Here is a 56280-nt window from a genome sequence, read left to right as displayed (position 1 = left end):
CCAGCACCCAGGGCAGCCCCTGGCCGCCATCCTCCTCGGCACAGGCCAGTGCAGGCCAGCCGGCCCGCCAGAAGTCCTGATATGCCTGGGCAAATCCAGGCGGCGTGGTGACCTTGCCCGCTGCAAACTGCACGCCGACCTCATCGCCTTCGCGCGACAGCGGCGCCACCACCTCGCCCACCCATTTGCCGGCCTCCTCCAGCACCTGCTGCATCAGCCCCCGGTCCGTTGCCGCATGCGCCGGCAGGCGCTGCAATTGCTCATCGGCCTTGAGCACATCAAATAGAAGAAACGCGTTATCGGCACTGAGGGGCAAATAGGACATACAAAACCGGCTGCGTTTGCAGCAAAAACTCAACCAAAACGCGGGCTATGCAAGAAGCGCAACCCTATAGTCAGAGGCGCCCAGCAAGAGCCGCCTCGCGGCGATGGCGCCGTCCCCCTCAGGGGGAACGGCGCAGCCGTTCAGGGGGTCTCAAGTATCCGCAGTAAAGCCAATCTGCTTGACCAGCGGTCCCCATCGCTCAAATTCGGACTGCTGCGAACGGGCCATCTCCTCAGGCGTGGAACTGGTGGCAATCAGGCCGACCACACCCACGCTTTCCTTGAGCGCGTCGCTCTTGAGCGCTGCCGTGATGGCCGCATGGGCGCGTGCACGCACATCGGCGGGCGTCTTGGCATTGGCATAGAAGCCAAACCACTCTTCGGCCGTCAGATCGGCAAAGCCCTGCTCGGCAAAGGTGGGCACATTGGGCAGATAGGGGTTGCGCTGCGGGCCGCTGGTGGCCAGCACGCGCAGCTTGCCGGCCTTGTAATAGCTCAGATAGTCGCCGCACGTGCCCATGATGGCCGCGATCTGACCGCCCACGACGTCCGAGACGCCGGGTGCCATGCCGCGATATGGCGCATGGCTGAGCCTCACGCCGGAGCGCAGACTCAGCAGCGCCCCCAGCAGATGCGGCTGACTGCCGGCACCGGGGCTGCCGAAGCTGGCCTTGTCGGGATTGTTCTTGCACCAGGCCAGGAAGTCCTTGAGCGTCGTCACCTCGGCCGGCACGGCGGGGCCGACAGCCAGCCCGTGGTGCATGATGGCTCCAATCGAAATCGGCTCGAAATCCTTGGCCTGATAGCTCAGCTTGCTGTAGATGTGCGGGTAGATGGAGAAGGCCGAGACCTGGGACAGTGCAATCACCGAGCCATCCCCTACGGAGTTGCGCAGATTCTCCAGCGCGATGCGGCCACCGGCTCCGGGCTTGTTTTCCACCACGCCCATGTTCTTGGAGTAGCTGCTGCCGCCCATTTTTTCGGCCACACGGCGCGCCACCGAGTCACCGGCACTGCCTGCGGGAAAGCCATAAAGAATGCGCACCTGCTCCAGCGGGCCACCGCCCTGGGCATAGGCGCTGCGGCTGATACCACCGAATGCGGCCAGCGCTGCACCAGCGCCCAGGCCTTTGACGAAATTGCGACGACCTTGCATGACTTGTCTCCTGCTTGAAATACGGACTCTTCGGTCCTGTGGAATCAATACACGTCTCGATAGCAAACCAGCGGGCTGTCGCCAGCCCGCCCTGCCTCAGCGCGGAGCCATGCGCAGCGCACCATCCAGACGAATCACCTCGCCATTGAGATGATCGTTGTGCACGATATGCACGGCCAGATCGGCAAACTCCGAAGGCTTGCCCAGGCGCGAAGGAAAGGGAATGGATGCCGCCAGCGACTGCTGCACAGGCTCGGGCAGCTCCTTCATCAACGGCGTGGCGAACAGGCCTGGCGCCACGGTGCAGACACGAATGCCGTGCTGGGCCAGATCACGCGCCATGGGCAGCGTCATGCCGACCAGGCCGCCCTTGGATGCGCTGTAAGCCTGCTGTCCCACCTGGCCGTCAAAGGCAGCCACCGAGGCGGTGTAGAGAATCACGCCGCGCGCGCCATCCTCCAGCGCCGCCAGCTTGGCGCAGCGTGCGGCAAACAGCCGCGTCATGTTGTAGCTGCCGACAAGGTTGACGCGAATCACTCGCTCAAAGTCTTCCAGCGGTGCGGGCTCGCCATCGCGGCCGATCACGCGCTTGGCCGTGCCGATGCCGGCCACATTCATGAGAATGCGCGCATCGCCGCCCCATTGCTCGCGAACGGCATCCAGCGCGGCCGTGACGCTGGCCGCATCGCAGATGTCGCTCTCCAGCGCCAGTCCGCCGATCTCGGCAGCCACCACCTTGGCCTTGTCGAGCTGACGATCCAGCACAGCAACCCTGGCGCCTGCGGCAGCCAGCGCACGCGCCGTGGCTTCGCCTAGGCCCGAGGCACCGCCGGTGACGATGGCAATCTGATCCTGAACTTGCATATCACTATCCTTTTAAAAGCTGCTTGCGCTTTCTGTCATTGGGCTCAAGCCTGTTCTGGCTCAGAGACTGGGCTTCAGGATCAGGGCCAGCGTTTCGTCGTACAGGCCTGCCACCACATCGGCGCGATGCTGGAGCACGGCACGCTGGTTGATGGAGCCCTTGTCCGTGACTTCGCCCAGGTCCAGCGAGGGCGCCCTGATCGCCGCCACTGCCCGCGCAATGCGAGTGGCACTGCCGGTGGCCGTCTGCGCCAGCTGGTTCAGAACCATCTGCAGATGCTGCTGCACGGGTTGGCTGTGCATGATCTGCTCCAGCGTCGCCCCCGCGTCCAGGCCGCTTAAGGCCGCACAGGCCGGGGTCCCGAAAATGATGGCGCCGACCTCCTTGCGATCCAGGCCGGTCAGCACCACATCCTGGATATAGGGCGCGCCGGCATGGATGATCCTGGCCCGCAGCGGCCCCACGTTGACGAATGTGCCCGTGGCCAGCTTGAAGTCTTCGGCAATGCGGCCGTCAAAGCGCAGACCCTGGTTGCGATCCTGCGGGTCGCGCCACTGCACGGCGTCTCCGGAGCGGAAAAATCCGTCCTCGTCAAACGCCTCTGCCGTGGCTTCGGGTGCGCGCCAGTAGCCGGGCGTGACGTTCGGTCCGCGGTAGCGCACCTCCAGCTTGCCATCCACAGGCGCCAGCTTGAGCTCCAGACCCGGCACGGGCACGCCCAGGTCTCCCGAGCGCACATCGGGACGGTTGATGAACAGGGCCGAGGGCGAGGACTCGGTCATGCCCAGGCCCGTGCCCATCACGATGCGCTCGCCGCACTCGGCCTCCTGCGTGCGGTGCAGACTATCCCAGACGGGCTGCGCCAGAGAGGCTCCGGCGTAGAAGAACATCTTGACGCGCTTGAGCAGGCTGCTGCGCAACTGCGCATCGCTCTCCATGGCACGGGCGATGTATTCGAAGCCCGTGGGTACGTTGAAGTAAACGGTGGGAGAGATGTCGCGCAGATTGCGCAGCGTCTCGGCAATGCCCGCCGCCGTAGGCTTGCCCTCGTCGATATAGACAGTGCCGCCGTGATAGAGCGCGAGGCCGATGTTCTTGTTGCCTCCGAAAGTGTGATTCCAGGGCAGCCAGTCCACCAGCACGGGCGGGCCTTTGACCATATCGGGCATGGTCTGGGCAATCTGCTGCTGGTTGGCGCACCACATTCCATGGGTGTTGATCACGGCCTTGGGCAGCTTGGTCGATCCCGAGGTGAACAGGAACTTGGTGATGGTGTCGGGCCCGGTGGCCTGCATGGCGGCATCCACCGCAGCTGTAGGCTCGGTTGCCAGCAGGTCGGCAAACAAGGTGCAGGTCCGGGCATCGACGGCCGGCTTGCGGTAAACCACCTCACAGCCCTCGGGCAGCACGGCGCGTACCGCCTTGTCATAACGCGCCGCATCGGCAGCAAAGATCAGGCCTGGCGTGAGCGTATCGACCACATGGCGCAGCTTGGCGTAATCGGTGCTGACCAGTGAATAGGCCGTGGAAACCGAGCAATAGGGCACGCCTGCATACAGGCAACCCATGGCCAGCATGGCATGGTCGAGATCGTTCTCGCTGAGGATGATGACGGGACGCTCTGCCGAGAGCTTTCTGTCCAGCAAGGACTGCGCAATGCAGCGCGCCGCTGCCAGCGTCTGGGCATAGTCGATGCGTTGCCAATCACCGGTGCTGCCGTCGGCCAGTCGTTGCCGCTGGGCAATGAAGGTCTGCTGCGGCGTGGTCTGCGCCCAGTGCACCAGCCTGTCAGTCATGCGTGCTGCGTGCTCTGCCAGCTCCCGGTCGGAGCGCACGTAGAAAGTGCCGTCGCCTGCCTCCCTGACCTGGATGCTGCGCACGCCGAACTCCAGCTCACGGTAGCGGGGCCTGCCCCCCTCTACCACCTGGCCGAGGGCCTGCATGGCTGTGTTTGTCTCCTGCATTGTCTTTGTCTCCACAGCGTTGTTTTTTGAGAGTGCTTTCAGTCCTTGCTGACCTTGGCGGCCCGCCCGGACAGAAATTCCTGCAAACGGAACTTGGCTTCTGGCGCGCTCTGCGCCACGGCAGCCATCAGAGCTTCTGTCATCAGCCCCTGATCGGCGGGCTGATCGGCAATCCTGGGCAACGCGTGCATCAGGGCGTAATTGGTCATGGGGGCGTTTTCGGCAATGCGCAGCGCCAGCTCCACGGCCTTGTCCAATGCATGTCCTTCGGGCACCAGATATTGCGACAGACCAATGCGCTCACCCTCTTCGGCCTTGTACACACGGCCCGTGAACATCATGTCGGCCATGCGTGCGGCTCCGATCAGGCGCGGGATGCGCACCGAGCCGCCACCGCCGACGAAAATGCCGCGCGAACCTTCGGGCAAGGCATAGAAAGTACTGCTGTCGGCCACACGGATATGGCAGGCGCTGGCCAGCTCCAGGCCGCCCCCCACCACGGCACCATGCAGGGCGGCGACCACGGGCACCGCGCCGAACTGCACCTGGCGCAGCGCCTCATGCCACATGCGTGAGTGCAGAACGCCCTGGGCCGCATCGCGTTCGCTGAGCTCGCTCAGATCCAGGCCGGCGCAGAAATGCGGTCCATCGCCATCCACCACTGCAGCGCGCACGCTGGCGGGCAGATTCATGAATACATCGCGCAGACCCAGCACCAGCCCATCGGACAAGGCGTTGCGCTTGGCGGCACGCATCAGGCGAATGACGGCAACCTGTTCGGCTTCGCCACGGAACTCAACTGCAATTTCTTTATGAGTCATAACCATTCCTTTTGCATCATTATTGTTATTTCAAATAACTAAATGCAAGACATCCTCGGCCGTTTGCTCTCAGTGCTTTCCCCGATTCGCGCAGCAGGAGTGCACAACTAGTCCAGGTGTGACATTCACGAACGCGGCGACTTCGCATAATGTGACCTCATGACATCACCCAGCCAGCCCCGCCCCAGCCAGTTGCTTCAGCCCCAGCGCGCGCCAGTTCCCGCGCGCGATGCTTCCACGCTTTTGTTGCTGCGCGACTGCGCCGATGGCAATGGTTTTGAAGTGCTGATGACAAGGCGTGCAGATCAAGGCATCTTTGCCAATGCCTATGTTTTCCCCGGCGGCGGCCAGGAAGATGAAGATGCAGCCCCAGCCAGTCATGCGCTGGCGCGCGTGCGCCCCAGCATGATCGCCGAGGCGGGACATGAACGCATTACCCAGGCTCTGGCAGGCATTCGCGAGACTTTTGAGGAGCTGGGCATCCTGCTGGCCTATGACCAGGCCGGCCAACCCGTTCCACCGGCCCAGGTTCAGCAACTGGACCGCAAGGCATCGCTGTATGAGCAATGCCGCGCGCGCGGCTGGACGCTGGCCGTGGACCAGCTCTGGTATCTGGCCCACTGGACCGCACCACTGGACCTGCCCAAGCGCTTTAACGTGCCGTTCTTTGTAGCCCGCATGCCCGAAGGCCAGACGGCGGTGGCCGACGAAACCGAGCAGTTCGAGCCCACCTGGATTTCTCCGCAGGATGCGATTGCGCGCTTTGAAGAGAAAAAGCTGTTCATCCTCTTTCCCACCCAGCGTACATTGCAGCGCATCGCTCACCAGCCCGATACCCAGGCCGTGATCAATGCCCTGCTAGGCGAGAAGCCGCTGTGGCAGGCCTGCCCCCGTGGCGGCCACCTGAAAGGCAAAGACACACGCCATACCGAAACCGATATGGCCTATGGCGAACTGGAAATGGTGCTGCCCGACGGCCACGGCATTCACCATCTGGACTGGCAGCCTGAAAAAGCCGTGCCGCTGCGCAAGAACCTGCTGCGCCTGACGGCCCCCAACTCCGGCATGATGACCGGCCCCGGCACCAACAGCTATCTGGTCGGCGATGCGCATAGCGGCTATATCGCCATCGACCCCGGCCCGGACGATGCCGAACATCTGCAGCGCCTGCACGATGCCGCCGGCGGCGATATCCGCTACATCGTCTGCACCCATTCCCACCCCGATCACTCGCCGGGCGCCGCGCCGCTGCAGGCCATGGTCCTGCTCTCCGGCCATGCCAGGCCTCCCATCATGGGCCTGCCGTCGGCACCCACAGCGCGCGCCAACAGTCGCTTCAGACCCGAGGTGACGCTACGGGACGGAGAGCGCATCACGCTTACCGGACAAGGGGCAGAAGGCGAGATCACGCATACGCTGCAAGCCATCTTCACGCCCGGCCACGCAGCCAACCACCTGTGCTTTCTGCTGGAGGAGGACGCGCTGCTATTCAGCGGCGATCACATCCTCAATGGCAGCACCACCGTCATCAGCCCGCCGGACGGCAATATGATCGATTACCTCGATTCGCTGGACAGGCTCCACTCCATGTGCCTGGAGCACGACATTCGCTACATCCTGCCCGCCCATGGCTATGTGCTGGGCTTTGCGCGACATCAGATCACCCGCCTCAAGGCCCACCGCCTGGCACGCGAGGCCAAGGTACATCAGGCCATGCGCACCAAGCCCGACGGCAGCATTCAGGACTGGGTGGCGATTGCCTACGCCGACACACCTCAAGCCCTGTGGCCCGTGGCCCAGCAATCGCTGCTGGCGCATGTGGAGCGCATTCAGAAGCTCTGCCTTGGCAGATAGCGCCCAGCGACCGCCGCGCTAGACCTGTGGACAACTAGGACATGGCCGGAGCATTAAGCTCTCGCCATGTCTGAATCCCTGCCTGAACAAGAAAGCATCCGCCTGGCCAAACGCGTGGCGGAGCAAGAACAATGCTCGCGCCGCGAAGCCGAGCTCCATATCGTCGCGGGCAATGTCCAGGTGGACGGCAAAGTGGTGCAAGTGCCCGAAACCCGCGTGCGCCCCGATCAGGTAGTGATCCTGCGCAAGGATGCCAAGCCTGAAGCCATTCCACCCGTCACCATCCTGATGAACAAGCCTGCGGGCATGACCCAGGGCCCGGCCTATGGCCGCGTGCGCAGCGCGCACTCGCTGCTGAGCGAGGACACCAAGGCCAAGCTGGACACACCCATGCCCCAGCTGGTGCTGGATCATCACTTCAGGAATCTGGAGTCGTTTCTGACGATTCCCCTGCCTGCCAGCGGCCTCATCGTCTACACGCAGGACAAGCGCGTGGCACGCAAGCTGACCGAGGAAGGCATGTGGCTGGAGCAGGAAATCATCGTCGGCGTGGAGGGCCAGATCATTGAAGATGGCCTGGAGATCCTGTACGAAGGTCTTCCCATTCCCGGCGGCAACGGCCATCGCCGCATGCCCCCCTGCCATGTCAGCTGGCAAAGTGAAAACCATCTGCGCTTCGCTCTCAAGGGCATTGCGCCCGAAGAGATCGAGAAGATGTGCGCCGCCATCGGCCTGACGGTGGTCAGCATGCGCCGGCTGCGCCTTGGCCGCGTCTCGCTGGCCAAGGTGCCCGAGGGTCAGTGGCGCTATCTGATGCCCTGGGAAAGGTTCTGAGCGGAACGGCCTTCGCGTGCCGCCAACCGGACTCGGCCGCGGCGCGCGCCGGCCCGCTCAATCTGCCTTGAAACCCGTCGCTGCCACCGCCTTGCCCCATTTGACGGTATCGGCAGCAATGATGTCGGCAAACTGCTGCGCGCTGGTGCCCGTGACTCTGAAGCCGGCCTCCTGTAGCCGCGCCTTGCCGTCGCCCGATTGCAGGACCTTGAGCAGATCGGCATTGAGCTTGCTCACCACTTCCGCAGGTGTCCTGGCTGGCGCCACGATGCCGAACCAGGAGCTGAACTCCAGGTTGCCAAAGCCCTGCTCCTTCATGGTCGGCAACTCGGGCAGTTGCTCCACACGCGCGCTGCCCGTGCTTCCCAGGGCCACCAGCTTGCCGGCGCGCACCTGCGGGATCGCCATGCCGGAGGAAGCGAACACCCCCTGCACATCGCCGCTGAAAATGCCGCTCAAGGCATCCGAAGTGCTCTTGTAGTGCACCACCTCGGGTTTGGACTGCACGGCATCGCCAAACATATAAGCCCCGAAATGCCCCGGCGTTCCCGCTCCGAAAGTGGCCATGAACAGGCCGTTTTGCTGCCGGGTCCAGGCCACGAAGTCCCTGACATTGCGCGCCTTGATCTTTTCGGGATTGACCAGCAGCACGAAGTCGGAACTCACCACCTGGCTGACGGGAGCAAAATCCTTGCGCGGTTGGTAGGCGAGCCGTTGATAGGTATTGGGCGCGATACTGAGCTGGCCGGTCTCGGCCAGCATGATGGTGTAGCCGTCGGCCGGCGCACGCGCCGCCTCGCTGGCTGCGATCAGGCCGGCGGCACCGGGCTTGTTGTCCACCACCACGCCCACGCCACCCCAGGCTTCAGAGAGCTTTTGTGCCAGCAGCCGTGCCACTACATCGGGTCCCGTGCCCGCCGCAAAGCCCACAATCATGCGCACCGTCTTGCTCGGGTAAGCCGTCTGGGCCTGCGCGACTCCTATGGCTGCGCCGCCGCCAGCCAGCAGCGCCAGGGCCATCAGCCGACGTCGCCAGGCCCGTGCAGAAACGGGTCCGGGCTGGTTCTGGGCTTGCAGTGTTCTCATGTTTTGTCTCCTTGTTGCGATGCTGTTTCACAGCACTTCGAAAAACCGCATGACGACCTGCTCCGGAAAGCGCGCTCCCGCGCCCACGAACAGGCGCTGCCCCAGCCAGGCAAAACGCTTGGAGGCCGTTTCAAAGCGGGGTGCACAGCGAAAGTAGATCGCCGAGGGATCGACCGTCTCGCCGCGGCGCAGGCGCTGCATCAGCTCGGCCGGCCCGGTGCGCAAGGCCTGGTTGCTCACATAGATCAGGTCGCCGCCGTCGGTTTCGATGACATAGCGCGCGTCCAGCTCGGCCACTTCCTCGCTGACCAGCAGCTGAAAGTCGGCCCCGCCCGGAAGCACACGCGCCGACCAGTCCTCTGCCTGCACCTGGCCGCCAACGATGGGAATCACGCGCCGCAAGCCGCGTGTCGTTTCGCCCACCTCCTGCGCCGGCCCCACCTGCACGCGAAATTCGGCAAAGTGGCGCAGCCTTGGAGCGGCAATCTGGAAATCATGGTTTGGCGACAGCATTGCTCTCCTTGCGATGTCTATGCACAGGGACATGAGCGTAAGCACTGTTGAAGAAATCGCTGTCCCCCAAGAAGATGACAGCCCACGCCAAGACACACCGATGAGAACCTGGAAGCTACCTTCGACGACTGACACCATGCCGGCCGGTGATATGGCCCAAGCCAGCGGCATGGCCCAGGCCAGCACCTTGCTGGCCGGTCTGGTGGAGCATCTGGGACAGAGCTGTTTTGCCCGGGCCGCACTGGAGCAGCTGAGCGCCATCGCGCCCACTGCCTCGCTGTCGGTGTATCGCATCGGCAACTGCCGGCCGCGGCTGTTTCTATCGGCCTCCCAGGGCGTCCTGGACACCACGCGCCAGTGCTGGAGCGCCTATCTCTCGGGGCCTCAGCACGAGGACAGAAGCTGGGGCCAGGAATGGCCCGGACATATGCGCATGCCAGGCGCGCGCAATCTGGTCCATGTGCAGGCCAACGAGGTCACGCCCTTGCATCGCCTGTGCGTGTATGACGCACATGGCGTGGCTGAGCGCATCTCGATTGCCGAGCCCGGTGCCGACGGCTCGGTGTTTGCCGTCAACCTCTATCGCCATGCGCACCAGAAACCCTTTGCCGACCGGCATCTGAGCGACTTCGCGGACCTGTCCAGCGCCCTGATGGCTCTGACGCACAAGCACCTGGCGCTGACTGCGGACATAGCTGGCGGCGATGAGAGGTGGCCGGCTCGCCTGCGGGAGCTGGCACCGGGTCTGACGGCACGCGAACTCGAGGTCTGCCTGCGCCTGCTGCGCGGCATGACCCAGGACGGCATTGCGGCCGATCTCGGGCTGAGCGCAGCCACCGTGAAGACCTATCGCAACCGCGCGTTTGCGCGGCTTGATATTCACCATCGCCATCAGCTGTTCGCGCTGATGGTGGAGTGAATGCAGTGGATTCGCTGGGCTGTGTCCGGCCGAGGAAGAAAGTGTGAAGTGCGCCGATAAGCCGGATTCTGTGCACAACGGTTGCCCGCCATGTGACCGCCATTAATCTTGGCCATCAGTCGCCTGATGGCTCGGTGCTACCTACCCGCACACTCCGGGGGCCCCGTCAACGTGTGCCTACTTGGTATTGCTGCGCGTAGAGATTGCCCGTTTCACCCTGGTTGGTCTGCCTTGCGGCACTCCTGCCAGACTCGTCTCTGTTGCTCTGATCCTCACCTCACGGTGGACAGCTGTTAGCTGCTACGCCGCCCTATGCAGTCCGGACGTTCCTCCAGTACGGTCTTTCGACCCAACGCAAGCGTTGGCCTTTCGGCTAGTACCAGCGGCGGTCTGGCGCACTTCACGGCGCGCATTATCCCGCGTTCAGAAAGAACTTGCACAGAACTCGCGCCTGAACTGCTCGGGCGGCAGGCCGGACTCGCGCTGAAACATGGCAATAAAGGCCGAGGGCGTGCTGTAACCCAGGTCGTAGGCAATGCGCTGCACGGTGTGGCCGGCCTCCAGCGCGTCGATGGCCTGCAGATAACGCATGCGCTGGCGCCATTCGCCCAGACTCATGCCCAGCTCGCGCTGGCAGCGGCGGGCCAGCGTGCGCTCCGTCATGTGCACGGTCTCGGCCCATTCGGCCAGGCTGCGGTGGTCGTCGGGGCGCGACTGCATGGCATCCAGCACCTGCACCAGCGCCGGATGCCGGGCCACGGGCAGAAAGCTCAACTCCAACGGCGTGGCTCGCAGCTGGTCATGCACCACCCGTGCCAGACGCAGGTCTGCGTCAGTCACCGGGATCTGCACGCCCCTGGCGCCGAAGTCCGCCAGCACGGCTTTGACAATCGGCCCCAGGCGCATGCAGCCCGCCGTCTGCGGCAGATCCGCACACAGATCAGGGGCCAGATAGACGGAGCGGTACTGCACCGCATGCTGCAGATAGCAGCTGTGCACCACGCCCGGCGGAATCCACACCCCGTGCTGCGGCGGGCACAGGATATGACCCGTGGGCACGTCCATGCTCAGACTGCCGTGGGCCGCATAGTTCAGATGCCCCCAGCGGTGGCTGTGCGGCGGAGCCTCGCTGTGTTCGCCGAACTCGTCATAGCGGAAGTAATAGCTGCCAGGCACTTTGTCGGTGTCCAGTATCTGTACGGCATGGCGCTTGGCGACCGGGCCGGGAGTCGGGGCTGAGGCAGGCATGGGTTCGTCCGGCTTGAGTTATGAAATGTCTGAAATCAGCAATGCGCTTCAAATACGTCAAGCGCATCATAAGCACCTCAAGGAGTTTCATATGGGTGCATACCTATTACCACTGGGCGCGGTGCTGATCTGGTCGGTCAACACCGTGGTCAGCAAGTTGGCCGCAGACAGCATCAGCGCGGCAGAGATCGGGTTCTTTCGCTGGCTGGTGGCCGCCGTACTGTTCACGCCCTTCGTCCTGCCCTCGATCTGGCGCCAGCGCGCCGACATCAAGCCCCTGCTGCCACGGATCTTCGTGCTGGGCGTGCTGGGCATGGTCATCTACCAAAGCCTGGCCTATTACGCCGCCCACTTCACCACGGCCACGCATATGGGCATCATCGGCTCGCTCACGCCCATGCTGGTGCTGGCCCTGGCCGTGTTCATGCTGGGCCAGCCACTCACGCATGGCGGCATCTGGGGCTCGCTGCTGGCAATTGCGGGGGTCGCGCTGGTGGTTTCATCGGGCCGGCTCAGCCATCTGGCGTCCGAGGGACTGAATCTGGGCGATGCCATGATGTTCCTGGCCATGCTGGCCTACGCGGTCTACAACATCCTGCTCAAGCGCTGGCCAATGCCGCGCCTGGCCACGGTGCAACTGCTGTATCTGCAGGTGCTGGTTGCCGTGGTCGTGCAGTTCCCGCTCTATCTCTTCTCGCCCAAGACCGGGCTTGACGCCAGCAACCTGCCGCTGGTGGGCTACGCCGGCATCATGGCGTCCATCGCCGCGCCGCTGCTGTGGATGAAGGCGGTGCAGACGCTGGGGCCCGGGCGATCGAGCATGTTCTTCAATCTGATCCCGGTCTTCACCGCCCTGATCGCGGCTTTCGCCCTGAACGAGCCTCTGGCGGCCTACCACGCCGTGGGCGGCATCATGACGATTGCCGGTCTGCTGCTGGCCGAGCTGTGGAAGGCCCCGCTGCGTACCCGCCCGGCCCTCGCCTGCGGTGCTAAAGCAGCAGATTGAGAATCGCGTAGCTCATCAGCGACAGCAGGCTGACCACGAACACCAGCATGACCCAGGGGCCCCAGCGCTGCTCGCGCCAGGAAAAACCGACCAGCAGGCCTACGCAACAGACCCCCAGCAGCACCAGAATTGTGTTGAACGTGAGCAAGTGCAGTCCTCCCTCAAACAGACTTTGCCCCATTGTTCCCGATTGCAGGCCCAAGGGGAAACACCATCTCCCCTGGGCTTGACCTGAATCAAGCACAAGCCCTGCAGCGCCGGGCCATCGGCCTGCCCGGCGCTGCCATCGGCCGCGCGCATCACCTAGGGTTTTCCCGCGTTTTATCGATGCGCGCCTGCCTCATGCCGGTGCACAGCCCGCACCATCTCTGCTCATAAGAATTTGCATTCAGGGCCGCTCAGAATTTCTTGTTGGACAGCCCCTCGCTGCCTTTCGATACTGCCGCCACAGGAACACCGGCCCGCGCCGCACCCCCATGTTCCAAGACACACAGGAGCGCCGGCAAAAGCGCCCCATGTGCCCGCTGCACTTTCGCATACAGGAGACTCCCCATGAGCAGCCCGGCTTCCGCCACCCACCCTCTTGCCGGCCATGCCGGTGCGCACGCGCACCCCGACATGGACGCCACCTACCGCAAGATCACCTGGCGCCTGATCCCCTTTCTGGTCTTTCTCTTTGTCCTGGCCTGGATAGACCGCGTCAACGTCGGCTTCGCCAAGCTGCAGATGCTGCAGGACCTGCAGTTCAGCGAGGCCGTCTACGGCCTGGGCGCCGGCATCTTCTTCATCGGCTACTTCCTGTTCGAAGTGCCCAGCAACCTGCTGCTGGAGAAGATCGGCGCACGCAAGACGCTGGCGCGCATCACCATCCTCTGGGGTGCTGCCTCCATGGCCATGGCCTATGTGACCACGCCCACCATGTTCTATGTGCTGCGCTTTATCCTGGGCGTGGTCGAGGCGGGCTTCTTTCCCGGCGTGGTGCTGTATCTGACCTACTGGTTCCCGGCCCGCCACCGCGCGCGCATCAACGGCTTGTTCATGACCTCGTTCGCCATCGCCGGCGCCGTGGGCGGCCCGATCGCGGGCGCCATCATGAACGGCATGCAGGACGTGGGCCATCTGGCCAACTGGCAATGGCTTTTCATCCTTGAAGGCATTCCCTCGGTGATCGCCGGCTTCTTCGTGCTGGCCTGGCTGCCCGAGAAACCCGAGAACGCCAAGTGGCTGAGCGTCGCCGAGCAGCGCGCCGTCAGCGCCGCCGTGGCCGAGGAAAGCCAGCAGGGCCACAAGCAGCATTCCTTCGCCGACGCCTGCCGCAACTACCGCGTCTGGCTGTGCGCTGCCGTGTACTTCTGCATCGTCAGCGGCAACGCCACGATCGCCTTCTGGTCGCCGTCCATCATCAAGGAGATCGGCATCCAGAACAATCTGCAGATCGGCCTGATCTCGGCCATTCCCTTTCTCGCCGGCACGCTGGCCATGGTCTGGAACGGCATGCATTCGGACAAGACCGGCGAGCGCCGCATGCATAGCGCCATCGCCGCCTTGATCGCCGCAGCAGGCCTGATCCTGACCGGCATGTTCCTGCACAACGCCGTGCTGGCCCTGTGCGCGCTGACGCTGGCTTCCGTCGGCATCCTCGCCGCCTTCCCCGTGTTCTGGTCCATTCCCTCGGCCTTTCTGGCCGGCACGGCGGCCGCCGGCGGCATCGCCCTCATCAACTCCGTTGGCAACCTGGCCGGCTTTGTGGCGCCCTACATGATCGGCGCGCTCAAGACCAGCACCGGCTCGCTGTCCTCGGGGCTGTACTTCGTGGCCGCGCTGGAGTTCCTCGCCGCCTTCCTGGTCGCGCTCTTCGTCAAGAAGCAGTGACCTCCTGACGCTGCCTGCGCAGCGCCGCCATGCGGGGCCCACGGCCCCGCCTTCCCCTTTTTGAGCTTTCCGCCATGCAACTGCAATTCACCACCCCCGAAGGCCAGACCCTGGCCCCCATCTTCGACACCCTGATCGTCGCCGGCTGGGCCGGACGCGACCATGCGGCCATCGAGCACCACATCGAGGAGCTGGCCGCGCTCGGCATTCCGCGCCCCAGCGCCGTTCCGCTGTACTACCGCATCGCCAGCAACCAGCTGAGCCAGAGCAGCACGCTGCAGGTGCTGGGCCCGGACTCCTCGGGCGAGGCCGAGGTCTTCGTCTTCAGCCATGACGGCGAGATGTTCGTGAGCCTGGCCTCGGACCACACCGATCGCAAGCTCGAAGCCTATAGCGTTGCCTTCTCCAAGCAGGCCTGCATCAAGCCCGTGGCCACCCAGGCCTGGCGCTTTGCCGATGTGGCCGGCCACTGGGACGAGCTGATCCTGCGCTCCTGGATCGTGGAGGACGGCCGCGAAGTGCTGTACCAGGAAGGCACGCTGGCCAGCCTGCGCACGCCCCAGGACCTGATCGCAGGCTACACCGGCGGCCAGAGCCAGCTGCCCGAAGGCAGCGGCATGACCTGCGGCACCATGGCCGCCATCGGCGGCATACGCCCTGCCACGCAGTTCGCCATGGAGCTGTACGACCCGCGCAGCCAGCGCAGCATCCGCCACCGCTACCGCAGCGAACTGCTGGATATCGTCGCCTGAACACCGGAGCTGCCCATGACTTCAGTCTCTCCCCGCCTGGACCAGGTCTCCCACCGCCTGGCCCAAGGCCAGACCAGCGCCGTGCAACTGGCCGAGCAGGCACTGGAGCGCGCCGCGCAAGGCGAAGGCCCGCGCGTTTTCACGCGCGTGCTGCGCGAGCAGGCCCTGGCCGAAGCCCGCGCCAGCGATGCGCTGCGCGCGGCCGGCCTGGCACGCTCGCCCCTCGAAGGCCTGCCCATCTCGGTCAAGGATCTGTTCGATATCGCGGGCCACCCCACGCTGGGCGGCTCCAGACTGCTGGCCGATGCCGCACCCGCCACGCAGACGGCCGAAGTCGTGCAGCGTCTGCGCCGCGCAGGCGCGGTCATCGTGGGCACGACCAATATGACCGAGTTCGCCTACTCGGGCCTGGGGCTGAATCCGCACTACGGCACGCCGCGCAATCCCTGGCAGCGTGAAAACGACGGCGGCCGCATTCCCGGCGGCTCGTCCTCGGGCGCGGCCATCTCGGTGACCGACGGCATGGCGCTGGCCGCCATCGGCTCGGACACCGGCGGCTCGGTGCGCATTCCCTCGGCGCTGTGCGGCCTGACCGGCTTCAAGCCCACGGCGCGGCGCGTTTCCATGCAGGGCGTGCTGCCGCTGTCAGCCAACCTCGACTCCATCGGACCGCTGGCGCCCAGCGTGCGCTGCTGCGCCGCGCTGGACGCAGTGCTGTCGGGCCAGTCGCATGGCGAGCTGCGCGCGGCCTCGCTGCAGGGCCTGCGCCTGCTGGCGCCCACGAATGTGGTGATGGACGGCATGGACAGCACCGTGGCCGCAGCCTGGCAGCGTGCGCTGTCGCTGCTGTACGCGGCCGGCGTGCAGATCACCGAGGCCGTGGTGCCGCCCTTTGCCGAGCTTGCGCAGATCAATGCCAAGGGCGGCTTCACCGCCGCCGAGGCCTGGGCCTGGCACCGCAGCCATATCGACGGCGCCGGCCGCCTGGCCGAATACGATCCGCGCGTGGGCACGCGCATTCTGCGCGGCAAGGACATCAGCGCGGCCGACTACATCGAGCTGCTGGCGCGCCGCCAGCAGTGGATTGCCCGCGTCCAGGCGCAGATGGCCGACCACGACCTGATGCTCATGCCCACGGTGCCCGTGATCGCGCCCAAGATTGCCGAGCTCGAGGCCAGCGACGAAGCCTATTTCGCGGCCAACGGGCTGATGCTGCGCAATCCCACGCTGATCAACTTCCTCGACGGCTGTGCGGTGTCCCTGCCCTGCCACCGCGCGGGCGAAGCGCCCGTGGGCCTGAGCCTGGCCGGCACGGCCGGTCAGGACCAGCGCCTGCTGTCGGTGGCGCTGGCCGTGGAGGCTTTGCTGGCCCAGGCCTGATTGCATAGAAAAAACAGGAGCTGCTAGCGCTTGACTGCAATTGATTTCAGATAGGAAACACTCTGAAATCGATATTCATCAGGCGCTAGCAGCTCCTTTTTTATTCAGTACTGAGGCACACCCCAATGCACGGCAGGCATTGGCGCCCGCACTATTGGTGCCTGCTCCTGCGCTTTATGCGTCCCCTGCCAGACGGGTGCCGGGCAGCCGCGCCACGGCCTGGCCATGGTTCAGCGCAAAGGCCGTTGCCACCTCTTCGGCGGCGCGCACCACGGTTTCGGCCAGCGGGTTCTGGTGATCGTTGCGCCAGCAGGCCACCAGCGGCAGCGAGGGGAACTCGCGATCCACGCGCAGCAGGCGCAGGCGCTGCTCGGCCAGCTCGCGCTGGATGATGGCCGGCGGCACGGCCGCCACGCCCAGGCCGTCGCAGACCACGCGGATCATGGTCGCCACCGAGGCAATGCAGTTCATGTGCGGCGAGGCGCTGCCTTCGGCGCTGAACAGTTGCTCGATCACCGCATACGGCTCGGAGCCGCGCGCAAAGCTCATGATGGGAAAAGCCGCCAGCTCGGCCAGGCTCAGGGTCTCGTCGCCTATGCCCAGCTTGGGGCTGCCCACCCAGGCCATGGCGAACTCGCCCAGCGACAGATTCGCGATGGCACCGCTGGACACTGGTTTGGCCTGCAGCGAGACATCGAGCTGGCCCTTGAGCAACTGCTCCGACATATGGATGGTGGTGTCGCAGGCGATCTCCACCTGCAGGCGCGGATAGCGCTGCTGCAGCAGCGCGAGAAAGTCGGGGAACCAGCTGTGCACGATGGACTCGATGGCGCCGATGCGGATCACGCCCGCATAGGCCTGCTTGTCCAGCATGTCCTCGCGCATCTCGCGCATCAGCCGGAGCATGCGCTCGGCATGCACCAGGGCCTTGGCGCCGTCGGCCGTGAGCGTGACCTCGCGCACGCCGCGGTCGAACAGGCGCACGCCGAACTCCTGCTCCAGCGTGGCGATGCGGCTGGAGACGGCTGCCTGTGTGGTGAACAGCCGCTCGGCCGTCATGCGGAAGTTGCGCAGCTCGGCCAGCAGCACAAAGGTTTCCAGAAACCGTAGATTCATGGGCCGATGTTAATCATCGCCCGCGGCCTTGCCCACTTTTCGGGTCATATCGATATAGCCCATTCGCACAACGCTTGCGTGCACAATGCTCTGTGTCTGCGCAGACAGCCTGCGCTGCGATCCACTGTCCCACCATCCCTTATTCGCGGAGGTCCGATGAGAGCTGACAACATTCTGCAAACGATTGGCGACACGCCCGTCATTCACATCAACCGTCTGTTCGGCAGCAATACCAACGTCTGGATCAAGTCCGAGCGCAGCAACCCGGGCGGCTCCATCAAGGATCGTATTGCCCTGTCCATGGTGGAAGACGCCGAGAAATCCGGCGCGCTCAAGCCCGGTGGCGTCATCATCGAGCCCACCAGCGGCAACACCGGCGTGGGCCTGGCCCTGGTCGCGGCCGTCAAGGGCTACAAGCTGATCCTGGTCATGCCCGAGAGCATGAGCATCGAGCGCCGCCGCCTGATGCTGGCCTATGGCGCATCGTTCGATCTGACGCCCAAGGAAAAAGGCATGAAGGGCGCCATCGCCCGCGCCCAGGAACTGGCCGCACAGACGCCCGGTGCCTGGATTCCCCAGCAGTTCGAGAACCCCGCCAACGTGGCCGTGCATGAGGCCACCACGGCCCAGGAAATCCTGCGCGACTTCCCCGACGGCATCGACGCCTTCATCACCGGCGTGGGCACGGGCGGTCACCTCTCCGGCGTGGCCAAGGTGCTCAAGGCCAAGTTCCCCAATCTCAAGGTCTATGCGGTCGAGCCGGCCGCATCGCCCGTGATCTCCGGCGGTCAGCCCGCGCCCCACCCCATCCAGGGTATCGGCGCCGGCTTTGTGCCCAAGAATCTTGACGTCAGCCTGCTCGACGGCGTGATTCAGGTGGAAGCCGAGCCCGCACGCGAATACGCGCGCCGCGCCGCTCGCGAGGAAGGCCTGCTGGTCGGCATCTCCTCTGGCGCCACGCTGGCCGCCATTGCCCAGAAGCTGCCCGAGCTGCCACCCAGCGCCAGGGTGCTGGGCTTTGCCTACGACACGGGTGAGCGCTACCTGTCGGTGGAAGGCTTCCTGCCCAACGCCTGATCGCGCCGCGCGCTTTCCTGCCACGCCGCACAAGATGCGGCGTTTTTTTTCCGCGCAGGCCTCCGCAACAGCACGCTATATGGCTCGCCATAACCCGCGACAGCCCGCTACAACTCGCTATAGCCCGAGCGCGCCATGCGTTCATCAGGCCCGCACCAATGGCCCATGGGACAAGCGGTCATCCCGTACGCTTGACACCAATCCAGGGCACTCCCCTACCATGGGGACAAGATATGCCACAAGCATGAACCGGGAGAATTTCCATCTTGTTCCGATTTTTTGAAAAACAGGTTCCACCTTATCCAGCACAGGAGCCCAAGGTCCCGCCCAAAGGTTTTTTTGCCTTTGTCTGGGCCTGTACCCAGGGCATGCGCGGCTGGATTGGTCTGATGACCCTCACCTCGGCACTGCTGGCCGCCTACGAAGCAGTGCTGTTCGCCATCATGGGCCGCGTGGTGGATTGGCTGGGCACGGTCTCGCCCGCCAACTTCTGGGCCGAACAACAGGCCACGGTGCTGGGCATCGCCGCCATCCTGCTGGGCAGCGTGGCGCTGCTGGCCCTGCACACCACCGTCATGCACCAGGTGCTGGCCATCAACTTCCCCATGCGGCTGCGCTGGGTGTTCCACAAGCTGATGCTGGGCCAGAGCATGTCCTTCTATGCGGACGAATTTGCCGGCCGCATCACCACCAAGATCATGCAGACCGCGCTGTCGGTGCGAGAAGTGGTGTTCATGGTGGTGGATGTGTTTGTGGGCGTGGGCGTCTACATGATCGGCATTCTGATTCTGGCCGCCAGCTTCGAGTGGCGGCTGATGATTCCGTTTGCGCTGTGGTTCATCGCCTATGCCGCCGCCTGCTTCTACTTTGTGCCGCGCCTGGGCCAGATCGGCAAGGAGCAGGCCGATGCGCGCTCCATGATGACGGGCCGCGTCACCGATGCCTATACCAATATCGCGACCGTCAAGCTGTTCGCCCACACGCGCCGCGAAGCCGAATATGCGCGCAATGCCATGGAAGCCTTCAAGGCCACGGGCTATGCGCAGATGCGTCTGGTCAGTCTGTTCGAGATCACCAACCACCTGATGATTGCCCTGCTGCTGCTGGCCAGCGGCGGCACGGCGCTCTATCTGTGGACGCAGGCTCAGGCATCTGCGGGCGTGGTGGCTGCCGTGATTGCCATGGCGCTGCGGCTGATGGGTTACTCGCACTGGGTGATGTGGCAGATGACGGGCCTGTTCGAGAACGTGGGCACCATCCAGGACGGCATCACCACGCTGACCAAGCCGCGCACCATCGTCGATGCACCCGACGCCAAGCCGCTGCAGGTCACGCGAGGAGCGATTGCCTTCGAGGATGTGAGCTTTGGCTACAAGGCTGGCGGCAAAAAGGTGCTGGACCACCTGAACCTGCACATCCGTCCCGGCGAGCGCATCGGCCTGATCGGACGCTCGGGCGCGGGCAAGTCCACGCTGGTCAATCTGCTGCTGCGCTTTCATGAGCCCCAAGGCGGGCGCATCACCATCGACGGCCAGGACATTCGCAGCGTGACGCAGGACAGCCTGCGCAGTGCCATCGGCATGGTGACCCAGGACACCTCGCTGCTGCACCGCTCCATGCGCGACAACATCCTCTATGGTCGCCCCGACGCCAGCGAAGCCGAGATGCAGGCCGCGGCCGACAAGGCCGAGGCCTCGGACTTCATCGCCACGCTGACCGACCTCAAGGGCCGCAGCGGCTATGACGCCCAGGTGGGCGAGCGCGGCATCAAGCTCTCGGGCGGCCAGCGCCAGCGCGTGGCGATTGCACGCGTGATGCTCAAGGACGCTCCCATTTTGCTGCTCGACGAAGCCACCAGTGCGCTGGACAGCGAGGTGGAAGCCGCCATCCAGGAAAGCCTGGATTCGCTGATGGACGGCAAGACCGTGATCGCCATTGCCCACCGTCTGTCCACCATCGCCGCCATGGATCGCCTGATCGTCATGAACGAAGGCCATATCGTGGAAGAAGGCACGCACCAGCAACTGCTGCAGCGTGGCGGCATCTACGCCAAGCTCTGGGCGCACCAGAGCGGCGGCTTCCTGGCCGACCAGGACGAAGCCGTGCAATATGCCAGTCTTGTCGTGAGTTCAAGCCACAATCGCCCATAGCGCCTGGCACAAGGGTGCACGCCGCTCATCGCATGCCTGCGCCAGAGATCACAGAAGGGGAGCATCGCTCCCCTTTTGCATGCATCCCCCCCACACGCAGCAATAGGTTTCAGTTCCAGCCTGCAAGAGTGCGAGCCTCTCCGCCATGGATCGCATCACAAAGGGGCGCGTTGAACTATTGGCTGGACAGGTTCATTGCACATTCGATGCTCAGCTTGCTGAAGCAAGTACTGCACAACGGCCCGATCAAGAGCTGCCAGATGGCTTTGTGTCGTTCATACGACGGCATTGAAAGAGGCAGGCCAATGAGGGGCACTGATAATGCGAGACAGCAAGAGGTCAACGCAATGAGCACCACCTACGGCAAACTGAAACCCATCGATTACGCACAAGCCTCAATGACTTTGCTCTCAAAGATGGCTCGACATCCGGAGTTCAGAACCCGGAGACAACAGAGCTGATCGGTGCGGAGCGCTTCAGCGAATTCATCAATCACCTCTACGACGCTGCTTCTTTGCCGGAGGCCTGGGTTCCCTGCCTGGAGGTGATTCGCACGCATATGCGCAGCAATTTTGCGGTGCTGATCATCCGCCAGACCGAGGGAGACAATATCGGTTTGGTGGTCACCGCATCCGGAGGGCTCGAAGGCTTGCTTACGCACGACGTCTACAGCGAGCACAGTCCTTTCCTTGGCATGCCCAAGGAGCAATTCAAGACCATTCCCGACCTGATGTCCGAAAGCGAATGGCGCAGCAGCGTCTATTACAAGGACTGGTGCCGTGTGCACAATATCTTCCATGTGATGGCTGCCGATATCGTGACTACCGATGGCAGTGTCTACGGCCTGCGGATCACGCGCCCCGAATCAGAACCGGCCTTCAGCCAGCGGGATCTTGATCTGGGCCGCATGATCATGCCGCACATCCGCCGTGCGCTGAACATGCATCTGGCGCTGCACCATGATCGTCAGGTCATGTCGCTGTACAGCACCGTCACGGCTCGCTTGATGGTGGGTGTCGTCATCCTGGACCAGAATGGCCAAGTGCTGGAAAGCAATCCTGCAGCCAAAGGCATTCTCGATGCTCAGGATGGCATCCGAATCTCCGGAGGCATGCTGGAGGCTGAATATGCAAGCGACAACCGAAAGCTCCAGCGACTGGTCAAGGATGCCTTGCTGTCCTCCCTGGCATCCACGTCCGTCATGACCGAAGGCATCTCGATTGCCCGTCCTTCGGGTCAGCTCAATTGGGGGCTTGTCGTCCAGAGCATTTCCTCGGGTGACAACGCAGAGGCCAAGAGCCGTCCCTGCGTCGCGGTGTTCATGCGCAACACCGATGACAAGGCCGATCCGTCAGCGCACCTGGCGCAGCAGCTGTTTCAGCTCACGTCTGCAGAGACCTCGCTGGTGATACAGCTGACCCATGGCCTGACGCTGGAGGAGGCTGCCAAAGCGCTGGGCATTCGCCTCAATACCGCAAGAGCTCACCTGCGCTCCATCTTCTCCAAGACCGGCGCCCGCCGTCAAAGCGAGCTGGTACGCTTTTTTCTCAATAGCGCTGCCTGGCTGGGAAGCAAGAGCGGCACCTGATCCTCGCGCGGCAACCGAGTTCCAGGCCTTGAGCGACCTGTACTCATCGCCCTGAAGCAGCAGGGCAGGCAGGGCTCCTCAGCGGTCTGAGGGCCGCCAGGGAGCCGCCGCGAAAGCCTCCGTCACCCATTGCTTGAACGCCTTCATGGCGCCCGTGTTGTACTGCCCCGAAGGTCGTAGCAGGTAGATGCCCCCGGTATCTCCCAACGTCCATTGCGGCAATATGCGGACCAGCTCTCCAGCATGGATGGAGGGCATGAGGTGCCAGTCACTGCCGGCAATGATGCCCACCCCTTTGATTGCCGCATGAAGCAAAGCTTCGTTGTCGTTGCTGAGAATGGAGCCGCTGACGCGCACCGATTCGACGGTCTTCGCAGCCCTCTTTCCTGCCGACTGAACCAGTCGCCATTGCGGAAAATCCAGGAGGCCGGTGTAGCCCAGGCAGTTGTGATGAGCGAGATCCGCAGGCCTGTCTGGCGCTTCATGGCGCTCAAGATAGCTGGAGGATGCACACAGAAGGCGGTACTGATCGCATAGCCGCGTGGCAACCAGCCGGCTGTCCGCCAGATTGCCGATACGTATGGCGGCGTCAAAACGCTCTCCCACAATGTCCACGATGCGCTCGCTGTACTCCACTTCGAGCGCTACCTCCGGGTAGGCCAGGGAAAAATCCGCCAGCATGGGGCTGATCCACCGCCGCCCCATCGTCGCGGGCATGGACAAGCGCAGGCGCCCCCGTATTTCCTGCGCTCCCTGCGCCGCTTCCTGCTCTGCATCCCGAATCAGATGGGCAGCCTGGCGCAGCTTTTCGACAAGTCGCCAGCCCTCGCTGGTGAAATGCAGCTGGCGCGTGGTGCGCTCCACCAGACGCACGCCCAGTCTTCGCTCGAGCGCCTGCATGCGCTTGGAGAGCACCGAAGGGTGACGCGCCAGCAATCGTCCCGCAGCGGCAAACGAGCCCTGGTCTGCCAGTGCGACCAGCGTGGCGAGCTCATCCGTGTGCTGGCTGTCGAATATCTCCATGGTGTCTGTAGCGATTCAGCGGGTGAGGATGATCGAGCCTTGCGAGCGTCCTTGCTCCAGGTCTGCGTGCGCCAGGGCTACGTCCCTGAGCGCGTAGCTTTTCCATATGCGAGGCGTGAGTATGCCGGCTGCGATGGCGTCAAGCACGTCCTGCGCACGGCTCTGATATTCCTCTATCGTTGCCGTATGCTCGGCCAGAGACGGACGGGTCAGAAACAGCGAGCCCTTGGCATTGAGCACGCCGACCTCAATGGCAGGCGGCAGGCCCGATGTGGCACCAAACGACACCATCAGCCCTCTGGGTCGCAGGCAGTCCAGCGAAGCCAGGAAAGTGTCTTTGCCGATGGAGTCGTAAACCACGTCCACCTTTCGGCCCTGCGTGGCCTGCATCACCTGGGATGCCAGTGTCTGCGCATCAAAGACAAACACCTGATCGCAGCCTGCCGCCTTGGCTCGTTCCACGCTGGCGGGCCTGGAGACGACGCCCAGAACCTGGGCGCCCAGATGCTTGGCCCACGCGCACATCAGCTGTCCGAGAGCCCCGGCAGCGCCATAAATCAGGACTCGGCTGTCTTGACTCACCTGGCCGGTGGTCTTGAGCAGGTACTGAGCCGTGATGCCCTTGAACAGGACCGACGCGGCGGCATCATCCGCGAGACTGTCCGGAAGCCTGATCAGACGATCAGCGGGGAACAAGCGCGCACTGGCATACGCGCCCAGCGGCCCGGTTGCGTAGCCGACACGGTCCCCTGACTTCAGGCCCGACACTCCCGAGCCCACGGCTGCCACTGTTCCCGCGCCCTCCAGACCCAGTCCCGAAGGCAATGCAATCGGCACCAGGCCCTTGCGCTGATTGACATCCAGAGGATTGACACCGATGGCGGTCTGCTCGAGCAGAACCTCGCCCGGCCCCGGTGACGGCAGATCCAGCTCTTCGAGCTGCATCACTTCGGGCGCACCTGAGCTGTAGATTCGAATGGCGAGGGCCATGACTTTTCCTTGTGAATAACGAAGAAACCATCGTATTCATGCCACTTGCGTGCATCAACATGAGCACATGCACATAATAAGTGCATGTGGTGCAGCAATCACCCTATGACGCTCCGTGCTTGGCCGAAGCCATGAAGCGGACTGCCACTGACACACCGCCAGTTGCGAGACAAGGTAGCCAGTCAGCTAAAGCGAAATCAGACGCTTGAAGCGAAAGAAAATTTACAAGAAAGCTTGATCAATGAGCATAGAACTCCCCAAACACGCGCAGCAGCAGGCCATTGCCTCCATAGAACGCTATTTCCGCGAAAACATGGACGAACCCATAGGCAATATGCAATCCGGTGCCCTGCTGAATTTCTTTCTCGCGGAAATAGGCCCCAGCATCTACAACCGTGCCGTGGCCGATGTGCAGGAAAACCTGCAGGCCAGGCTGCAGGAGCTGGACTATGAGGTCGGCAAGGAAGAATTCAGCTACTGGACGGCCAAGCGCGCTGGCAAGCGCTGAAATGCTTCCAGCCAGACGCCTGCAAACAGCTTTGCGGCCAGACCAGCCGGCACCGACTGCGGCGGCGTTGGAGAAACTGGCTCATGCCCTCAGGGATGAAGGCATGAGCCAGGCCGCGCTCTACCGCCTGTTCCAGGCCGAGCATGCACGCTCGGACCTCGACGAACCGCGCCTGGAGGCGCTGGCCGAGACCATGGATCTGATCTGGGGTGGCGGCTGGGCCAAAGGCCATGCCTTGTTCGAGCAGGAGCTATCGCAAGAACGGCTGGACAGCGAGTAAGACGGGGGCCGGCTGGCATACCATCGCCGCATGCGTCTTCTCCATACCTCCGACTGGCATCTGGGCCAGCACTTTATGGGCCGCAGCCGTCAGGCCGAGCATCAGGCCCTGATCGACTGGTTGCTCACTCAGGTGCAGGCCCATGCCGTGGATGCCGTGCTGATCGCCGGCGACATCTTCGACACCGGAGCCCCGCCCAGCTATGCGCGCGAGCTGTACAACCAGCTCATCGTGCGCCTGCACGACGCAGGCGCGGCCTTGCTGATCCTGGCGGGCAATCATGACTCGGTCAGTGTGCTCGATGAAAGCCGCGAGCTGCTGACCTACCTGGGCGCCCAGGTGGTCAGCTCGACCGGTGATGAGGCCCGGCATGTCGTCACGCTGCCTCGACGTGGCGCAGCGCGGGAGCCTGGCTGCATCGTCTGCGCACTGCCCTTCATCCGCCCGCGTGATGTGCAGCAAAGCCAGGCCGGACAAAGCGCACAGGACAAGCAGCAGGCACTGCAAGCCGCGATTGCATCCACCTACCAGCGCGTGTATGCCGCAGCCCTTCAAACTCAGAATGAGATACAGGCCAGCCAGGGCGAACTGCTGCCCATCATTGCCACCGGCCATCTGACCACGGTGGGTGCCAGCAGCAATGAATCGGTGCGTGAAATCTATGTAGGCGCACTGGAGGCTTTTCCGACCAATGCTTTCCCGCCAGCCTGCTATATCGCCCTTGGCCATATCCACAAGCCGCAGCTCGTCGGCGGGCTCGATCACATCCGCTACAGTGGCTCGCCCATCGCGCTGGGCTTTGACGAAGCCAGGCAGACCAAGCAGGTACAGCTGGTGGAGCTCAATGCCGGCGGGCTGCAGGCCGTCACCGCCCTGCCCGTGCCGGTGTTCCAGCCCATGGCCTCCATCACCGGCAGTCTGGCGCAGATGCCCGTGCTGCTGAAGTCTGCCGCCGCGCAAACCCGCAACAATCTGCCTGTCTGGCTTGAAGTCACGGTAGAGGAAGACGACTATCTCTCCGACCTCACGGCGCGCGTGCAGGCCATGGCCGAGTCGCTGCCCGTGGAGATTCTGCGCATCAAGCGACAGCGCGGCCAGGCTGCGGCACAGCTGTCCGGCGAGGCCCGCGAGTCGCTCGATGAACTCACCCCGCTCGATGTGTTTGCGTGCCGACTGGCCCAGGAGAGCCTGGAGCCGCCACTGCAATCGGCGCTGACCGAGCGCTATCAACAGGTGCTACACGGTCTCCATGACCAGCCGGGAGCTGTCGCATGAGAATTCTCAAACTGCGGCTGAAGAACCTGAACTCGCTCAAGGGCGAGTGGAACATCGACTTCACCGCTGCCCCCTTTGCCGACAACGGCCTGTTTGCCATCACCGGATCCACGGGCGCTGGCAAATCCACGCTGCTCGATGCCATCTGCCTTGCGCTCTATCACCAGACGCCGCGCCTCGACAGCATCAGCGGCAGCAACGACATCATGACGCGCCACACCGGTGAGTGCGAAGCCGAGGTGGAGTTCGAAGTCAAGGGCGTGGCCTACCGCGCCTTCTGGAGCCAGCGCCGCGCGCGCGGCAAGCCGGATGCAGCCCTGCAAGCTCCCAGGGTGGAGCTGGCACTGGTGGCGGACGGCAGCATACTCACCACCCACGTCAAGGACAAAACCCGGCGCATCGCCGAAATCACCGGACTGGACTTTGCGCGCTTTACCAAGTCCATGCTGCTGGCCCAGGGAGGCTTTGCCGCCTTCTTGCAGGCCACGGCCAATGAGCGCGCCGAGCTGCTCGAAGAGCTGACCGGCACCGATATCTACGGTCGCATCTCGCAGTCCGTTTTCGAAAGAGCGCGCGACGCCCGCCAGGCCCTGGAAAAGCAACAGGCCCAGGCACAGGGCATGCAACTGCTGGATGCAGGCACACGCGAGCAGCTGCAGTCCCAGGCAGTACTGCTGCAGACCGGCTTGACGGATCTGCAGGCACGCCACCAGCAACTGCAAATCGTACAACGCTGGCAGGCACAGACCATGCAGGCCATGGAGGACGTGGAGCAGGCGCGCAATGCACAAGCGAACGCCCAGCAAGCGCTGAGTGATGCCGCGCAGGATTTGCTGCGCCTGCAGGCCCACGGACCTGCGCAGGCAATCCAGCCCATGCACCATCGCTGGCAGCTGGCACAAGACCAGCAAAGCGAACAGGCCGCGCAATTGCAGCAACTGCATACCCTGCGGCTGCGAGCCCAAAGCGCGCAATGGCATCAACACCAACAGGCCCGGCAACTGGCTGGCGATCAGCTGCAGCAGTCAAGGCTGCAGCTGCAGTCTGCACAGGCCCGGCAGGCCGACTTGACGGCATGGCAGCAAGCCCATGCCAGCCACGCCCTGCTGGGTGAAAACCTCAGCGGCTGGCGCGAGCAGCTGCAGCAAGGCCAGCAACTGCAACGGCAAACCGTCCAGGCAGAAGGCCAGATGACGCAGTTGCAGAAGCTCGCCCGGCAACTGCAGCAGCAAGCAGATGCACAGACGCAGCAATCCACGCAGTCGACACGGCAAGTCTCCCAGACGCTGAAACAGCAGCAGGCCTCAGAGCAAGCCCTGCAGCAGCAGTTGGCCACGCACGGCAGCCTGCCTCAGCTGCGCAGCCACTGGCAAAACGCAGAGCGCCAGCTGCATCACTGGCAGCAGTTGCAGGAACATGCCGCACTGCGCCAGCCCCTGGACGTGCAGCAGCAGCGCAATTCGCAGGCGTTGAGCTCCGTTGATTCCCGCATTCAAGAGCAGCTGGCGCAACGCGATGACTTGCGTGCGCAGTACAAGGCGCTCAAGGAAAAGGTGGCCGACAAGCAAGCCCTGCTTGACCAGGAGCGCCTCATCCAAAGCCTGCAAGAGCACCGCGCCGCGCTGCAGCCCGGCGAAGCCTGCCCGCTGTGCGGGTCTCAGGATCACCCAGCCATCACCGAATACGCGGCGCTGGATGTATCAGCCACAGCCGCTGCGCTGCAGCAGGCACAGAGCGAGCTCGAGTCGCTGCAGCGCCAGGGCGAGCAGCTGAACACCGCGCTGGCCACTGCCCAGGGTCAGCAGCAGCTGCAGCAGGAGCAGCACCAGGCCATTGCCCAGCAGATTGAAAAATGGCTGTCACGCTGGGCTGACTTGCGCGCACAGAGCGCAGTGCCGCTGGATGAAACGGCATGGCAGCAACCCGAAGCACTGCGCACCGCTTGCGCTGAAGCCGGGCAGCAGATTGCGCAGCTGCAGCAGAACCTGGCCGATGCCGAAACTGCCGAGCGCCAGCTGCAACAGTCCAAGGACGCCTGCCAGGCGGCTCTGCAACACCAGCAGCAGATCGAGCATGCACAGGCCAGCACCCAGCAGGCTCTGCAGAACAATCTGACGCAGCAGGAGCAGACCGCTCAGGCACTGCAAGCCTTGATGCAGCAGGCCGGCGACCTGCAAACTCGCTTGCAGCTTGCCCTGCAGACGGCAGGCTACGCATTGCCCGAGAGCGCGGACACCGCAGACTGGCTGGATGCGCGTCAGCAGGAATGGCAGCAATGGCAGCGCCAGCAACAGGCAATGCAAGAGCTGACCCCGCAGATCGACCTGCTGCAACGCCAGGTCGAACAAGCCGCAGAGGATGCCGAGCACTGGCTGCAACGCAGCCAGGCCCTGCCCGATCTGCCCGCCGACGCCACCGCCTGTACAGCGCCAGCCGCCGCCACGCTGCATGACTGCAAAACCCTGCTCGAGCAGACTGCGCAGCAGCTGGCCAGGCTGCAAGGTCAGGCAAGCCAGGCACAAGCCACGCTCGAGCAGCTGCAGCAATCGACGCGGCAGGCCCAGGCCGAATGGCAGCAGGCGCTGCAGGCCAGCCCGTTCTCCGACGAGGCGCAGTACTCCGCAGCCCTGCTGTCCGATGCCGAACAGCAAGGTCTGCAGGCACTGAGCAACCAGCTTCAGGGCGCGGCACAACGCGCAGCCGCCTTGCAGGCAGACGCCAGCCGGCGCCTGACCACACTGCAGACACAGGCGCTCAGCGATGAAGCACCCGAAACCATTACCGAGCAGATTACCCAGCTGGAAGCCGAACGCGCCCAGCAGGCCGAGCAGCTGGGCGCCCACCGCGCCCGCCTCAAAGATGACGATGACCGCCGCGCGGGCCAGCAAGCCTTGCTGGCCCGGATTGCCGAGCAGGAGCAGGACAGCGATCTCTGGCAACACCTGGACAGCCTGATAGGCTCCTCCAAGGGCGACAAGTTCCGCAAGTTCGCACAGGGGCTGACGCTAGACCATCTGCTGCATCTGGCCAACCGGCACCTGGAGCGCCTGCACGGTCGCTATCTGCTGCGGCGCAAGCCCACTGGCGAGCTGGAGCTGGACATCGTGGACGGCTGGCAGGGCGATGTGGCGCGCGACACGCGCACGCTCTCCGGCGGCGAAGCCTTTCTCGTCAGCCTGGCACTGGCACTGGCACTGTCCGATCTGGTCAGCAGCAAGACCTCGATTGACTCGCTGTTCCTCGACGAAGGCTTCGGCACGCTGGACGGCGATACGCTGGAGATGGCCCTCGCCGCGCTAGACGCACTCAACGCCAGCGGCAAGATGATTGGCGTCATCAGCCATGTGGAAGCCCTCAAGGAGCGTATTCCGGCGCAGATCCGCGTGGAAAAAGCGGCCGGAATCGGCTACTCCAGACTGGTGATCTGAAGTCTGGTTCAGGTGCCAGGCGGAGGTGGCGGCATCATGCCCGGGCGCGGCGGCCGCATGCCGCCGGGCCGCCCCGGACCTCCTGGCCCACCCGGGCCGCCTGGCGGCATGGAGCCCTTGACCTGGCAGAGCTTGTCGGCACTGTCGCTGCGCACCACCACGGTCTTCGATGCCAGCATCACCCCTCCCAGGTTCTGCACATCGAAGACATAAGGCGTCTTGTCCGGCTCCTGCCCGACCACGTTGTCCACATCCAGGCGGGTATCGGGCTGGCCCTTGTCCTTGTAAAGCGGCGCCTGCGCAAAGATCTCGCTGTTGAGCGCATCGCTGAACAACAGCTGGCTGGTCAGCCACGATGCAGCGCTGTCCGCCGGGTCGTAGCTGCCTTGCAGAATGCGAAAGTGCACATGCACGGCACGGCCGCGATACCAGCCGGGGTAGCAGCTGTCGAAGCGCGCCACGCCATGGCCGTCGGTGCGCTGATAGCCGCGAAAGAACTGCTTGTTCACATCGGCGGCATCGTTGTTGCACATGCGGTGAATCTGGCCCGAGTAACCGCCCGTGTGATTGGTATGCCAGATCTCCACAATCGTGCCCGGCACCGGCTCGCAGCGCTCGTTGACCACGCGGATCTGCATATGCAGCGGCAGGCCATCCCAGCCATCGCTGACATCCATGCGCTCGGGAGACAGCGTGTGGCAGGGGCCGATGGTGGCCTCGCAAGTCAGGCGGCAACTGCCCGCCAGCCCGGCACTGGCAAACGGGTTGATGCCGCGCACAGCGGCTGTGATGGCCGCCGTACCACCGCTGAGCCATGGAGCAGCCGCTTTTCCCACGCTCCTCACCGACTCCGCAGCGGGAGCTGCGCAGCCGAGCAAGGGAATGACGGGCAGCACCCCCAGCACAGCACCGGAATGCTGCAGCCAATGTCTGCGGGTAAGCGGCAGGAAAGAGTCGGAGGATGAATGAGGCATGGAGCTTTGGCGTCAAGTCAGACTGGCTGCATGCTAGTGCACGGCAAGTCATTCAGGCGCTTGCTTTGCGAGCTTTACCGCAACGATACATCTACGCAGCGCCCCCCAAATTACCCTTAACCGGCAGATCTCCAGCACTGCCAAACACTCACCAATCCATAGCAAACACCACTTTAATTGCGGGCGTAATAGATTGATTTCACTAAAGAAACATCAAGACTTCAAGCCGCCATCCACCCATCAAGTCTGGTGTTAACCCTCTGCGCCGGCCTGTCACTCGCTTCAAAGATGCATGCACTGGCGGAAGGCCAGGATAACCACCCAGAGGAGATGAAGTAGATGACACAGGAGACCCAGAAAACCGGCCGCCGCAACCTACTCAAAGGTGCCGCGGTGGCTGCTTCCGCCATGTCCGTGCCCATGATAAGCACGGCCCAGACCACGTCCTGGCGCTTTCAGAGTACCTGGCCGGCCAAGGACATTTTTCACGAGTTTGCCCAGGACTTCGCGAAGAAAGTCAACGACATGACTGGCAACCGCCTCAAGATCGAGGTGCTGCCTGCCGGCTCCGTGGTGCCTGCATTCCAGTTGCTGGATGCCGTATCCAAAGGCACGCTGGATGGCGGACACGGCGTGATTGCGTACTGGTATGGCAAAAGCCAGGCCGTAGCGCTTTGGGGGTCCGGACCGGCCTTTGGCATGGATGCCAATATGGTGCTGGCCTGGCACAACTATGGCGGAGGCAAGGAGTTGCTGGACGAGATCTACGGCGGCCTGAAAATGGACGTGGTCTCCAAACTCTACGGCCCCATGCCGACCCAGCCGCTGGGCTGGTTCAAGAAACCCGTGGCCAAGGTGGAGGACCTGAAGGGACTGAAATTCCGCACCGTCGGCCTTGCCGTGGATGTGTTTACGGAAATGGGTCTGGCAGTGAACCCGCTGCCTGCCGGTGAGATCGTTCCAGCCCTGGATCGCGGTCTGCTGGATGCCGCCGAGTTCAACAATGCATCCAGCGACCGCGTGCTGGGCTTTCCGGATGTGACCAAGAACTGCATGCTGCAAAGCTTTCACCAGTCGAGCGAGCAGTTCGAGGTGCTGTTCAACAAGACCAAGTTCAACGCCCTGCCGGCCGAGATCAAGTCCATCATCGAGTACGCCACCCAGGCCGCCAGCGCCGACATGAGCTGGAAGGCCACCGACCGCTATGCCAAGGACTATGCAGAGATGCAGTCCAAGCAGGGCGTGAAGTTCTACAAGACACCCGACGCCATCCTGCGCGCCCAACTGGCCGCCTGGGACAAGGTGACATCCAAGAAGGCCGCCGAGAACCCCATGTTCAAGCGGGTGATGGACTCCATGCGCACGTTTGCCCAGCGCAGCGGGCGCTGGCAAAACGATACCGACCTCGACTTCAAGATGGCCTGGAACCACTACTTCGCGCAAAAACGCAGTTGATGCCGACACAGCGCAGCCCAGAAGGGGCTGCGCCTGTCTGCCTCCCGCAACCCCGCCCCGGCAGGCGGGCATCCCATCCTCTTCGCACCTCGCTGCATCACGCAGCGGAGACTGCCATGCAAAAAATTCTGCTTGCTGTCGATGCGTTCTCGACCTTTATCGGCAAGGTGGCGGCCTGGGCCGTGGTGCTGTTGACAATGCTGATCAGCTGGGAGGTGTTCTCCCGCTACGCACTGAACAAACCTCACGCCTGGGTGCTGGATGCACAGATCATGCTCTACGGCACCATGTTCATGCTGGCCGGCGCCTACACCCTGTCCAAGAACGGCCATGTGCGCGGCGATGTGCTCTACGGCTTCTTCAGCCCGCGTGCGCAGGCTGCCGTGGATCTGTGCCTGTACATCCTGTTCTTCCTGCCTGGCGTACTGGCGCTGACCTGGGCCGGCTGGACCTATGCCCACGAATCGCTGGACATTCGCGAGCAGACCTTCTCTGCCCATCCGTTGCCGCTGTATCCATTCAAATTCATGATTCCGCTGGCTGGTGGCGTGCTGCTGCTTCAGGGTCTTGCTGAAATCGCCCGCTGCATGCTGTGCCTGCGCGACGGCCAGTGGCCCCGTCGCGGCGCAGACGTGGAAGAAGTGGATGTGGAAAAGCTCAAGGAAATGGTGCAGGAGGGCAAAGCATGAAGATTCGCAAGGAACTCTGGTTCGGCTTTTCCATCATGGCCCTGGTCGTGCTCTCGGCCATCGTGCTGCTGCTGGGCGTAGAAAACATCACCAACGGCCATCTGGGCCTGCTGATGCTGTCGCTGGTGGTGGTCGCCATCATGCTGGGCTTTCCCACTGCCTTCACGCTGATGGGCATGGGCATGATCTTCACCTGGCTGGCCTATGAGCGAGATACCACACGCACACTGGATTTGATGGTGCAGTCAGCCTACAAGAGCATGACCAATGACGTGCTCATCGCCATCCCCCTTTTCGTCTTCATGGGCTATCTGGTCGAGCGCGCCAACCTGATCGAAAAGCTGTTCAAAAGCATGCACCTGGCCATGGCCCGCGTGCCGGGCTCGCTTGCTGTGGCCACGCTGGTGACCTGCACCGTATTTGCCACCGCCACCGGCATTGTGGGCGCCGTGGTCACGCTCATGGGCCTGCTGGCACTGCCCACCATGCTGCGTGCCGGCTACAGCACATCCATGGCGGCAGGGGCCATCACGGCGGGTGGCTGCCTTGGCATCTTGATACCGCCTTCGGTGCTGCTGATTCTCTATGGCGCGACAGCAGGCGTTTCCGTCGTCCAGTTGTATGCCGGCGCTTTCTTCCCTGGCCTGATGCTTGCCGGCCTGTACGTGGGCTATGTGATTCTCATGGCCAAGATCAAGCCGGCCTGGGCACCACCGCTGTCAGCCGCCGAGCGCCAGGTAGCTCTACCGCCCCTGACTCGCGAGCTGCCCGCCACCGCTCAGCAATACGCCCCCATGCGCCTGCTGGCCGCACTCAAAGGCCAGCGCAATGCACAGGTTCCCACGGGCTACCTGCTGCGCCAGCTAGCCGTGGTGGTTCTGCCCGGAATGCTGTTCCTGCTGCTGGCTGCCAGCAGCTGGCAGGCAGTGACGACGCCGAAGGTGCAGGAACAGTTCGAGATCCAGCCCATAGGCATGGAAAGCGGCAGCTCCTCCAGCTCCGGCACAGGCCTTGCCGAGCCGCCCATAGAAGGTGGCTTGCAGGAACCACCCACCGAAGGAGGGCTGCAGGAGCCGCCCGGCTCAGAGTCCTCCGCCCCGGTGGCAGCAACAGCGCCGGCAGAGCCTAAAACAGGCAGCAACGCACCGGGCGTGCCTGCTGCCAGCCAGGCTGAAACCCAGCCAGCCCCCACCTGGTGGTGGATTGGCTTTGCACTGCTGGGGACCTGCACCGCACTGTTCTATCTGTTTCTGAGTTTTGCGCGGCTGGAAATCTTCAAGATGCTGCTGGGCTCGTTCTTTCCGCTGGTGGTGCTGATCCTGACCGTACTCGGCTCCATTGTCTTTGGCCTGGCCACGCCGACCGAAGCGGCTGCCATGGGCGCCTTGGGCGGCTTTGTGCTTGCCGCTGCCTACAAGCGCCTGAGTATCGATGTCGTCAAGGAGTCCGTGTACCTGACTGCCAAAACCTCGGCCATGGTCTGCTGGCTGTTTGTGGGCTCGGCCATTTTCTCCGCCGCCTTTGCATTGCTGGGCGGGCAGGAGCTCATAGAGCGCTGGGTACTGTCCATGAACCTCAGCAAGATAGAGTTCATGATCCTCTCTCAGGTCGTGATCTTTCTGCTGGGCTGGCCGCTGGAATGGACGGAGATCATCGTCATCTTCATGCCCATCTTCATTCCCCTGCTCAACCACTTTGGCGTTGACCCGCTGTTCTTCGGCCTGCTGGTGGCGCTGAATCTGCAGACGGCCTTCCTCTCGCCACCCGTGGCCATGTCTGCCTTCTACCTCAAGGGAGTGGCACCGCCTTCGGTGACGCTCAACCAGATTTTCGTGGGCATGATGCCCTTCATGGGCATACAAATCCTGGCCATCGTGCTGCTCTACATCTGGCCGCAGATCGGTCTGTGGCTGCCGCAACTGCTCTACAAATAACAAAAGGCCATCAGCACATCACTATCAAATACATAGCTGGCTGCGCTTTCTACATAGTAACTTCGTGTTTATAGAGATGAAAACATGAGATGGAGCAAGCGCAAGAAGCTATCTTTTTAGAATCGATAAGCACAACAAAGCTCGAGGTCACCATGGCCTTGTCGCGCAGTCATCAGGTCTTTGCCGTACCATCCAGACCCTTGCTTGATAGGTACAAGCCATGATCCGGATCGCAGAACTCAAACTCCCTCTCTCGGCGGTTGAATACCACCCCGAGAACCACACCGAATACCAGCCTACGGACAAGCTCACGCAGCTTGCGGCCGAGCGCCTGGAAATTGCGGCCGCCGCCATTGCAAAGCTGCATGTGCACAAACGCAGCTTCGATGCGCGCAAGGCGGAGCTGCTGGCCGTCTACATCGTCGATATCACGCTGGCCGACGAGAGCCAGGAGGCCGCGCTGCTGACGCAGTTTGCCGACCACCCCCATGTCAATCCCACGCCCGACATGAGCTGGAAACCCGTGGGCCAGGCCCCGGCGGATATGAACGAGCGCCCCGTGGTCGTGGGCTTTGGACCCTGCGGCATGTTTGCCGGACTGGTGCTGGCCCAGATGGGCTTCAAGCCCATCGTGCTGGAGCGCGGCAAGACCGTGCGCGAGCGCACCAAGGACACCTGGCGCCTGTGGCGCAAGCGCGAGCTGACGCCCGAGTCCAATGTGCAGTACGGCGAAGGCGGCGCCGGCACCTTCTCCGACGGCAAGCTCTACAGCCAGATCAAGGACCCGCGCCATCTGGGCCGCAAGGTGCTGACCGAGTTCGTGACCTATGGTGCTCCGCCCGAAATTCTCTACGCGGCTCACCCCCATATCGGCACTTTCAAGCTGGTCAAACTGGTCGAAGGCATTCGCGAGGAAATCGTGCGCCTGGGCGGCGAAATCCGCTTCGAGCAGCGCGTGACCGATGTACAGATCGAAGAAGTCGACGGCCAGCGCCAACTGGTCGGTCTGCAGGTGCTCGACCAGGCCACAGGCCAAAGCTATGCGCTGCCCACCCATCATGCCGTGATGGCGCTGGGCCACAGCTCGCGCGACACTTTTGCCATGTTCTACGAGCGCGGTGTGGCCATGGAGGCCAAGCCCTTCTCCGTGGGCTTTCGCATCGAGCATCCGCAAAGCGTGATCGACCGCGCCCGCTGGGGCAAGGATGCCGGCCACCCGCTGCTGGGCGCTGCCGACTACAAGCTGGTGCACCATGCCAAAAATGGCCGCGCCGTCTATAGCTTTTGCATGTGCCCGGGCGGCACCGTGGTGGCAGCGACCAGCGAACCCGGGCGCGTCGTCACCAACGGCATGAGCCAGTATTCGCGCGCCGAGCGCAATGCCAATGCCGGCATGGTCTGCGCCATCAGCCCCGAAGACTACCCGCAAGACGCCGAGAGCTTTGCCTGGGCCTTCGACGGCAAGACCTTCGGCGTCGAAAAGCTGCAAAAAGGCGAGCATCACCCGCTCTCCGGCATTGTGCTGCAGCGCCAGCTGGAGTCCCAAGCCTATGTGCTCGGCGGCCAGAACTACAGTGCGCCCGGCCAGCTCGTGGGCGACTTTGTGACTGGCAAGCCCTCCACCGAATTTGGCGAGGTGCAACCCTCGTACAAGCCCGGCATCAGCCTCGGCGATCTGCACCAGGCCCTGCCCGCCTATGCGATCGAAGCCATGCGCGAGGCCCTGCCCGCCTTTGGCAAAAAGATTCGCGGCTACGACATGAAGGATGCCGTGCTGACCGGTGTGGAAACCCGCACCTCGTCCCCGGTCAAGATCGGTCGCGGCGCCGACTTCCAGAGCGACAACACGCGCGGTCTGTACCCGGCCGGCGAAGGTGCCAGTTATGCGGGCGGCATTCTGTCGGCCGGTGTGGACGGCATCAAGGTCGGCGAGGCCGTTGCAGCCGCGATTCTCGGCGTCGAGGTGCCCTCCTCGGGCGCGCGCGGCTCGGGCGGCGCCCTCTAATCGGGGGCAGGCAGCCGCGCTGCCCCCCAGGCATGCCAGCCCTGCTGCTGGCTGCCTTTGATGGGTGCGTCCATACCAGACGTCATGGCTTCACAAGTTTTTGGACGCTGACTGACAATGCACCAGGTTTGGCATCGCTACGCTGGTGACTTCATTGCACGCCAAGCGTCTCCATGAAACCTCTGCGACCTGCCCCTGCCTCCGTGTCCCTGGGACTGGCCTGCTGGCTGGCAGCCGCCAGTGCCGGCGCACAAACCAGTGATCCCGCTGCTGCGGCGGACAAGAGCGCCGACAAGCCCTCGGCGCTATCGGGCTGGATGCTCGGCTACGCCCCCCTGGACTGGCATTTCTCCGATGCCAAAAAGGAAAACGATTTCGAGCCCGACGAACAAAAGCACGCCTATGTCTGGCTGATCCAGGCCGAGAAGGAGCTGGACGAGCGCCATATCGCGGGATTTGCCTATTTCAGGAACTCATTCGGCCAGCCCAGCCAGTACGCCTATTACGGCTGGCGATTCAGGCCTTTTGACAGCGTGCCAGGCCTTTTCTTCAAGGTCACGGGCGGCATCATTCACGGCTACAAGTTTCCGTACAACAAGAAGATCCCGTTCAACAACAGGCATGGCTGGGGCATCACGGCCATTCCGGCCGTGGGCTATGACTTCAACAGCAACTGGGGCACCCAGATCAATGTGCTGGGCAATGCCGGCGTGATGTTCCAGCTCAACTACACGGTTCGCTAGGCCGCAGGAAACGACCTGTCAGGCTCCGCGCAGCCTGGCAAAATCAGGCGCACGCTTTTCCAGAAAGGCCGCAATGCCTTCGCGAGACTCCTCGCTGCCCTGGGCCTCGACCATATGGTCGGCCTCCAGCGCCAGCTGTTGCTCCAGGCTGTGGCGGTGTGCCACCCGGCACAGTGCCTTGATACGCGCGGTCGCCACTTCCGGCCCCTGGGCCAGTTGCCGCGCCAGCTCCAGCGCTTGAGCCAGGGCCTGGCCCGGCTCCGTCAAACGGTTGATGCAGCCATGCGCATGCATGCGCTCGCCGCTGATGCGCTCGCCCGTCAGGCAGAGCTCGGTCAGCAATTGACGGGACATGAACTCGGCCAGAAACGAAGTCGCGCCACCGTCGGGTGTGAGGCCGACCTTCACATAGGCCACCGAGAAAACCGCCGACCTTGCCGCCACCAGCATGTCGCATGCCATGGCCAGAGACAGGCCTGCACCAGCGGCAGCGCCCTCCACCGCCGCGATCACAGGCTTGGGGCAGTCGCGTATGGCACGAATCAGATGGTTGAGATCCTCAAGCTTTAGGCGGCGTTCGGCCAGCGGCATCTCGCGCCTCGTTGCCAGCTGGTTCAGATCGCCGCCAGCGCAGAAATGACCGCCCTCGCCCGTCAGAATCACGGCGGCCACCGAGGCATCGGTGCCGGCCGCACGCAGCGCTTCCATGACCGCGTAGTAATACTCGGGCGACAGCGCATTGCGCGCTGCCTGGTTGTTGTTGGAGAGAACGAGAACAGCGCCTTCGCGGCGGGTGACAAGAGCAGGATTCACGGCAAACCTCCTGCATCCGACTCTAGCGATGCAGGCACGGCCCGCCTAGCGGGCGGATGCCCTCTCTTGTCACCTAGCGGACGCCCTCAGCGGCGCGGTCCCCAATGGCCGCCGCCGTGATGCCAGCCGCCAGGACCATGATTCCACCCACCCTCATGCCAGCCGTAGCCGGGACGTGGCGGCATGGCCCAGCGGCCGGGACGCCAGTTGTAGCGCCCGCCGCCCCAGCCCCAGGAGCCGCCGATCCAGACATAAGCCGGCGAGGGAGCCACCGGGATCACCTCGTTGATCAGGGGAGGCGGGGCCATGGGTGCATAGACGTCGCCCGCAACCACCTCGGTTCCATAAGCCGGATAGGCCGGGGCCACCACGCAGCCCGTAAGCAGGGCAGCGGAGCCGCCCAGCAGCAAGACCGGCAGCAGTCGGCGGGTCATGGTTTGAGAGATGAAGGACATCGCAACTCCTGAAAGTCCGGGGACATGTATATGCTCCTACAACGCAAAAGCCCCTGCCGGTTGTTGACAGGGGCTTGTGAAGCAGCGGTAAAGACCGGCTACTGCCGTTTACACATGCGTACGCTTAGCGGGCGTTCTGCAGTGCAGCAATGCGCTGCTCGATGGGCGGGTGGGTAGAGAACAGCTGGCCGATGCCACCGGCAATGCCCATGGCCGCCACGCTCTTGGGCAGCTCGCCCGGATGCATTCCGCCCAGACGGGCCAGCGCATTCATCATGGGCTGCTTGCGCCCCATGAGCTGGGCAGCACCCGCGTCGGCACGGAACTCGCGCTGGCGCGAGAACCAGGCCACGATCATGGCGGCGACAAAGCCCAGCAGGATATCCAGCACCACGGTGGTGATCATGTAGCCGATGCCGGGGCCGGAGCTTTGCTCGTCGTTGCGGCGCAGGAAGGAGTCGACCGCATAGCCGATCACGCGCGAGAGGAAGACCACAAAGGTGTTCATCACGCCCTGGATCAGCGTCATGGTCACCATGTCGCCATTGGCGATGTGGGCCACTTCGTGACCGATCACGGCCTCGACCTCTTCACGCGTCATGCCTTCGAGCAGACCTGTGGACACGGCCACCAGGGCCGAGTTCTTGAAAGCGCCGGTCGCAAAGGCGTTGGGCTCGCCCTCATAGATGCCGACCTCGGGCATGCCGATGCCAGCCTTTTCGGCAAAGCCGCGCACGGTGTTGACGATCCAGGCCTCGTCGGCGTTGCGCGGCTCGTTGATGACCTGCACGCCCGATGTCCACTTGGCCATGGGCTTGGAGATCAGCAGCGAGATGATGGCGCCGCCAAAGCCCATGATGAAGGCAAAGCCCAGCAGGGCGCCCAGATTGAGGCCGTTGGCAGTGAGGTAGCGGTTGACGCCCAGCAGGCTGGCGACGATGCCCAATACCGCCACCACGGCGATATTGGTCAGTAGAAATAAGGCAATACGTTTCATCGAGGGTGTACTCCACACAGGGGACAAAATGACCAGAACCCCTGAGGCACCGCCTGTGCAGGACGAATGCGCATCAAGCCAGTTCTGTTTCTGGCAGTACCCGTTGTTGTGTTGTTTGTGCGGTACGTGGGGCTCGGAAAACTAGAGAGTCATCATAGAAGGAAAAGTTCTGGTTTTGCAGGCACCAGTCCGGGATTCCCAATATGGGAATTGGTAGATAGGGCTTGCTGGCCAGATTGCAAGACTGTGTGCGCAACTGATCGTCCAGCCAGCCGTCTGCCTCGGCCAGCGATGCCAGCCCTGGAGCCTGCCCCAGCGGCACGCAGATCACATGCGCGGTAATGGCCTTGCGCGGCTGAACCAGCTTTTCCAGCAGGGCATGGCCTATGGGAAGAAAGCGCGCCTGCGCCCACAGCACACGCCGGGCCACAAACAGCTCCTGCCAGCGCTTGTCGCGCAGCGCATCGCACAGTGCCTGCGGCGCCAGCAGCAAGCCGCCGTTCTCGTCCAGCACCGTGATCGAATCGCGCAGGCGCCCGCGCTGCGCCCCCACGCCCTGGCGCTCTATCTCGGCCGCCTGCAGCGCGTTGAGCCGCTGCTTGAGCAACGGCCAGTGCAGCCAGATCAGGCCGTTGAAGAAGTCATGCAGATTGTCGCGCGTGGGAATGCTGCGCTCTCTGTGGATGAATGCTTCATAGGCCTGACCGGCAGGCAGCTGCAGCTGATCGACAAACTGCCAGCCCGGCAGCAGTCCGTGGGCGGCAGCCACTTCCTGCAAGGCCCGGGCCACGCCGGCACCGCCCAGCACCCGGTCATGAACCTGACGTCCAAGCGCTTGCAGCGGTGCCAGCCAGGGCACCTGCCAGTCAATGGCCCAATCCACTGACGGCATTGCGGCTGGCTGCATCAAGGCAGCACCTCGTCCTGATGCCCACGCAGATCGCGCACCGCCACCCTGGCCGTGCCCTCGTCACGCAACTCGAAGACCTGGGTCGCGGCCATGAGCTTGGTCAGCGAGGCATAGCCATAGTTGCGCGCATCAAACGACAGCTTGTTGCCGATATGCGTGCCCACCGCAGCCACACGTGCCCAGCCGGCTTCGTCCTGCGTCGCCTTGACGGCATCGCGCAGCATGGCAATGAGCTGCCTGTCTTCCTTGAGCATGTGCGAAGGCACGCGCAACGTGGTGCATGCCGGGGCCGCAGCGCCCGTGCCACCGGCCACCTTGCCATTGCTGACAGGGAGGGTCTGCTCGGATGGCTGGCTTGCTGCAGGCACTGCACGTGGAACTGCCTCGGCCTCCAGCGCCTCGCGGCGTTCGCTGCGGCTGACAATGCCGTCGCCGAGTTCCTTGAGCGCATCGAAATACAGAAAGCGCGAGCAGGCATTGACGAAAGCCCTGGGCGTCTGCTCCGCGCCGAATCCATAGACCGCAGCGCCCTTGGCGCGCAAATGCATGACCAGCGGCGTGAAGTCGGCGTCCGAGGAAACGATGCCGAAGGCATCGGGCTTTTCGGTATAGAGCAGCTCCATGGCATCCACCGTCATGGCCATGTCGGTCGCGTTCTTGCCCTTGGAGTAGTCAAACTGCTGCATGGGCCGCACGGCGTACTCCAGCAGCTTGCTCTGCCAGCCATGCAGACCGGCCTTGGTCCAGTTGCCATAGGCACGGCGAATATTGATCAGGCCGAAGGTGGATAGCTCGGTCAATATCTCGTCAATCATCTCTGCGGGCGCGTTGTCCGCATCGATCAGCAAGGCAATCTTGGGCTGGACATCGTTGGGCATGCAATCTCCTGAGCGCTGTTTGGCCAAGCCTAACCGAGGCCATGCTCAAAGCCAAACTAAAAAAGGAGCAGCTTGCGCAACTCCTTTATTGATTTCAGACCGAAAACACCTTTGATTCAAGTGAACACAGGCGCTTGCAGCTACTGTTCTTAATCCAGCATCTTCCAGGGCAGGGCTTCGCCAAAGCGCAGTGGCTTGAGCTGCGCCCCTTCGCCGTATTCAAAACTCACAGGCGGCGTCCAGCTTTCCTTGACCAGGGTGATGGTGTCGGTGTTGCGGGGCAGGCCATAGAAGTCGGCTCCGTTGAAGGAGGCAAAGGCTTCCAGTTTGTCGAGAGCCCCGACGCCGTCGAACACCTCGGCATACATCTCGATGGCGGCGTGGGCACTGTAGCAGCCGGCGCAGCCGGTCGCGGCTTCCTTCAGATGCGCTGCATGGGGTGCGCTGTCCGTGCCCAGGAAGAACTTGCTGCTGCCGCTGGTAGCGGCCTGCACCAGCGCCAGGCGATGGGTTTCGCGCTTGAGGACCGGCAGGCAATAGAAATGCGGGCGCACGCCGCCCAGGAAGATGGCGTTGCGGTTGAACAGCAGATGCTGGGGCGTGATGGTCGCAGCCAGGAAATCATCGGCCTCAGCCACGTACTCGGCGGCTTCCTTAGTCGTCACATGCTCCATGACGATCTTGAGCTCGGGAAAATCCTTGCGCAGAGGCTTGAGCTGCTGCTCGATGAACACGGCTTCGCGGTCGAAGAGGTCGATGCTCTGATCGGTGACTTCACCATGCACCAGCAGCACCAGGCCTTCGCGCTGCATGGCTTGCAGCGTCGGGTAGATCTTGCGCAGATCGGTCACGCCATGGTCGGAGTTGGTCGTGGCACCTGCGGGATAAAGCTTGCAGGCCACCACGCCGGCCGCCTTGGCGCGCACGATTTCCTGAGGGCCCAGGTTGTCCGTCAGATACAGCGTCATCAGCGGCTGGAACTGGCTGCCTTCAGGCACGGCCGACAGAATGCGGGCGCGGTAGTCCGCAGCCATCTCCGCCGTGGTGACCGGGGGCTTGAGGTTGGGCATGATGATGGCACGGCCCATCTGGCGGGCAGTGTGCGGCACCACGCAGCGCATGGCATCGCCATCGCGCACATGCAAGTGCCAATCATCGGGGCGGGTAATCGTGATGGTCTGAGTCATGGCCGATATTGTCCCATCTTCGCTGGCGGCAAGGCCGCACCCGACCCCGCAAGAGCAGTGCTCCCACGGCGGTCACAGGCTCTTCTCTCTGGCATTTGGCGCAAAAATCCTCAAAAATGAAGCCAAGGAGGAGGTCTTATGTCTGTTCCTCAAGCTCTGGCCGGCACACCATTGCGCACCGACTTTCTCAGCGCCAGCGACGCAGCCCGGCTGGTCGCGCGCGTCGGCATCACCCAGGTGCTGCGCCTGATCAGCCAAGCCCTGGAGGCCGACTTCGGCCGCTGGCAGGACTTCGACAAAAGCGCGCGTACCGCAGCCCATTCCGCCAGCGGCGTGATCGAGCTGATGCCGGTGGCAGATGCGCGAGACTACGCCTTCAAATACGTCAACGGCCACCCGCACAATCCGCGCCTGGGCCTTCCCACCGTGATGGCTTTCGGCGCGCTGGCCGATGTCGCCACCGGCATGCCGCGCTTTGTCAGCGAGCTGACGCTGACCACGGCCTTGCGCACCGCCGCCACATCCGCCATGGCCGCGCGCCATCTGGCGCGCGCCGGCAACCGCAGCATGGCGCTGATCGGCAATGGCTCGCAAAGCGAATTCCAGGCTCTGGCCTTCATGGAGTTGCTGGGCGTGCGCGAGCTGCGCCTGTTCGACATCGACCCTGCGGCCTCGCAAAAGCTGCTGCACAACCTGCAGCCGTTCCTGCCCGATTTTTCCGCTACGGCCATCGTCTGCACCAGCGTGCGAGACGCCGTGGCCGGCACGGACATCGTGACCACCGCCACCGCCGACAAGACCCGCGCCACCATCATCCCCGGGCATTTGCTGGAGCCCGGCATGCATATCAATGCCGTGGGCGGTGATTGCCCCGGCAAGACAGAGTTCGATGCCAGCGCCCTGCAGCGTGCGCAGGTCTTTGTCGAGTACGAGCCGCAGACGCGCATCGAGGGCGAGCTGCAACAGATGCCGGCCGACTTTGCCGTGACCGAGCTGTGGCGCGTGCTGCAGAAGCTGGCGCCGGGCCGGACATCGGACGCCCAGATCACCTTGTTCGACTCCGTTGGCTTCGCGCTGGAGGACTACTCGGCGCTGCGCACCATGCATAGCCTGGCGCAAGGCGCAGGCCTGCTGTCACAGATCGAGCTGGTGCCGGAGCTCGCCGACCCCAAGGATCTGTTTGCCATGGTGAGACAGGCAGCCAGTCCCCAGATCATCAATCTTGCGGCCCGTAAGACGGCCTGAAGCGGAGCGGCTCATGGCATACACATCGTCCACACTGATAGGTCTGCCCACCGATATCGGTGCCTCGCGCCTTGGCGCGGCCATGGGGCCCGATGCCCTGCGTGTGGCCCAGCTCGGTCCAGCGCTGCAACGGCTGGGGGTGCAGGTCAACGATCTGGGCAATCTGAGCGGCCCCGCCAACCCACGTGGCGCGCGCGATGCCCAGGGTCTGCGCAATCTGGCCGAATGCCTGAGCTGGAACCGGATCGCCCATGACGCAGTGCTGCAGGTGCTGCAGCAACACCGGCTGCCCATACTGCTGGGTGGCGACCATACGCTGGCCACAGGCTCCATCAGCGCCGTGGCCCGCCATTGCCGCGCCACGGGCAAGCAGCTGCGCGTGCTCTGGCTGGATGCCCATTCGGATTGCAACACCCCCGAAAGTTCGCCCACGGGCAATCTGCACGGCATGCCGGTTTCAAGCCTCTGCGGACTGGGACCGGCGGAACTGGCCTCGCTGTCGGGCACGACTCCCGCCCTGCCCGCCTCATCGTTCTGCCAGATCGGCCTGCGCAGCGTGGACGAGAGCGAAAAGCACATGATCCGAGAGCTGGGGCTGGAGGTCTACGACATGCGGGCCATCGACGAACTGGGCATGCGTGAAGTGATGCGCCGCGCCCTGGTCAGCCTGCTGGGACGCAACGACAGGGACATCCACCTGCATCTGAGCTTTGACGTGGACTTTCTCGATCCTGACATTGCTCCCGGCACCGGCACACCGGTACGCGGCGGCCCCACCTACCGCGAGGCCCAGCTGTGCATGGAAATGATTGCCGACTCCGGCCGTCTTGCCTCGCTGGACATTGTGGAGCTCAACCCGGCCCTGGACCTGCGCAACCAGACGGCGGAGCTGGTGGTGGACCTGGTGCAAAGCCTGTTTGGTCAAAGCACGCTGATGCGCGCCCCCCGCGGCGTGCTGCAATGCTGACCGGCAGTCCGGCCCGGCCGCCATGAAAAAAGGCGCTCCTGCGAGCGCCTTTTTGCGGCTTGCCTGCGGTATCAATGCTGCAGGATCTTGTTGAGGAATTCCTTGGTACGCGGCTGGCGGTTTTCGGGATGGCCGAAGAACTCTTCCTTGCTGCAGTCCTCCAGAATCTTGCCGCCCACGTCCATGAAGATCACACGGCTGGCCACCTTGCGCGCAAATCCCATTTCGTGGGTCACGCACATCATGGTCATGCCTTCATGGGCCAGGCCCATCATCACGTCCAGCACTTCGCCCACCATTTCGGGATCCAGTGCCGAAGTGGGTTCGTCGAACAGCATGACGATGGGATCCATGGACAGAGCGCGCGCAATGGCCACGCGCTGCTGCTGACCGCCGGAGAGCTGGCCGGGGAACTTGTCCTTGTGAGCGGTCAGGCCCACGCGGTCCAGCATCTTGAGGCCACGGGTCTTGGCGTCTGCAGCACTGCGGCCCAGCACCTTCATCTGTGCGATGGTCAGGTTCTCCGTCACCGACAGGTGGGGGAACAGCTCAAAGTGCTGGAACACCATGCCCACGCGGCTGCGCAGCTTGGGCAGATCGGTCTTGGGATCGTGCACTGCCGTGCCGTCCACAAAGATCTCGCCCTTCTGGAAAGGCTCCAGAGCATTGATGGTCTTGATCAGCGTGGACTTGCCGGAGCCCGAAGGGCCGCACACCACCACCACCTCGCCCTTGTTGATATTGGTGGAGCAATCGGACAGCACCTGAAAGCTGCCGTACCACTTGGAAACGTTCTTGAGTTCAATCATTTTTCACTCCGACTTTTGTCAGTGATCCATCGCAGCGCCTGCAGCGGGCTCGGTCAGGCCTGGGACGGCCAGCAAGGGCCGCCCCGCAGCCGAGGCCGTCGTCCCCCTTGAGGGGGAGGGCGCGAAGCGACTCAGGGGGTGTTTCATCGAATAATGGCAATCTTCTTGTGCAGACGCTTGACGAACCAAGACAGTGCAAAGCAGATCACAAAATAGGTCACGGCAGCCGCCAGATAGGATTCGATGGGTCGGCCGAAGTTCTTGCCGGCGATTTCGAAGCCCTTGAGCATGTCGTAGGCACCGATCGCATAGACCAGCGAGGTATCCTGAAACAGGATGATGGTCTGGGTCAGCAGCACGGGCAGCATGTTGCGGAAGGCCTGAGGCAGCACCACCAAACGCATGTTCTGACCATAGGTCATGCCCAGCGCCTGACCGGCAAACACCTGTCCACGTGGAATGGACTGGATGCCGGCGCGCATGATTTCAGAGAAATATGCTGCTTCGAACGCCACAAAGGTGATGATGGCCGAAGTCTCCGCGCCGATGGGCTTGCCGATCAGCATGGGCATCAGCAGGAAGAACCACAGGATCACCATCACCAGCGGGATGGAGCGCATGCCGTTGACATAGATGGTGGCAGGCAGGTCCAGCCACTTCTTGCCCGACAGGCGCATCAGCGCCAGCAAGGTGCCGAAGAAGATGCCGCCCAGCGTGGCGATCACGGTCAAGGACACGCTGAAATACAGCCCCTTCAGCACAAAGTTGCTGAACAGGTCCCACGAGAAAAACGACCAGTCGAGGTTGAGATTCATATCAGTGGCCTCCACCGCTGGCTGCAATCAGGCCGGGCACGCGAGAACGCTTCTCGATGAAGGCCATGATGCGGTTGATGATGAAGGCAGAAATCACATACAGACCTGTCACAGCCATATAAATTTCGACGCCACGAGCAGTCTCTTCCTGGGCCTGCATGGCGAACATGGTCAGTTCGGCCACGGACACGGCAAACGCCACGGACGAGTTCTTGAACACGTTCATGGCCTCGCTGGTCAGCGGCGGAATGATGATGCGAAACGCCATCGGCAGCAGCACATAGCGGTAGGTCTGGAAGGTTGTGAAACCTACTGCCATGCCGGCGTAGCGCTGGCCCCGCGGCAAAGCCTGAATACCGGAGCGCACCTGCTCGGCAATACGGGCAGAGGTGAAGAAACCGATCGCAAACACCACCAGCACAAAGCCCGGCAGGGACTTCATTGCGGGGAAGATAGCCGGAACCACGTGGTACCAGATGAACACCTGGACCAGCAAGGGAATATTGCGGAACAGCTCCACCCAGGCATTGCCCAGGCGCACTATCCACGGACGATCGGGCAAGGTACGCAAGGTACCGATGACTGCGCCCAGCACCAGAGCGATGACCAGCGACAGCAATGCCACCGACACGGTCCAGCCCCAGGCCGACATCATCCAATCCAGATAGGTGATGTCACCGTTCTTGCCAAAACAACTCTGCCCGACCTCTTGGGTAATGGTGTCCTGACAGAACACCTGCCAATCCCAACTCATACGAGCACCTCTTTCATTCTTGGTTTATGAGGGCAAACGCTCACACCGGCCCTCGCAACAAAAAAGCCCCTTCTAACCGCTTGGCAGAAGGGGCGGTACACCTATAGGCGGGATTACTTGACTTCGTAAGCTTCCATGGGCTTGTCGTTGGGGTGAGCCCACGCATCCTTGGTCGCTGCCGACAGTGGCAGACCCACCTTCACGTTGTTGGGAGGAATGGGCTGCAGGAACCACTTGTCGTACAGCTTGGTCAGAGAACCATCCTTGATCTGACGCACGATGGATTCGTCCACAGCCTTCTTGAAGGCGGGATCGTCCTTGCGCATCATGCAGGCGATGGGTTCCACCGACAGCACTTCACCCACGATCTTGTAATCGTTGGGAGCCTTGGACTTGGAGATATTGGCAGCCAGGATGGAGCCGTCCATGATGAAGGCATCGGCGCGGCCGGTTTCCAGCATCAGGAAGCTGTCGGCGTGGTCCTTGCCCATGACTTCCTTGAAGGTCAGGCCGTCGGCGCGCTTGTTCTTGCGCAGGGTCTGCACGGAAGTCGTACCCGTCGTGGTCACGATGGTCTTGCCGTTCAGGTCCTTGATGCCGGTGATGCCGGAGTTGGCACGGGTGGCAATGCGCACTTCTTCCACATAAGTGGTAAAGGCAAAGGCTGCATCCTTCTGACGAGCCGTGTTGTTGGTGGTGGAGCCGCACTCGATGTCCACGGTGCCGTTCTGCACCAGAGGAATACGGTTTTGCGAGGTCACGGGCTGGTACTTCACTTCCAGCGCTGTCAGGCCCAGTTGCTTCTGGATGTCCTTGAGAATGCGCTCACCCATTTCGGTATGGAAGCCTACATATTTGCCATTGCCCAGCGTATAGCCCAGGCCGGACGATTCACGCACGCCCAGAGTGACGCTGCCGGTGGACTTGATCTTGGCCAAGGTGTCATTGGCCTGGGCAAACACGGTGCCAGTTGCCAGTGCGGTTACGGCGATGGCCAACAAATGCTTCTTCATACGGATCTCCTATTGGTAAGGACCAAAAACGCTTGCCACTCCTTAACGCATCGCCCTTTGTGAGGGTGGACAGGTTGCGTTAACAAATGTACTGCACACATTGTGCAGTCATGAAGATGGCTGAAATGCAATCATTTCTAAGACTTTTCCCGTAGGTGATTCAGGAAGGCAACCACCTACTTACCGCCTCAATCTTGTGTTGCAAAGCAGCACCTCTTTTTGTGCAAGCTGCGAACTCTAATGCTTTCGTGATTTCACAAGCCAATGCCGATGGCAAAAATCCTTATGCGCAACTTGCATATTCAGTATTAACCCGATGCATAACATTAGGGTTTTCACCAGTAAAACACCTGAAATCACGGCAAGCTGGTCACACAAGCAAAAAAAGGGCCAACTGGCCCTTTTGGAAGAAAAGCAACACTCGATCAGGTTACACAGCCTTGACCTCGCCACCCGCAATCTCGCCCTGCTCCTTGAGGAAGTTCCAGAGCGCGGCAGCTCCTCCCTGAGGGGCATCGCCCGTGGGTTTTTCCCGATAGGCCCGCACTTCCATGTCCATCTGAAAACCGGTCACACCTTCCGGCACTGCACGCACCAGTCGACCGGACTCCAGATCGCCGCGTACCGCGCTGTAGGGCAGAAAGGCCACGCCATGACCTTCCAGTGCCATGGCCTTGAGGCCTTCGGCCATATCGGTTTCATAGACGCGCTCGAGGTGCACGGCCTCGGCCGCCTCCTTGAGGATCAGCTCCGTCACCCGCCCCAGATAAGCGCCAGCGGCATAGCCAAGGTATGGCAAGGGCTGGCCCTGGCGGCCGGGCAGGGCAAAGATGGGATTGCCGTTCTCGTCCGGCTTGGAGTACGGAGCCAGCACCTCATGCCCCAGGCTCACCATCTCATAGCGCGAAGGGTCCAGCTGGAAGGGCTGAGAAGAGTGGTAGTAGGCAATCAGCAGATCGCAGCCACCTTCCACGAGACGCATCACCGCATCATGCACATTGAGTGCGAACAGACGGCTGCGGAAGGGGCCGAACTTCTCGTGCACGGCCGACACCCAGTTCGGGAAGAACGTGAACGCCAGCGTATGCGGCACGGCAAAGCCCACCATGCCCTTGCCCGCACTGACGTGGGCACGCAACATGGTGCGGGTGCTCTGCAGGGACTGCAGTATCTCCAGCGCCTGCTCGTACATGGTCTTGCCTGCTGGCGTCAGTCGCGTCGGATACGAGCTTCTGTCGACCAGATCCGTGCCCGCCCAGGCCTCCAGCGCCTGGATGCGGCGCGAGAACGCAGGCTGCGTAACGTGGCGCAGCTGGGCCGAGCGGCTGAAACTGCGGGTTTCAGCAAGGCTGACAAAATCTTCAAGCCATTTGGTTTCCATAGACTCTCATTATCCGCTGCCCTGCACCAAAGCTGTGCAACGGAGGTAATCCTTGTTGGCTAGTAAACGGGACAAAACACAGACTCGACGATGAGCCATGCCTTGGTCGCCAGACCCTAGGGTAATGCCTGCCGCCGGACGTAAGCCCTGCGACATAGATACCTTGATAATATTTGTTCACATCTATCCGGTGTGTCTACTCGCTCCAAGCCATCCCGGCGCACAACGCCGTGAAGGTCAAGGAACAACATAAGGACTTACGCAAACAAGAATGCAACGCGGCCTGCCTCCTGAGGCAATCGTCTTGCCGGAACCCGTTTTGCGTAAGTCGTGAACATAAGGGCATTCTCATCGAGTGCGCGCGGATCACGCCATTCAGGCGAGCTGCCCTGACTCCTGTGTGTTTTTCTGACTTTCCGCGTTCATGTCCTCCACTCCTCCCGAGACCGATGGTGCAGCCGATGCCGGCGCGCGCCCGGACGAGCCTCGTTCCCTGCGCATTGAAGACTGGCTGACCGTGATCATCATGGCCGCTCTGGCCCTGATCACCTTTGCCAATGTGCTGGTGCGCTACTTCACCAACTCCTCCTTCGCCTGGACCGAGGAAATCTCGGTCTTTCTGATGATCTTGCTGGCCCTGGTCGCAGGCTCTGCCGCCGTGGCGCGCAATCAGCATATCCGCATCGAGTTTTTCTCGGACAGCGGCTCCGTCCAGCGCCGCAAGGCACTGGCCCGGTTCGGCTCTCTGATGGTGGCATTGCTGTTTGCCATCATTGCCGTGCTCAGCGTGCGCGTGGTCTGGGACGACTTCCGTTTCGAGGAGACCTCGCCCGGCATCGGCCTGCCCCAATGGTGGTATTCGATCTGGCTGCCCGTGGTCTCGGCACTGATCACTGCACGCGCCATCGGCCTGTTCATCCGCCAGGGCAAGCCCGGCGCCTTCCCTGACGAACCCGTGGAAAAAGACCACAGCAAGGAGATCGCATGATCGCCACCTTGCTGTTCGTGGCCTTTCTGGGCCTGATGTTCATCGGCGTGCCCATAGGCGCCGCCCTCGGTCTGGCCGGTGCGGCCGCGATTGCCCTGGCCAATGCCGATACACAGTGGTTCGGTCTGCTGGCCGTGCCGCAGAATTTCTATGCCGGGCTGGGCAAATATCCGCTGCTGGCCATTCCCATGTTCGTGCTCGTGGGCTCCATCTTCGATCGCTCGGGCGTTGCCTTGAGGCTGGTGAACTTTGCCGTGGCCATCGTGGGCCGCGGCCCCGGCATGCTGCCGCTGGTGGCGATTGCTGTAGCCATGTTCCTGGGCGGGATCTCCGGCTCCGGACCGGCCAATGCAGCGGCCGTGGGCGGCGTGATGATTGCCGCCATGAGCCGCGCCGGTTATCCCAAGAGCTTCTCCGCCAGCGTGGTCGGAGCAGCCGCAGCAACGGACATTCTGATTCCGCCTTCGGTGGCCTTCATCATCTACTCGGTGCTGGTGCCCGGTGCTTCGGTGCCGGCCCTGTTCGCAGCCGGCATGATTCCCGGCGTGCTGGCGGGTATCGCGCTCATCATTCCCGCCGTGTGGATGTCGCGCAAGCACAAGATGGGTGCGCTCGAAGCCTCCATGCCCCGCCCGCCGTTCTGGAAAAGCCTGCGCGAGGCCTCCTGGGGCCTGGCCGCTCCGGTGCTGATCCTGGGCGGCATGCGCATGGGCTGGTTCACCCCCACCGAAGCCGCCGTGGTTGCCGTGTTCTACGGACTGTTCGTGGGCATGGTGATTCACCGCACCATCGGCCTGCGCGACCTGTTTCCGATTCTGCGCGAAGCGGGCGAGCTGTCGGCCGTGATCCTGCTGGTGGTGTCGCTGGCCGGCATTTTTGCCTTCTCGCTGTCCACCCTGGGCGTGATCGATCCCGTGGCTAATGCCATCGTGAATTCCGGTCTCGGCGAATACGGCGTGCTGGGCCTGCTGATCCTGCTGCTGATCACCGTGGGCATGTTCCTCGACGGCATCTCGATCTTCCTGATCTTTGTGCCGCTGCTGCTGCCCATCATGAACCACTACCAGTGGGACCCCGTCTGGTTTGGCGTGATCCTCACGCTCAAGGTGGCACTGGGCCAGTTCACACCGCCGCTGGCCGTGAACCTGATGGTCAGCTGCCGCATTGCGGGCGTGCGCATGGAGTCCACCGTGCGCTGGGTAGGCTGGATGCTGCTGTCCATGTTCGCCGTGATGATTCTGGTCATTGCCTTCCCGCAGCTGGCGCTCTGGCTGCCCGCAAGACTTGGCTATTGACCCCCTGAGCGGCTATGCCTAGGCGGCCCCACCACTTCCCCCCTCTCTCGCTTCGCGGGAGGGGGGCGGCGCGGCCAGCTTCGGCCCTTGCGCGGTGTCCGCTGAGATGGGCCGTATTGATTCCATGTGCAATGCATCCAACAAGCAAAGCATTTTTTCGTTTCTAAAAGGGAGACAAACCAAATGAAACTTCGTACCTTCCTCGCATCCGCCGTGGCCACTGCCGCCGCTCTGGCCTTTGCATCGCCCATGGCCATGGCACAGACCAAGTACAAGAGCGAATACCGCATGTCTCTGGTGCTGGGCACGGCCTTCCCCTGGGGCAAGGGCGGTGAGTTGTGGGCCGACAAGGTGCGCGAACGCACCCAGGGCCGCATCAACATCAAGCTCTACCCCGGCACCTCGCTGGTGCAGGGCGACCAGACGCGCGAGTTCTCCGCACTGCGCCAGGGCGTGATCGACATGGCCGTGGGCTCGACCATCAACTGGTCGCCCCAGGTCAAGTCGCTGAACCTGTTCTCCATGCCCTTTCTCTTCCCCAACTTCAAGGCCGTGGATGCCGTGACCCAGGGCGAAGTGGGCCAGGAAATCTTCAAGACCCTGGAAAAAGGCGGTGTCGTGCCTCTGGCCTGGGGTGAGAACGGCTACCGCGAAATCTCCAACTCCAAGCACGCCATCAAGACGCCTGCCGACCTCAAGGGCATGAAGATCCGCGTCGTGGGCTCGCCCCTGTTCCTGGACACCTTCACGGCCCTGGGCGCCAATCCCACGCAGATGAGCTGGGCCGATGCCCAGCCCGCCATGGCCAGCGGCGCCGTGGACGGCCAGGAGAACCCCATCGGCGTGTACATGGCGGCCAAGCTGCAGTCCGTGGGCCAGAAGCATCTGACCATGTGGGGCTATATGAACGATCCGCTGATCTTTGTGGTGAACAAGGACATCTGGAACAGCTGGACACCGACTGACCAGGCCATCGTCAAGCAAGCCGCGCTGGATGCCGCCAAGGAAGAAATCGCCATTGCACGCAAGGGCCTGGTCGAAGCCGACAAGCCCCTGCTCAAGGACCTGGCCGGCCTGGGCGTGACCGTGACCACGCCTAACGCTGCCGAGCGCGAAGCCTTTGTGAAGGCCACGCGCCCCGTATTCGACAAGTGGAAGAGCCAGATCGGCGCACCGCTGGTCGACAAGGCCGAAAAGGCCATTGCCGCCAGCCAGAAATAAGCTCCCCCTGAGCCGCTACGCCTAGGCGGCCCCGCGGCTTCCCCCTGAGGGGAACGGAGCCTTCGCCGCGAGGCGGCGGGGCCGCGCCAGCTTCATGACGCCGCAGATAGTAAAAATCCCCGCACGGCTTGCCGTGGCGGGGATTTTTATTGCTATGAATATCAAAGCTACAAGCGCTTGATATAAGGAATTTTCAATGCCAGATCGTATTGAAATACAACAACATCAAGCGCAAGAAGCTTTCAATTCAATAGCACTCAGATGGGCGAGACCAAGGGCTTGCCATCCAGATGGCAGCGCATATTGGCGATGAAGCGATCCACCGAGTTCTGCACCGCCTCGGGCGACCAGCCGCCCACATGAGGCGTCAGCACCACGGCGTCTAGATCGATGAGTTCCTGCGGCGGCAACGGCTCGCTTTCGTAGACATCCAGCCCGGCACCGGCCAGACGGCCTGCACGCACGGCGTCGGCCAGCGCCTGGGTATCGACCACCGAGCCGCGTGCGATATTCACCAGCACGCCTTTCTCGCCCAGTGCCTCGAGCACCTCGGCATTGATCAGATGGCGCGTGCCAGTGCCTCCGGGCGTGGCCACCAGCAGCACATCGGCCCAGGCAGCCAGCGCCAGCAGATCGTCGAAGTACTGGTGCTCGACTCCCTCGCGGGGCTTGCGGTTGTGATAGCCAACGGGCATATCGAACGCGGCCGCTCGCCTGGCGATCTTGGCGCCAATCTGGCCCAGCCCCACGATGCCCAGGCGCTTGCCCGAGACATTGGCCGGCAGCGGCAGGGCCGAGCGCCAGATGCCGGCACGCGTGGCCTTGTCCAGCTTGACGATGCCGCGCACTGCGGCGATCAGCAGACCCATGGCGTGGTCGGCCACGCAGTCGTCATTGGTCCCCACGCCGTTGCCGACGGCAATCCCGTGCGCCTTGGCATAGGCCACGTCGATGTTCTCGTAACCCGCGCCCATGGCGCAGACCAGAGAAAGCCCGGGCATGCGCTGCATCTGCGCGGCCGACAGGCCCGTCGCGCCAATCGTGCACACGCATTGCACGCGAGCACCGTGGGCGGCGATTGCGGCCTCGGCCTGATCGGCCTCGGGCGCATAGATCACATCAAAGTCGGCAAAGGTCTGCTCCATCTGCTGCAGATGGGCGGGGACCTGGAGGTTCAGAACTAGCAGGGCTGGCTTCATGGCGGGAACGCGGCGCTTTTCATGGAAAACGCCTATTTTGAGCAGGCTGCGCCAGCCCTGCCCGCGCATGGTCAAAGCCTGCCCGATCCGCTTCTCACAGATCCAGCACCAGACGGCCAGACCTGGCACGCGAGCAGCAAGGCAGGAACTGGTCATTGGCCGCCTGCTCGTCTTCGGTCAGATACATATCGCGGTGATCGGGCTGACCCGAGATGACGCGTGTCAGGCAGGTGCCGCAGACGCCCTGCTCGCACGAGGTCTGAACGCAGACGCCGATGGACTCCAGCGCCTGCACCACGGTCTGCGCAGGCGTGACGCGCACTACCTGGCCACTGCTGGCGACTTCCACCTCGAAGCTCTCGTCGTCGTCGCGGTGCTCCACTTCGGCGGCAAAGAACTCGTAGTGCAGCTGTTCGGCAGGCCAGCCCGCCTCTCGCGCCGTGTCGAGCACGGCGTCCATGAAGCCCTTGGGTCCGCACACATACAGATGCTGGCCCTGCTCTCTTTGCTGCAGCAATTCGCTCAATCCCAGCGAAGACTTTCCATTCACGTCATCCACATGGATCTGCGCCTTGTCAGCCCATTGCGCAGTCTCGATGGTCTGGGCAAACGCCATGCGCTCGCGCGAGCGGCCGCAGTAGTGCAGTGCGAAATCCGCACCGTCGCTCGCCAGCTTGCGCGCCATCGCCAGAATCGGCGTGATGCCTATGCCGCCTGCCAGCAGCAGGTGTTTGCGGGCCGGCGCATGCAGCTCGAAATGGTTGCGCGGCAGGCTGATGGTGATCTGCTGGCCGGCCTGCAGCTGTTCGTGCACGGCCGCCGAGCCACCGCGCGAGGCGGGCTCGCGCAGCACGGCAATCACATAGCGATCCAGCTCGGCGGGATCGTTGCTCAGCGAATACTGGCGCACCAGCCCGCCAGGCAGGTGCACATCGATGTGCGAGCCGGCACTGAACGGCGCCAGGCTGGCGCCTTCCAGAGCCCGCAATTCCAGGCTGCAGATACCGGCTGCCTGCTCCTGCTTGTGCGCAATGCGCACCTCGAACGTGGTTTCAGTCTTCATCTCGGGTACTTCTCTTTTGCTTGTGCGTCGCTAGGCCACCGCCTGCGAGGCTTGCGCGCCGGCCTGGCGCAAGCGCTCGATCACGCGCCGTGCGCGATTGGGACCCACATCCACGTGGATATCCACCACGGCGCGTGAACCAAAGCGCTGCTGGTTGCGGAACTGGGCTTCGATGACCACCTTGTCTTCTTCGAAAGTGGCCGCCGTCTGATCGATCACCAGCTGTGTCGTGTCCTGCATCTGCGGATGCGGATTGGTCGCAATCGTCCAGAAGTAATGCGCGCTGGTCTCCGTCTCCGGCGTCACGCCGTGAAAGCCGCGCATATGAAATCCTTCGCGCTCCGGGTTGTCCAGTCTGTCCTGGCCGGCATCCATGGCACCGGTCCAGATACGCACATGCGAGGGATGAAACTCCACTTCCTGCCAGCGGTCGATGCGGCTCTGAAAAGGCCAGGCCTGTA

General features: G+C 63.0%; 49 protein-coding genes, 1 other RNA gene and 2 pseudogenes (1 of these 52 only partly in view). 24 read left to right on the top strand and 28 right to left on the bottom strand.

Annotated features, from left to right (window positions below; all coding sequences use genetic code 11):
• From AAIL66_RS18070 to AAIL66_RS18050, 5 genes are all read right to left on the bottom strand, one after another.
• A protein-coding gene (locus AAIL66_RS18070) for an acyl-CoA dehydrogenase family protein (RefSeq protein ID WP_343497365.1) crosses the window boundary here: on the bottom strand, positions 1 to 325 show its beginning. It extends 1439 nt beyond the left edge of the window; 325 of the gene's 1764 nt are visible here — the first part of the coding sequence; the start codon lies at positions 323 to 325; the stop codon falls past the left edge of the window.
• Between the two features lie 150 nt (positions 326 to 475).
• Entirely contained in the window at positions 476 to 1480 is a 1005-nt protein-coding gene (locus AAIL66_RS18065) for a Bug family tripartite tricarboxylate transporter substrate binding protein (protein ID WP_343497364.1), read from the bottom strand.
• Between the two features lie 96 nt (positions 1481 to 1576).
• Positions 1577 to 2344 carry an SDR family NAD(P)-dependent oxidoreductase gene (locus AAIL66_RS18060; protein ID WP_034377115.1) on the bottom strand — a complete coding sequence of 256 codons (768 nt, stop codon included), beginning with the start codon at positions 2342 to 2344 and terminating at the stop codon, positions 1577 to 1579.
• A gap of 60 nt (positions 2345 to 2404) precedes the next feature.
• Complete coding sequence (locus AAIL66_RS18055; RefSeq protein WP_343497363.1) at positions 2405 to 4309, bottom strand: feruloyl-CoA synthase; 1905 nt, start codon at positions 4307 to 4309, stop codon at positions 2405 to 2407.
• A 38-nt stretch (positions 4310 to 4347) separates the two neighbouring features.
• Positions 4348 to 5130 (bottom strand): crotonase/enoyl-CoA hydratase family protein, encoded by a 783-nt coding sequence (locus AAIL66_RS18050; RefSeq protein ID WP_003069038.1) that lies wholly within the window; start codon positions 5128 to 5130, stop codon positions 4348 to 4350.
• A gap of 159 nt (positions 5131 to 5289) precedes the next feature.
• On the opposite strand from AAIL66_RS18050, the gene AAIL66_RS18045 reads away from it, so the two are divergent.
• Positions 5290 to 6984: an MBL fold metallo-hydrolase gene (locus AAIL66_RS18045; protein WP_343497362.1), complete on the top strand. Its 1695-nt coding sequence runs from the start codon at positions 5290 to 5292 to the stop codon at positions 6982 to 6984.
• Positions 6985 to 7050: 66 nt separating this feature from the next.
• A complete protein-coding gene (locus AAIL66_RS18040; protein ID WP_034377121.1) occupies positions 7051 to 7818 on the top strand; it encodes an RNA pseudouridine synthase in 768 nt (255 codons plus the stop codon).
• A gap of 57 nt (positions 7819 to 7875) precedes the next feature.
• Here AAIL66_RS18040 and AAIL66_RS18035 read toward each other — a convergent pair whose 3' ends face one another.
• Positions 7876 to 8838 carry a tripartite tricarboxylate transporter substrate binding protein gene (locus AAIL66_RS18035; RefSeq protein WP_343497383.1) on the bottom strand — a complete coding sequence of 321 codons (963 nt, stop codon included), beginning with the start codon at positions 8836 to 8838 and terminating at the stop codon, positions 7876 to 7878.
• 93 nt (positions 8839 to 8931) lie between these two features.
• Positions 8932 to 9417, bottom strand: coding sequence for a DUF3237 domain-containing protein (locus AAIL66_RS18030; protein ID WP_034354376.1), 486 nt, complete (start codon positions 9415 to 9417; stop codon positions 8932 to 8934).
• Positions 9418 to 9553: 136 nt separating this feature from the next.
• On the opposite strand from AAIL66_RS18030, the gene AAIL66_RS18025 reads away from it, so the two are divergent.
• Positions 9554 to 10336: a LuxR C-terminal-related transcriptional regulator gene (locus AAIL66_RS18025; protein ID WP_343497382.1), complete on the top strand. Its 783-nt coding sequence runs from the start codon at positions 9554 to 9556 to the stop codon at positions 10334 to 10336.
• A 41-nt stretch (positions 10337 to 10377) separates the two neighbouring features.
• Here the strand turns inward: AAIL66_RS18025 and rnpB are convergent.
• Together rnpB and AAIL66_RS18015 are read right to left on the bottom strand one after the other, a co-directional pair.
• Positions 10378 to 10738: RNase P RNA component class A (gene rnpB / locus AAIL66_RS18020), an RNA gene on the bottom strand.
• Positions 10739 to 10759: 21 nt separating this feature from the next.
• On the bottom strand, positions 10760 to 11584 hold the full coding sequence (locus AAIL66_RS18015; protein ID WP_343497361.1) for a helix-turn-helix transcriptional regulator: 825 nt from the start codon (positions 11582 to 11584) through the stop codon (positions 10760 to 10762).
• Between the two features lie 91 nt (positions 11585 to 11675).
• Between AAIL66_RS18015 and AAIL66_RS18010 the strand changes: the two genes are divergently transcribed.
• A complete protein-coding gene (locus tag AAIL66_RS18010) occupies positions 11676 to 12590 on the top strand; it encodes a DMT family transporter (RefSeq protein ID WP_034391330.1) in 915 nt (304 codons plus the stop codon).
• Here the strand turns inward: AAIL66_RS18010 and AAIL66_RS18005 are convergent.
• Complete coding sequence (locus AAIL66_RS18005; protein ID WP_223305621.1) at positions 12574 to 12738, bottom strand: hypothetical protein; 165 nt, start codon at positions 12736 to 12738, stop codon at positions 12574 to 12576. The genes AAIL66_RS18010 and AAIL66_RS18005 overlap by 17 nt on opposite strands.
• Positions 12739 to 13142: 404 nt before the next feature.
• Between AAIL66_RS18005 and AAIL66_RS18000 the strand changes: the two genes are divergently transcribed.
• From AAIL66_RS18000 to AAIL66_RS17990, 3 genes are all read left to right on the top strand, one after another.
• A complete protein-coding gene (locus AAIL66_RS18000) occupies positions 13143 to 14462 on the top strand; it encodes an MFS transporter (protein WP_059441287.1) in 1320 nt (439 codons plus the stop codon).
• 74 nt (positions 14463 to 14536) lie between these two features.
• The gene (locus AAIL66_RS17995) at positions 14537 to 15214 is read left to right on the top strand and encodes a DUF2848 domain-containing protein (RefSeq protein WP_034377128.1); all 678 of its coding nucleotides are present in this window, start codon (positions 14537 to 14539) and stop codon (positions 15212 to 15214) included.
• A 15-nt stretch (positions 15215 to 15229) separates the two neighbouring features.
• Entirely contained in the window at positions 15230 to 16594 is a 1365-nt protein-coding gene (locus AAIL66_RS17990) for an amidase (protein WP_034354389.1), read from the top strand.
• Between the two features lie 174 nt (positions 16595 to 16768).
• On the opposite strand, the gene AAIL66_RS17985 is transcribed toward AAIL66_RS17990, so the two are convergent.
• Positions 16769 to 17710 carry a LysR family transcriptional regulator gene (locus tag AAIL66_RS17985; RefSeq protein ID WP_034354390.1) on the bottom strand — a complete coding sequence of 314 codons (942 nt, stop codon included), beginning with the start codon at positions 17708 to 17710 and terminating at the stop codon, positions 16769 to 16771.
• Between the two features lie 156 nt (positions 17711 to 17866).
• On the opposite strand from AAIL66_RS17985, the gene cysK reads away from it, so the two are divergent.
• From cysK to AAIL66_RS17970, 3 genes and pseudogenes are all read left to right on the top strand, one after another.
• On the top strand, positions 17867 to 18787 hold the full coding sequence (cysK, locus tag AAIL66_RS17980; protein WP_012839856.1) for a cysteine synthase A: 921 nt from the start codon (positions 17867 to 17869) through the stop codon (positions 18785 to 18787).
• A 266-nt stretch (positions 18788 to 19053) separates the two neighbouring features.
• Complete coding sequence (locus tag AAIL66_RS17975) at positions 19054 to 20937, top strand: ABC transporter ATP-binding protein (protein WP_343497360.1); 1884 nt, start codon at positions 19054 to 19056, stop codon at positions 20935 to 20937.
• Between the two features lie 347 nt (positions 20938 to 21284).
• Positions 21285 to 22525, top strand: a pseudogene (locus tag AAIL66_RS17970) (LuxR family transcriptional regulator).
• Positions 22526 to 22603: 78 nt separating this feature from the next.
• Here the strand turns inward: AAIL66_RS17970 and AAIL66_RS17965 are convergent.
• Both AAIL66_RS17965 and AAIL66_RS17960 read right to left on the bottom strand, forming a co-directional pair.
• Positions 22604 to 23548, bottom strand: coding sequence for a LysR family transcriptional regulator (locus AAIL66_RS17965; RefSeq protein ID WP_034354401.1), 945 nt, complete (start codon positions 23546 to 23548; stop codon positions 22604 to 22606).
• Positions 23549 to 23563: 15 nt separating this feature from the next.
• The gene (locus AAIL66_RS17960; protein ID WP_343497359.1) at positions 23564 to 24538 is read right to left on the bottom strand and encodes a quinone oxidoreductase; all 975 of its coding nucleotides are present in this window, start codon (positions 24536 to 24538) and stop codon (positions 23564 to 23566) included.
• 241 nt (positions 24539 to 24779) lie between these two features.
• Between AAIL66_RS17960 and AAIL66_RS17955 the strand changes: the two genes are divergently transcribed.
• From AAIL66_RS17955 to AAIL66_RS17940, 4 genes are all read left to right on the top strand, one after another.
• Positions 24780 to 25046, top strand: a complete 267-nt coding sequence (locus AAIL66_RS17955) for a DUF2164 domain-containing protein (RefSeq protein ID WP_012839864.1) — start codon at positions 24780 to 24782, stop codon at positions 25044 to 25046.
• Between the two features lie 103 nt (positions 25047 to 25149).
• On the top strand, positions 25150 to 25326 hold the full coding sequence (locus tag AAIL66_RS17950; protein WP_343497358.1) for a hypothetical protein: 177 nt from the start codon (positions 25150 to 25152) through the stop codon (positions 25324 to 25326).
• 30 nt (positions 25327 to 25356) lie between these two features.
• Entirely contained in the window at positions 25357 to 26601 is a 1245-nt protein-coding gene (gene sbcD / locus AAIL66_RS17945; RefSeq protein WP_343497357.1) for an exonuclease subunit SbcD, read from the top strand.
• Positions 26598 to 30029 (top strand): SbcC/MukB-like Walker B domain-containing protein, encoded by a 3432-nt coding sequence (locus AAIL66_RS17940; RefSeq protein WP_343497356.1) that lies wholly within the window; start codon positions 26598 to 26600, stop codon positions 30027 to 30029. Before sbcD ends, AAIL66_RS17940 begins: the two co-directional genes overlap by 4 nt.
• Positions 30030 to 30037: 8 nt before the next feature.
• Here AAIL66_RS17940 and AAIL66_RS17935 read toward each other — a convergent pair whose 3' ends face one another.
• Positions 30038 to 31003, bottom strand: coding sequence for an intradiol ring-cleavage dioxygenase (locus tag AAIL66_RS17935; RefSeq protein WP_343497355.1), 966 nt, complete (start codon positions 31001 to 31003; stop codon positions 30038 to 30040).
• 339 nt (positions 31004 to 31342) lie between these two features.
• Between AAIL66_RS17935 and AAIL66_RS17930 the strand changes: the two genes are divergently transcribed.
• The 5 genes from AAIL66_RS17930 to AAIL66_RS17910 all read left to right on the top strand — a co-directional run bounded on the left by AAIL66_RS17930 (position 31343) and on the right by AAIL66_RS17910 (position 37829).
• The gene (locus tag AAIL66_RS17930) at positions 31343 to 32458 is read left to right on the top strand and encodes a TRAP transporter substrate-binding protein (protein WP_003068127.1); all 1116 of its coding nucleotides are present in this window, start codon (positions 31343 to 31345) and stop codon (positions 32456 to 32458) included.
• A gap of 116 nt (positions 32459 to 32574) precedes the next feature.
• Positions 32575 to 33147 carry a TRAP transporter small permease subunit gene (locus tag AAIL66_RS17925; RefSeq protein ID WP_003068125.1) on the top strand — a complete coding sequence of 191 codons (573 nt, stop codon included), beginning with the start codon at positions 32575 to 32577 and terminating at the stop codon, positions 33145 to 33147.
• On the top strand, positions 33144 to 35081 hold the full coding sequence (locus AAIL66_RS17920) for a TRAP transporter large permease subunit (RefSeq protein ID WP_343497354.1): 1938 nt from the start codon (positions 33144 to 33146) through the stop codon (positions 35079 to 35081). Before AAIL66_RS17925 ends, AAIL66_RS17920 begins: the two co-directional genes overlap by 4 nt.
• 220 nt (positions 35082 to 35301) lie before the next feature.
• The gene (locus AAIL66_RS17915) at positions 35302 to 37086 is read left to right on the top strand and encodes an FAD-dependent protein (protein WP_343497353.1); all 1785 of its coding nucleotides are present in this window, start codon (positions 35302 to 35304) and stop codon (positions 37084 to 37086) included.
• A gap of 173 nt (positions 37087 to 37259) precedes the next feature.
• Complete coding sequence (locus AAIL66_RS17910) at positions 37260 to 37829, top strand: hypothetical protein (protein WP_034354426.1); 570 nt, start codon at positions 37260 to 37262, stop codon at positions 37827 to 37829.
• Between the two features lie 18 nt (positions 37830 to 37847).
• On the opposite strand, the gene AAIL66_RS17905 is transcribed toward AAIL66_RS17910, so the two are convergent.
• The 6 genes from AAIL66_RS17905 to pyrC all read right to left on the bottom strand — a co-directional run bounded on the left by AAIL66_RS17905 (position 37848) and on the right by pyrC (position 43078).
• Positions 37848 to 38642 (bottom strand): enoyl-CoA hydratase, encoded by a 795-nt coding sequence (locus tag AAIL66_RS17905; protein ID WP_343497352.1) that lies wholly within the window; start codon positions 38640 to 38642, stop codon positions 37848 to 37850.
• Between the two features lie 86 nt (positions 38643 to 38728).
• Entirely contained in the window at positions 38729 to 39097 is a 369-nt protein-coding gene (locus AAIL66_RS17900) for a YXWGXW repeat-containing protein (RefSeq protein WP_003068115.1), read from the bottom strand.
• 124 nt (positions 39098 to 39221) lie between these two features.
• On the bottom strand, positions 39222 to 40094 hold the full coding sequence (gene htpX, locus AAIL66_RS17895) for a protease HtpX (RefSeq protein WP_003068113.1): 873 nt from the start codon (positions 40092 to 40094) through the stop codon (positions 39222 to 39224).
• Between the two features lie 73 nt (positions 40095 to 40167).
• Positions 40168 to 40986, bottom strand: a complete 819-nt coding sequence (locus tag AAIL66_RS17890; RefSeq protein WP_343497350.1) for a DUF3025 domain-containing protein — start codon at positions 40984 to 40986, stop codon at positions 40168 to 40170.
• A 14-nt stretch (positions 40987 to 41000) separates the two neighbouring features.
• Positions 41001 to 41882 (bottom strand): NYN domain-containing protein, encoded by an 882-nt coding sequence (locus AAIL66_RS17885; protein WP_034377143.1) that lies wholly within the window; start codon positions 41880 to 41882, stop codon positions 41001 to 41003.
• Positions 41883 to 42031: 149 nt separating this feature from the next.
• Positions 42032 to 43078 (bottom strand): dihydroorotase, encoded by a 1047-nt coding sequence (pyrC, locus tag AAIL66_RS17880; protein WP_034391035.1) that lies wholly within the window; start codon positions 43076 to 43078, stop codon positions 42032 to 42034.
• A gap of 129 nt (positions 43079 to 43207) precedes the next feature.
• Between pyrC and AAIL66_RS17875 the strand changes: the two genes are divergently transcribed.
• Positions 43208 to 44314, top strand: a complete 1107-nt coding sequence (locus tag AAIL66_RS17875) for an ornithine cyclodeaminase (protein WP_034354445.1) — start codon at positions 43208 to 43210, stop codon at positions 44312 to 44314.
• A 13-nt stretch (positions 44315 to 44327) separates the two neighbouring features.
• Positions 44328 to 45281: an arginase gene (gene rocF / locus AAIL66_RS17870; protein ID WP_343497348.1), complete on the top strand. Its 954-nt coding sequence runs from the start codon at positions 44328 to 44330 to the stop codon at positions 45279 to 45281.
• 71 nt (positions 45282 to 45352) lie between these two features.
• Here rocF and AAIL66_RS17865 read toward each other — a convergent pair whose 3' ends face one another.
• The 5 genes from AAIL66_RS17865 to AAIL66_RS17845 all read right to left on the bottom strand — a co-directional run bounded on the left by AAIL66_RS17865 (position 45353) and on the right by AAIL66_RS17845 (position 50053).
• Positions 45353 to 46090 (bottom strand): amino acid ABC transporter ATP-binding protein, encoded by a 738-nt coding sequence (locus AAIL66_RS17865; protein ID WP_034354453.1) that lies wholly within the window; start codon positions 46088 to 46090, stop codon positions 45353 to 45355.
• A 143-nt stretch (positions 46091 to 46233) separates the two neighbouring features.
• Positions 46234 to 46905: an amino acid ABC transporter permease gene (locus AAIL66_RS17860; RefSeq protein WP_003068096.1), complete on the bottom strand. Its 672-nt coding sequence runs from the start codon at positions 46903 to 46905 to the stop codon at positions 46234 to 46236.
• Position 46906: 1 nt separating this feature from the next.
• A complete protein-coding gene (locus AAIL66_RS17855) occupies positions 46907 to 47659 on the bottom strand; it encodes an amino acid ABC transporter permease (RefSeq protein ID WP_003068095.1) in 753 nt (250 codons plus the stop codon).
• A gap of 113 nt (positions 47660 to 47772) precedes the next feature.
• Positions 47773 to 48672 (bottom strand): transporter substrate-binding domain-containing protein, encoded by a 900-nt coding sequence (locus tag AAIL66_RS17850; protein ID WP_003051113.1) that lies wholly within the window; start codon positions 48670 to 48672, stop codon positions 47773 to 47775.
• Between the two features lie 430 nt (positions 48673 to 49102).
• Positions 49103 to 50053 carry a LysR substrate-binding domain-containing protein gene (locus tag AAIL66_RS17845; protein WP_034354456.1) on the bottom strand — a complete coding sequence of 317 codons (951 nt, stop codon included), beginning with the start codon at positions 50051 to 50053 and terminating at the stop codon, positions 49103 to 49105.
• A 424-nt stretch (positions 50054 to 50477) separates the two neighbouring features.
• Between AAIL66_RS17845 and AAIL66_RS17840 the strand changes: the two genes are divergently transcribed.
• The 3 genes from AAIL66_RS17840 to AAIL66_RS17830 all read left to right on the top strand — a co-directional run bounded on the left by AAIL66_RS17840 (position 50478) and on the right by AAIL66_RS17830 (position 53557).
• Entirely contained in the window at positions 50478 to 51041 is a 564-nt protein-coding gene (locus tag AAIL66_RS17840) for a TRAP transporter small permease (RefSeq protein WP_003068089.1), read from the top strand.
• On the top strand, positions 51038 to 52336 hold the full coding sequence (locus AAIL66_RS17835; protein ID WP_034354459.1) for a TRAP transporter large permease: 1299 nt from the start codon (positions 51038 to 51040) through the stop codon (positions 52334 to 52336). The genes AAIL66_RS17840 and AAIL66_RS17835 overlap by 4 nt, the downstream gene beginning before the upstream one ends.
• A gap of 183 nt (positions 52337 to 52519) precedes the next feature.
• A complete protein-coding gene (locus AAIL66_RS17830; protein ID WP_343497347.1) occupies positions 52520 to 53557 on the top strand; it encodes a DctP family TRAP transporter solute-binding subunit in 1038 nt (345 codons plus the stop codon).
• A 257-nt stretch (positions 53558 to 53814) separates the two neighbouring features.
• On the opposite strand, the gene AAIL66_RS17825 is transcribed toward AAIL66_RS17830, so the two are convergent.
• The 3 genes and pseudogenes from AAIL66_RS17825 to AAIL66_RS17815 all read right to left on the bottom strand — a co-directional run.
• The gene (locus AAIL66_RS17825) at positions 53815 to 54756 is read right to left on the bottom strand and encodes a 2-hydroxyacid dehydrogenase (protein ID WP_343497381.1); all 942 of its coding nucleotides are present in this window, start codon (positions 54754 to 54756) and stop codon (positions 53815 to 53817) included.
• A 94-nt stretch (positions 54757 to 54850) separates the two neighbouring features.
• Entirely contained in the window at positions 54851 to 55819 is a 969-nt protein-coding gene (locus AAIL66_RS17820; RefSeq protein WP_343497346.1) for a PDR/VanB family oxidoreductase, read from the bottom strand.
• Positions 55820 to 55849: 30 nt separating this feature from the next.
• Positions 55850 to 56280: pseudogene (locus AAIL66_RS17815) on the bottom strand (aromatic ring-hydroxylating dioxygenase subunit alpha); the annotation flags it as partial.

The organism is Comamonas sp. F1-6, from assembly GCF_039581415.1.
Classification (GTDB): domain Bacteria; phylum Pseudomonadota; class Gammaproteobacteria; order Burkholderiales; family Burkholderiaceae_C; genus Comamonas; species Comamonas thiooxydans.
This window is presented reverse-complemented; position numbering and strand designations above follow the sequence as displayed.

What these genes read in the sequence shown, in the direction of transcription:
- AAIL66_RS18065 (WP_343497364.1), bottom strand. Translation starts at nt 1,480, where the DNA reads ATGCAAGGTCGTCGCAATTTCGTCAAAGGCCTGGGCGCTGGTGCAGCG.
- AAIL66_RS18060 (WP_034377115.1), bottom strand. Translation starts at nt 2,344, where the DNA reads ATGCAAGTTCAGGATCAGATTGCCATCGTCACCGGCGGTGCCTCGGGC.
- AAIL66_RS18055 (WP_343497363.1), bottom strand. Translation starts at nt 4,309, where the DNA reads ATGCAGGAGACAAACACAGCCATGCAGGCCCTCGGCCAGGTGGTAGAG.
- AAIL66_RS18050 (WP_003069038.1), bottom strand. Translation starts at nt 5,130, where the DNA reads ATGACTCATAAAGAAATTGCAGTTGAGTTCCGTGGCGAAGCCGAACAG.
- AAIL66_RS18045 (WP_343497362.1), top strand. Translation starts at nt 5,290, where the DNA reads ATGACATCACCCAGCCAGCCCCGCCCCAGCCAGTTGCTTCAGCCCCAG.
- AAIL66_RS18040 (WP_034377121.1), top strand. Translation starts at nt 7,051, where the DNA reads ATGTCTGAATCCCTGCCTGAACAAGAAAGCATCCGCCTGGCCAAACGC.
- AAIL66_RS18035 (WP_343497383.1), bottom strand. Translation starts at nt 8,838, where the DNA reads ATGGCCCTGGCGCTGCTGGCTGGCGGCGGCGCAGCCATAGGAGTCGCG.
- AAIL66_RS18030 (WP_034354376.1), bottom strand. Translation starts at nt 9,417, where the DNA reads ATGCTGTCGCCAAACCATGATTTCCAGATTGCCGCTCCAAGGCTGCGC.
- AAIL66_RS18025 (WP_343497382.1), top strand. Translation starts at nt 9,554, where the DNA reads ATGCCGGCCGGTGATATGGCCCAAGCCAGCGGCATGGCCCAGGCCAGC.
- AAIL66_RS18015 (WP_343497361.1), bottom strand. Translation starts at nt 11,584, where the DNA reads ATGCCTGCCTCAGCCCCGACTCCCGGCCCGGTCGCCAAGCGCCATGCC.
- AAIL66_RS18010 (WP_034391330.1), top strand. Translation starts at nt 11,676, where the DNA reads ATGGGTGCATACCTATTACCACTGGGCGCGGTGCTGATCTGGTCGGTC.
- AAIL66_RS18000 (WP_059441287.1), top strand. Translation starts at nt 13,143, where the DNA reads ATGAGCAGCCCGGCTTCCGCCACCCACCCTCTTGCCGGCCATGCCGGT.
- AAIL66_RS17995 (WP_034377128.1), top strand. Translation starts at nt 14,537, where the DNA reads ATGCAACTGCAATTCACCACCCCCGAAGGCCAGACCCTGGCCCCCATC.
- AAIL66_RS17990 (WP_034354389.1), top strand. Translation starts at nt 15,230, where the DNA reads ATGACTTCAGTCTCTCCCCGCCTGGACCAGGTCTCCCACCGCCTGGCC.
- AAIL66_RS17985 (WP_034354390.1), bottom strand. Translation starts at nt 17,710, where the DNA reads ATGAATCTACGGTTTCTGGAAACCTTTGTGCTGCTGGCCGAGCTGCGC.
- cysK (WP_012839856.1), top strand. Translation starts at nt 17,867, where the DNA reads ATGAGAGCTGACAACATTCTGCAAACGATTGGCGACACGCCCGTCATT.
- AAIL66_RS17965 (WP_034354401.1), bottom strand. Translation starts at nt 23,548, where the DNA reads ATGGAGATATTCGACAGCCAGCACACGGATGAGCTCGCCACGCTGGTC.
- AAIL66_RS17960 (WP_343497359.1), bottom strand. Translation starts at nt 24,538, where the DNA reads ATGGCCCTCGCCATTCGAATCTACAGCTCAGGTGCGCCCGAAGTGATG.
- AAIL66_RS17955 (WP_012839864.1), top strand. Translation starts at nt 24,780, where the DNA reads ATGAGCATAGAACTCCCCAAACACGCGCAGCAGCAGGCCATTGCCTCC.
- AAIL66_RS17950 (WP_343497358.1), top strand. Translation starts at nt 25,150, where the DNA reads ATGAGCCAGGCCGCGCTCTACCGCCTGTTCCAGGCCGAGCATGCACGC.
- sbcD (WP_343497357.1), top strand. Translation starts at nt 25,357, where the DNA reads ATGCGTCTTCTCCATACCTCCGACTGGCATCTGGGCCAGCACTTTATG.
- AAIL66_RS17940 (WP_343497356.1), top strand. Translation starts at nt 26,598, where the DNA reads ATGAGAATTCTCAAACTGCGGCTGAAGAACCTGAACTCGCTCAAGGGC.
- AAIL66_RS17935 (WP_343497355.1), bottom strand. Translation starts at nt 31,003, where the DNA reads ATGCCTCATTCATCCTCCGACTCTTTCCTGCCGCTTACCCGCAGACAT.
- AAIL66_RS17930 (WP_003068127.1), top strand. Translation starts at nt 31,343, where the DNA reads ATGACACAGGAGACCCAGAAAACCGGCCGCCGCAACCTACTCAAAGGT.
- AAIL66_RS17925 (WP_003068125.1), top strand. Translation starts at nt 32,575, where the DNA reads ATGCAAAAAATTCTGCTTGCTGTCGATGCGTTCTCGACCTTTATCGGC.
- AAIL66_RS17920 (WP_343497354.1), top strand. Translation starts at nt 33,144, where the DNA reads ATGAAGATTCGCAAGGAACTCTGGTTCGGCTTTTCCATCATGGCCCTG.
- AAIL66_RS17915 (WP_343497353.1), top strand. Translation starts at nt 35,302, where the DNA reads ATGATCCGGATCGCAGAACTCAAACTCCCTCTCTCGGCGGTTGAATAC.
- AAIL66_RS17910 (WP_034354426.1), top strand. Translation starts at nt 37,260, where the DNA reads ATGAAACCTCTGCGACCTGCCCCTGCCTCCGTGTCCCTGGGACTGGCC.
- AAIL66_RS17900 (WP_003068115.1), bottom strand. Translation starts at nt 39,097, where the DNA reads ATGTCCTTCATCTCTCAAACCATGACCCGCCGACTGCTGCCGGTCTTG.
- htpX (WP_003068113.1), bottom strand. Translation starts at nt 40,094, where the DNA reads ATGAAACGTATTGCCTTATTTCTACTGACCAATATCGCCGTGGTGGCG.
- AAIL66_RS17890 (WP_343497350.1), bottom strand. Translation starts at nt 40,986, where the DNA reads ATGCCGTCAGTGGATTGGGCCATTGACTGGCAGGTGCCCTGGCTGGCA.
- AAIL66_RS17885 (WP_034377143.1), bottom strand. Translation starts at nt 41,882, where the DNA reads ATGCCCAACGATGTCCAGCCCAAGATTGCCTTGCTGATCGATGCGGAC.
- AAIL66_RS17875 (WP_034354445.1), top strand. Translation starts at nt 43,208, where the DNA reads ATGTCTGTTCCTCAAGCTCTGGCCGGCACACCATTGCGCACCGACTTT.
- rocF (WP_343497348.1), top strand. Translation starts at nt 44,328, where the DNA reads ATGGCATACACATCGTCCACACTGATAGGTCTGCCCACCGATATCGGT.
- AAIL66_RS17865 (WP_034354453.1), bottom strand. Translation starts at nt 46,090, where the DNA reads ATGATTGAACTCAAGAACGTTTCCAAGTGGTACGGCAGCTTTCAGGTG.
- AAIL66_RS17860 (WP_003068096.1), bottom strand. Translation starts at nt 46,905, where the DNA reads ATGAATCTCAACCTCGACTGGTCGTTTTTCTCGTGGGACCTGTTCAGC.
- AAIL66_RS17855 (WP_003068095.1), bottom strand. Translation starts at nt 47,659, where the DNA reads ATGAGTTGGGATTGGCAGGTGTTCTGTCAGGACACCATTACCCAAGAG.
- AAIL66_RS17850 (WP_003051113.1), bottom strand. Translation starts at nt 48,672, where the DNA reads ATGAAGAAGCATTTGTTGGCCATCGCCGTAACCGCACTGGCAACTGGC.
- AAIL66_RS17845 (WP_034354456.1), bottom strand. Translation starts at nt 50,053, where the DNA reads ATGGAAACCAAATGGCTTGAAGATTTTGTCAGCCTTGCTGAAACCCGC.
- AAIL66_RS17840 (WP_003068089.1), top strand. Translation starts at nt 50,478, where the DNA reads ATGTCCTCCACTCCTCCCGAGACCGATGGTGCAGCCGATGCCGGCGCG.
- AAIL66_RS17835 (WP_034354459.1), top strand. Translation starts at nt 51,038, where the DNA reads ATGATCGCCACCTTGCTGTTCGTGGCCTTTCTGGGCCTGATGTTCATC.
- AAIL66_RS17830 (WP_343497347.1), top strand. Translation starts at nt 52,520, where the DNA reads ATGAAACTTCGTACCTTCCTCGCATCCGCCGTGGCCACTGCCGCCGCT.
- AAIL66_RS17825 (WP_343497381.1), bottom strand. Translation starts at nt 54,756, where the DNA reads ATGAAGCCAGCCCTGCTAGTTCTGAACCTCCAGGTCCCCGCCCATCTG.
- AAIL66_RS17820 (WP_343497346.1), bottom strand. Translation starts at nt 55,819, where the DNA reads ATGAAGACTGAAACCACGTTCGAGGTGCGCATTGCGCACAAGCAGGAG.